Below are 57,671 nucleotides of genomic sequence, written 5' to 3' on the forward strand. Positions count from 1 at the left end.
ACTCAATTGGACGGCTTTTTCTTTGAAAGCTTTGTCATAAACTTTGCGGAATTGTTTCATAGGTTAAAATTAAGATTATTTCTTAACTTTCTGTGATGGCTAAGTTAGCATGTCCAGATCAATCATTTCTTTGTTCACTTTTTTTATATCACCTATTGATAACGCGGTATAACAACCAAATAAAAAAATATCAATTTGATTCTGAAGATGAATTTCTTCAAAATTAGTAGTTTCCAAAATCTTTAACTCATTTTCATTAAGCGCAATTACATCCTTGTCGATTTCCCTGTCCTTTTTAAGATATTTTTTTAAATCATCAGATATATAATCCTTTTTCCAAAGCCAGTTTAAAAAAGCAATTACATTCTTAATATAATTATTCGTCGTAGTGATATCACGTTTTCGTTCTTTCTTTAGCTTCGCCTTATAATTTTCAATTATTTTTTTATTTAAATCAACAAGAATCTTTTTTTTACCCACGATTTTAATAAAATTATCGAGATGTATTTTTTTAACCCTCTTTGTACTTTCGGCGAGACATAAAGAATCATCGTTCAAAAATTCGTTGGTGAAATATTCAATTGTATTATCATGTTCAATTCTCTTTCAACTGATTAAATCTTGGACAAATTCTGCCAGTTCAAATTTTGTTGGTTGTCGTTCTTGTTTATTAACAGTTTCATAAATGAAACTATCTATTGTACTTTTATAGATCTCAATAACTTTTCGAGTTTCCTCCGTTTGAATTGTCCTTTTTGGAAATCCATTTTGCCACAGAGACGTTTTAATTGTTTGCCTTGAGGAAAACCTAAACTTATCGCCGTTTAAAGTTGCGAAAGAAAAATAGATAATCGAAGTTGTTTTGTTTTTTGTATTTTTGAGGAAGAATCGAGTTTCCATTAGAGTAAATTTTTTGAATTCAATTAATATTAATTTTATCAAAAAATTTCGGATGAGTACACCATACAGTACACTTTTAAAAAATAAAATATCTAAACCCTTGAATTTACTGGCCCTAACGGTTAATAGTTTGAATCCAGTCAAGGTCACAAAATATGAAAGTAGTCAACTTTCGAAGATACTAAAACCCCTGTAAAATAGGGGTTTTTTCTTTTTTATACCTTTAATCTTTTATCATTTTTATTACCCCCATTCTTACCCCCTATTGTATATATATATTTTACTGTTTAAAAACAGGTCGTTTTTACTTGAAATCAATATTCCCTGAAATAAGGTTTGTTTTACTAAAAATCTAATATACTTTAAAACAGGTCGTTTTTACTTAAAATCTTTATTCCATAAAATATTAGAATATAAAAAAATGGAAACTAAAAAAACATACACCTGAGCAATGCATTCAGAAGTTACTTCGGATAAACCCGGAAAATGTCCCAAATGCGGAATGAATTAAGTGGAGAAATGGGAAGCAGTTTTCGCCGATGTAGTTGTGGCTTTATTGGCATTCAGAGAATGCAGTTTTAGGAATCCAATTAAAACAGTTATTGAAACAAATACCAATGATTCCATTCTTTGAATTTTTTACTGAAAATCAAAACACATTGTAAATCAATACTATACAATGTATTTTAATTTAAACTGACAAAAAAAAAGTTCTAGAAGATTATGAATGAGCGTAATATAGAGCCATCTTTTATTTAAATATATAAATAAAAAAACTACTTTTACAATCTTGAAAAAATCAATTACCATAGCACTCCTATTTATTTTTTTGTGTACTAACACTGAAATGGGGCAGTTGTTGAAACTACCCAACTTAATCCATCATTATATTGAACACGAAGAGAGCAATAACAGTATTTCTTTTATCGATTTTTTGAATATACATTACAACAAAAATACAGATCATGCAGACAATAATAAACACGATCACCAAAACTTACCATTTAAAACAGTCTGTTGCCATTCGGTTAACACCATTATTGCTTTTGAAAATCATACTTTTTTTTCGCTTAGAAAAATAATTTTAATTACTTCAAAAATTAAAATTCCCTTTTTTCAACAATTTTATTCTTCTTTTGCTTTTGCCAATATCTGGCAACCGCCCAAATTATTTTAATGATTCTTTAATGTAGTTCAGTAATTAGAAATTTTATAAATTTTCCTAATTACTACATTATCCTTTACTAATAGTATTTGCTTTTTGCAAAATACTATTGGTTATAATTTCATTAATCTTACTAATTATGTTAAATAAAATCATAGAATTTTCAATCAAAAATAAACTTATCGTTGGTCTTTTCATTGTTGCTCTTATAGGATATGGGAGTTACCAATTTACCAAATTACCAATCGATGCAGTTCCTGATATTACGAATAATCAGGTACAAGTAATCACTTCTGCACCATCACTGGGCGCAACTGATATAGAACGACTGATTACTTTTCCAATTGAACAAGCCAATAGTAATATTCCTGGACTGAAAGAAATTCGTAGTTTCTCTCGTTTTGGTTTATCAGTTGTAACGATTGTTTTTAATGATGATACGGATGTGTACTGGGCAAGACAACAAGTTACGGAACGATTAAGTGCTGTTAAAGACCAAATACCAAAAGGTATAGGAGATCCATTTTTGGCCCCAGTGACAACAGGACTGGGCGAAATATACCAATATGCTGTCCGAACTAAACCCGGTTACGAAAAAAAATATGATGTAACCGAATTAAGAACCATTCAGGATTGGATTGTTCGCCGTCAATTATTAAGCGTCGAAGGTGTCGCAGAAGTTAGCAGTTTCGGTGGAAAATTGAAACAATTTGAAATTGCGATAGACCCCAATAAATTGCAATCGTACAATATTACAATTGCTGATGTTTTTACAGCCTTAGAAAAAAACAATCAAAATACAGGTGGTGCTTATATAGAAAAAGGTCCAAAAGTTTTATACATCCGAAGTGAAGGATTAATTAATACGATCGAAAATATAAAAGATATTTCCATTAAAAACACCCGTAGCGCAAGCCCCTTATTCATTCGTGATGTAGCTGATGTTCGTATTGGTAGTGCTATCCGTTACGGAGCAATGACTTTTAATAAAAAAGGAGTGCAATCCGGTGAGGTTTCGGGTGCAGTAGTAATGATGTTAAAAGGAGCCAACAGCAATGTGGTTATTAAAAACATTAAGGATCGTATTACACAAATCGAAAAAACATTACCCGAAGGCGTTATTCTGGAACCTTTTCTAGATCGAACCAAAATGGTAAATAATTCCATTTCAACGGTAGAAAAAAACTTATTAGAAGGGGCATTGATAGTCCTCTTTGTTTTAATCTTTTTTTTAGGAAACATAAGAGCAGGATTAATTGTTGCCTCAGTTATTCCTTTAGCAATGTTAATAGCAGTCATATTGATGAATATGTTTGGTGTGAGCGGTAATTTAATGAGTTTAGGAGCATTAGATTTTGGATTGATTGTAGACGGTGCCGTTATAATTGTAGAAGCTTGCTTATTTAGTTTACACAGCAGGAAAGCTTCTCAAATATCACAGCAAGAAATGGACAATACCGTATTAAAAACGTCTATAAAAATGCGTAATGTATCCGTTTTTGGTGAATTAATTATATTGATAGTATACATTCCCATTTTTACTTTGCGTGGTATTGAAGGAAAAATGTTTCTACCAATGGCACAAACTATTGCATTTGCATTATTTGGTGCTTTTATATTGTCACTAACTTATGTTCCAATGATGACCGCTTTATTTTTGAATAAAAATATATCCCACAAAAAAACTTTTTCAGATAGAATGATGGAAAAATTAGAAAATTTCTATCAACCTCTTCTGAACAAAGCATTAGGAATTCCTCGAACAATTATTGCTGCAATTTTGGGTTTGTTTGTTTTAGCGCTGATTGCACTTTCGTTTATGGGTGGCGAATTTATGCCCTCACTGGAAGAAGGTGATTTTGCAGTAGAAACCAGAGTTTTACCCGGAAGTAATCTACAAACTTCTATGACTGCCATTTCACAAGGCGCAAAAATACTAATAGAAAAATTTCCAGAAGTAGATAAAATTGTAGGCAAAACTGGAAGTAGTGAAGTTCCTACCGATCCAATGCCTATTGATGCCAGTGATATGATGGTGATTTTAAAAGACAAAAGCGAATGGACTTCTGCCACAACTTTTGATGAATTATCAGCAAAAATGGCAAATGAATTAGAAGCCGTTCCCGGCGTTTCTTATGGTTTTCAATACCCCGTTCAAATGCGTTTTAATGAGCTGATGACAGGAGCAAGACAAGATGTAGTGTGTAAAATATTTGGCGAAAATTTAGACACACTGGCATTATATGCTAACAAATTAGGCAAAGTAATTAATACCGTTGAAGGAACTTCCGACCTTTATGTAGAAACAGTTACCGGAATGCCGCAAATTGTGATCAATTACAATCGAGCAACAATTGCACAATATGGCTTGAATATCGAAGATATTAATCGAATAGTAAACACCGCATTTGCAGGACAAAGCACAGGAGTCGTTTACGAAGGGGAAAAACGGTTTGATTTAGTAGTTCGCTTAGAAGGCGAAAAGCGAAAAGATTTATCGGATGTTCAAAATCTATTAATCCCTGCATCAAATGGAACACAAATTCCTTTATCACAATTAGCAAAAGTTGAAATTACCGAAGGGCCAAATCAGATACAAAGAGAAGATGCTAAACGCAGAATTGTAGTTGGTTTTAATGTTCGTGATCGTGATGTGCAAAGTATCGTGAAAGAATTGCAAGGAAAAGTCGAAACCAAAATAAAATTTCCGGCGGGTTATTATCCTACTTATGGTGGTGCTTTTGAAAACTTAAATGAAGCCAAAACGCGTTTAATGATTGCAGTTCCCATATCATTGATATTAATATTTATTTTGTTATATTTTGCTTTTAATTCAGTGAAACAAGGTTTATTGATTTATTCAGCCATTCCACTTTCGGCAATTGGAGGTATTTTCTTTTTAGCATTGCGTGGAATGCCTTTTAGTATTAGTGCGGGAGTTGGTTTTATTGCCTTATTTGGTGTAGCGGTTCTAAATGGATTGGTATTAATAGCCGAATTCAACAGCATAAGAAAATCAGGCGAAACCGATTTAAAAAAAATCGTATTGCAGGGAACTAAAATTCGCTTACGCCCTGTTTTAATGACAGCATTTGTAGCATCATTAGGATTTTTGCCAATGGCATTAAGCAACGGTTCAGGTGCCGAAGTTCAAAAACCATTGGCAACTGTAGTAATTGGTGGTTTATTAATTGCAACATTCTTAACCTTATTTGTTTTACCAATTTTATATATCATGTTTGAAAAAGGAATTAATTTAAAACCAAAAAAGATAAAATCAATTACAACAATCATGATATTGGGACTGTTTTTTTCTTTTCAAAATGCAAATGCTCAAGAAAAAATTTCAATAGATAAAGCCATTGAAATTGCATTACAAAATAATGCAAAGGTTAAAAACGAAAAACTAAATTCGGAATATTTACAAAAGATGACCATGACGGGCTATGATATTTCCAACACGGGAATTATTGGCGAATACGGTCAGTTTAACAGCAATGTAAATGATGTAAAAATTGGTGTTTCGCAAAGCATAAGATTTCCAACCGTTTACAAAAGGCAGAAACAACTTTTAATAGAAGAAGCCAAAAAAGGGCAATGGAATGAAGCTCTGCAGAAAAAAGAATTGACCAGACAGGTAACAATCGTGTTTTACGAAATGATGTATCTAAAAGAAAAGGAAAAATTGTTGCTAAAAAGCGATAGTATTTATTCCGAATTTTTAAGGAAATCAACACTCCGTTTTGACAAAGGCGAAAGTAATATATTAGAAAAAGCAACCGCTGAAAACCAATCTGGACAAATAAAAATTCAACTTCTGGAATTTCAAAGTGATTTTAAAATATTGCAAACACAATTCAAATATTTGTTGAATGTTGATAAGGATTTCATTCCCGTTTGGGATAAATTCAAAATGACCTTCGAAGAAAAATTAGATAAAAATACATTTGTAAATCAAGTAATTGTAAAATTAAAAGAACAGGAAGTAAGCATTAATAAAGCTGAAATTTTACTTGAAAAATCCAAAAAATTACCGGAATTAATCGGTGGTATTTATTACCAGACTTTCAAAACAAAAACTGCATTTCAAAACAGTTATAATGGTGTTTACGGACAATTTGGAGTGGCAATTCCGTTATTCAATGCCGCACTAAACAACAAGGAAAAAGCATTAGAGATAAACACTCAAATTGCTGAAAATAAATTAGCCGATGAAAAATTAAAATTGCAAAGTCACTACCAGGAATTGCTACAAGAATATAAAAAAAATAAAGAGACTATTGGTTATTATGAAAACCAAGCATTGAAAAATGTAGATTTGGTAACCAAAGCTGCTAATGATAAATTTATCAATGGTGACATTAATTATCTGGAATGGGTAATGCTTATTAATCAAAGCACCGAAATTCAAAGCAAATACATCGAAGCGGTTAGAAAATTGAATATAAGTGTTATTGAGATCAATTCATTAACCAATTAAAATCGTTTAATTATGAAATGAGCATAATCGTAATTGGGGTCGCAAGCGCCAATGATGATATGCGAATTACATATGACCGATAAAAAACAATAAATATCAACATATGAATTATACTCAAACCTTTTTTTTACGACAGTTTCTTTGGAAAATTGGACGGATAATCACGTTAGGAATAGCCTGTTTATTGTTTTATTTCGATGTTTTTCCATTTCCCATTTTAATAGTCGCAATCGCTTTTGGTCTTTATTCATTAGTAAAAACTGCGGTATTGGATATAATAAAAGAAAGAAAAATAGGTGCCGAATTGTTTATAACCATAGCGGTAATAATGGCCGTTCTTGGCAAAGAATATTTGGCTGGTGCTGTTGTGCTTATGATCATCCTTATTGCAGAATATATCGCAAGTGCAAGTACCAAAAAAGCAAGATCGTCCATTAAAGGGTTGATCGGTTCTGTTCCCAAAACGGCAATAGTAAAAAAAGACAATCAGGAATCTATAGTACAAATAAGCGATTTAAAAATTGGCGATACTGTTCTGGTAAAAGCCGGAGAAAAAATCCCTGTTGATGGTAAAGTAATTGGACCGATTGAAGCATCAGCTATTCATTTGCTTCCTGACACTTTAGTCTTTATTAACTCCATAAAACTCCTTCGCGTTACGATTGATGCCTAACCAATTAGTAATGACAATGAAATTTTAAAGAACAAACACTATTTTACTATTCAAAATAAATAAAATGAAATCGCAGATTCACGAACACCAAAATAAAAATACAATCATGAGTAAAAACACAATCATTACCATACTGGCAATAGTATTCCTTTCGTCCTGTGGAGATAAGAAAACAGAAAACGAAACAGAAGTTACTCCAACTATCGAAAACACAACAACGCTTACCGATACACAAATAAAAAATGCAGGTATTGAAACCGGAAAAATCGAGCAAAAACAAATTTCATCTATTTTAAAATTAAGTGGAAAAATAGATGTGCCGCCTCAAAATTTAGTTTCCATAAGTGTGCCGATGGGCGGTTATTTAAAACATACCAAACTTTTAGAGGGAATGTATGTAACCAAAGGACAAGTATTGTGCGTCGTAGAAGACCAGCAATACATTCAACTGCAGGAAGATTACCTTTTGGCGAAAGCAAAAATAGGGTACGCAAAAGCCGAATTCGAAAGACAAAAAGAACTCAACCGAAGCAAAGCCAGCAGCGATAAAGTATATCAACAAGCACAATCAGAATACAATTCACTATCAGTAATGGTACAATCGTATGGGGAGAAATTAAAATTCGCCGGGATAAATCCAAGTAATGTTTCTACCAAAAACATTTCAAAAAGCATCAATATTTATTCGCCAATAAGCGGTTATGTATCTAAAGTAAACGTGAATATTGGCAAGTATGTAAACCCGAGCGATATTTTATTCGAGATTGTAAATCCATCTGATATTCATTTGGCATTGACTGTTTTCGAAAAAGACATCAATAAATTGACTATTGGCCAATCAGTTATATCCTATACAAATACCAATCCTGAAAAAAAATATCATGGCAAAATTATTTTAATCGGTAAGAATTTTTCAGAAAACCGAAGCACCGAAATGCATTGCCATTTTACAAATTACGACAAAACACTTTTACCGGGTATGTATATGAATGCCGAAATAGAATTAAAAAGTCAGCAATCAAATGTATTGCCTTCGGATGCTATTGTTAATTATGAAAACAAGAATTATATTTTTGTTGTCAAACAAAACAAACAATTTGAAATGAGAGAAGTTACAGCAGGAAATGTAGAAAATGGATTTACTGAAATTATTTCAGAAGATTTGAATGGGGCAACTATTGTGATTAAAGGTGCATATGCTATTTTGATGAAAATGAAAAATCTATCAACTCATTAATTTTTCTTAGGATACTATCCTTAGGAACAATTAAATCATATAATGAAGAATACGGACTGAACTGATTTTTTTGTTGCTGAACTAACATCTAAAAGGCCGTAAGGTTACAATTAAATACACAAAAAAAGGAGCAGAAAACTTTGATTTCTACTCCTTTTTATTAACAATATATTCTTAAAAAAGACTTTTTCAGTACCTTCCTTTTTTTATTACCACTTTTCTACACCCAATAATTTTTTTCCAAGTTCACTAAGTTCTGCTGTTTTATATTTCGTTTGCTCCCAATTTCTAGGATCTCCCGGAAACGCATATCCTTCTGGAGCAATTCTGTTTTTCCATGAGTTAACGCGCCATTGACGTAATTCCTCATTGTCCTCTTCTGCAGGCATCATAGATATATACTGTGCCATTCTTACTTTGTCTTTTGTAATATTAGGACGTATACCATGAGGTTGAGTGCTATTAAAAATTAATAAATCACCTGCTTCCATTTTTACTTTTACAAGTTTATCTTCCAGTCCCGTAACATCCGGCTTAAAGTGATTTCTGTCTTCAGGTTGCGTCAACTTCCAAGTGTCATAATTTCGATATAAATCAGGAATACACTGAAAGCCTCCCATATTTTCATCAGTTTGATCCGCCAAAGCAAGAACTCCTTGCACATTTTGAGGTTTTGTTTCCGGATCATAATCCCAGTGTATGAATCCTTTGAAATCATAACCCGGTCTAATTGGCAAATTGAGATTAGCTCTGTCAATTGTAACCCATAATTTCTCGGTTCCCCAAATATCAACAAAAGCATCATATACTTTTTGTATTTGTCGATTATCCCATTGAAATTGATGGTTGTATACTTCTACCATACCACTATTAGTAAGCTCTTTCATTTGCATTTCGGCTCTGGGCGGTGCATACCAAGTTTCAGGATCATTTTGATTTTTTTCTTCAAATTCCCATAAAAAATCTGCCATTTTTTTAGCATTTTCTTTTGGCACTGCATTTTTTATTACGATATATCCATTCTCGATCCAAAATTTCCAATCTTCTTCTGTCAGTAAACGTAATGGTTTCCTATTTGAACGATCATTTAATTTAGATGTACTGGATTTTGCTATTGATGGATTCCCGGGAATATCTTTGTGAGCATTATTTTGCTCCATTGTAGGAGTCATAGTTGGTGTCATTGATTTATCATTCTTTTCCATTGTTCTGATATATAGTGTTATTACTAATTCAAAATTAGAGAAAGAGAACACTAAATACTTTCACAAAATTTACCGCTATTTGTACAATATTGATTTATTTAGTACTTTTAATTCTGTCTATGTATAATTTTGAGTAATTTAGGTATTAATAGTATTATGAAAATAGTTTTTGAAGATATAAAACGATTAGCCGGCAGTTCCTTTAGAATCTTAGTTAATCCTAAATTGAATGATTTTTATTATTGGCATTTCCACCCCGAATTTGAATTGACTTTCATTGTTGCTCCAAATGGAACAAGGCGTGTGGGAAATCATGTGGGCGATTTTGAAGGAAGTGATTTGGTTTTTATAGGTTCCAATATTCCTCATTTGAATTTTGACTACGGAATTAAAACGGAATATGAAAAAGTAGTTTTACAGATAAAAGAAGATTTTTTCAAAAATGATTTTATAACAACTCCTGAATTAGCTTCCATTTATCAGTTATTTGAAAACTCAAAAAAGGTAGTTAGTTTTCATGGAGGTATAAAGGATAAAATTGGAAAGAGACTTCAGAAAATTCACCTTTTATCTCATTTTGAACAATTTATAGAAGTACTGTCTTTATTTCAAATTTTAGCAACATCAAATGAAATGACTCTTTTACATGATAAGCCATTTGAAAACCTATATAATAATAAAGAACAATTACGACTAAAAGTAGTCTATAAATTTATTGAAAATAACTATAAAAGGCCTGTATCCATTGAAGAAATTGCAAAGTTGACTCATTTATCAAAAGCTGCTTTTTGTCGTTATTTTAAGAAAATGACACGCTTGACGTTTACTGAATTTCTGAATCAATATCGAATTGAACAAGCAAAAAGACTTTTGCAAAGCGATAAAAATGTAACTGAAACTTGTTACGAATGCGGTTTTGACAGCCTGTCTTATTTTAATAGGATTTTCAAAAAAGTAGTGGGTGAAAATCCGATTCAGTTTAAGAAAAGATAAAAGGATGTGTTACTTAATTTTTGAAAAACACATTCTTCTATTTGTTTTTATTCCGTTATATTAAATCCTGCAACATAAAAATTTTTGTCTACTTCTAATTTTGAATTTTCAGTCTTAGCCGGTATTCCTTTCCATTTTGTTTCTGGTTTTAGTAATTCTACTTTCCCATTCAAAATTACTCTAACGGGCATATTAAAATTAGGAACACAATTTGCCCAGCGGTATCCCAGTTGATTATCCTTCAAAAAGTATTCTAATGTTGGAATTTTGGTATCTCTCAAATATTGGTTAAAGAATGTATTTAACTCTATTCCAACTTTTTGACTTAAGTAATCTTCTATTTGTTTGGTAGTAACTGTTTGATGATAAAAAGTACTATTCAAACCTCTTAAAATAGTTCTCCATTTAGCATCATCATTAACAATTTGGCGCAAAGTGTGTAGTATATTAGCCCCCTTGTAATACATATCACTGGAACCTTCATTGTTGACATCATATTTTCCAATTATTGGTTTGTCATTTTGAATGTTCTTTCTTAAGCCTCTGATGTAAGTATAAGCAGGTTCCCTACCGTAGTAATATTCAAGAAAAAGACTCTCGGAATAGTCTGTGAAACTTTCATGTATCCACATGTCAGCAATATCTTTGTAAGTGATATTATTAGCAAACCACTCGTGCCCTGATTCATGAATAATAATGTAATCAAATTTTAAACCCCAACCTGTTCCGCTTAAATCTCTTCCTAAATATCCATTCTTAAAACCATTGCCATACGTTACGCTACTTTGATGTTCCATCCCTAAGTATGGTGCTTCAACTAATTTATAGCTATCTTCATAAAAGGGATAAGGTCCAAACCAGTGCTCGAAAGCCTTCAACATTCTTGGCGCGTCTTGGAATTGTTTTTTTGCTTTATCAAGATTATTTCTCAAAACATAATAGGTACAGTCCAAATTTCCTTTCTCTCCTTTAAATTTTTCAGAAAAAGTAACGTAATCGCCAATATTTATATTTACACCATAATTATTAATTGGATTTGATACCAACCAATTATAAGTATTTGTTCCATCCTTCAATTGTTTTACGCTTTGCAAACGACCGTTGGAAACATCCATTAACCCTTTCGGAACATTTACACTGATTAACATACTTTCTACTTCGTCATACATATGGTCTTTGTTAGGCCACCAAACGCTGGCACCTAATCCTTGACAAGAAGAAGCTACAAAAGGATTCCCATTGCTGTCATTTTTCCAGGTTATTCCTCCATCCCAAGGAGGATTTACAGCAACCTTAGGTTTTCCTCCGTAAAATACAATTAGCTCTTTTGTTGAGCCTATTTTTTGAGGAGCTATCAATTCAATAAAAAAAGCATTTCCTTCTCTTTTGTATTTTAAAGCTACTCCATCCTGAATGACTTTGTAAATCTCCATAGGATTCTGCAAGTCAATTTGCATGATATTGTATTCCTGAACAACTTGATATTTTATTGTATTTGAGCCTGAAATAGTACTATCGGCAGGATTTACTTTAATATCCAGATGATAGTATTTTACATCCCACCAAGCTCTTTCTTTTGTTATACTACCTCTTAAAGAATCTTGTCTAGTGAAAACTACTTCTTTCCGTCCAAGTAGGCCTTGCGCACTAGTACTATTAAAAATAAGAAATGAAAAACAAATGAGACTTAAATATCTTTTCATAAATTTGAAATTTTGAAATAAAATATACCTAAATTTTTATAAAACTAATGTAACTTAGAAACTGAATTTTGTTTTACTACCGCCGTAAAATCAGTAGCTAAGCGATTCCCATAATCTTCTAACAATTCTAAAACCCTCACTTGCTTATCTGATTTTACAATAAGACCCGCGTGATATTCTAACGGAACTCTAAAACAAACTTCGGGATCTAAAAAAGATGATAAATCCGGATGCTGGAATTTTGACAATGTCAAAACGATACCTGCATATTCTTTTTTTACTTTCGGTAAAATGTATTTTGTTCCTTTTGCCAATGCATCTTCAATAGCAGCCCATTCCTTCCATAAATTAATATTAGAAGCTTCGGATACCATTTCAGCCAAATGCGCTCCTCCTACTCTTGAAGAAGTTTCCAGAAAATAAATTTGACCACCTTCATTGCTTTTTATAAATTCTGTATGGGCAGCTCCATGTTTCAATCCAAAGCCTTTCAATACTTGCTCATTTATCTTTTTGATAGCTTTGTCGTCTTCAGAATCATAAGGAATATTGGCAGAACGAAAAACACCTCCGCCTTGTGAAATTTCCATTGGTGTGGCCAAATATTTTGAAGTCAAACTAAAGACTACTTTACTATCCGAAATTAAACTATCGCAGTGATACACATCGCCAGGTTTAAATTGTTCCAATAAATATTTAAATCTATTATTCCCCATTTCATTGATGTGGATCCATAAACTCTCTTTGTCATATACTTTTATAATCCCGTTAGCCGAGGCTTCCGAACGTGGTTTCAAAACCCACGGAGCTTCAATCGTATCAGCAAAAGTATTAATGTCATGGTCATTAAATAACGAACAAAAAGCAGGAATTGGAATACCGCAACTTTTCGCTCTCATGCGCATAGCGAGTTTATCCCTAAAATAACGTCCGGTGGTTTGTCCCATTCCGTCAATACGAAGATTTTCCCTGAGGTAAGTTGCTTTTTCAACATCATAATCATCAAGAGCAACAATAGCATCAATTTTAGTAGACTTCATAAAATTTCCAACACCCAATAATAAATGCTCTAAATTCCAATCAACATCTTGACCTTCCATATAAAAAATCTCATCAATATATTGATGTGGCCATGGTTTGTCTCTCAGTTTTTCGCTTGTCACTAAATAGACTTTGTTGCCTGATTTTTTTAAATTAATTAAAAAATCGACACCTTTGAAATAATTTGAAATACAAAGGAAGGTTTTAGAGTTTTCCATACATTATAAATTTTCAATGAATTTAGTTAATAAATGAACTCCATATGCTGTAGCATGTTTACTTTTAGCAAATTCATCATCGCCAAATGCTACGCCTGCAACGTCAAGATGCGCCCAAGCTTTGTGCTCTTGGGTAAAATATTCTAAAAATTTAGCGGCACTTATGGCTCCTGCAACTGGTTTTCCACTATAATTTTTTACATCGGCAATATCGCTTTCAATATCAGATTTATAAACATCCCAAAGTGGTAAAGGCCACAAACGCTCTCCAATTGCATCTCCGTTTTCTTGTAATTTCTTTGACATTTCTTCATTATTTGTAAACAAAGCACCACATTCATAACCAAAAGTACCAATGCTACTCCCTGTAAGTGTGGCAATATCAACAATATATTCCGGTTTAAAATTTTTAATTAAATACGATAATCCATCCGCTAAAACGAGTCGGCCCTCAGCATCAGTATCAATTATTTCTATTGAATGTCCACTGTAACTGTGAATTACATCACTAGGTAAAAAGGACTTGCTGTCAACCGAGTTTTCGGCACAAGGAACAATAGCAGTTACTTTGACTGGCAATTGTAAATCGGCTATGAGTTGCATGGCACCTAGTACTGCACCACCGCCAGCCATATCACATTTCATATGAACCATTCCTGCCGTTTTTATATTTAATCCGCCAGTATCAAAGGTGATTCCTTTTCCCACCAATCCAACATGTTTTATATCTTCCACTTCGATTGCAGGAGTATACTTCAAAATGATAAATTGAGGTTCATTTTCACTTCCTTTCCCTACCGCCAAAAAGGCACCAAGACCTGCAATTTTTGAAGCTTCATAACCGAGAACTTCTACGTCAAACCCATATTTCTGCCCAGTCTCTTTAGCCCAATTCGACAAGTATTTTGGATTAATTGTATTCGGAGGCAAATCGACTAAATCATAGGTTGCTAATTGAGCTTTAGCAATTTTAATTCCTTTTTTAGCAGTAGCCAAATAATCCTTTTCAGAAACCAAATTCAATGTGAATTCAGGATCTAAAAAAGGATGTTCTTCTTTTTCAGATTTAAAATGGCCTAAATTATAAGTCCCTAAAAGCAAACCTGAAATCATGGCTTCAACCTGATCCTGAGTAAATTGCTCTGGTATAACTAAAGCAACATTTGAACTAAAACTATCTTTTTGTTTTGATGAAACTCGTCTAAAAACAGTCTTTAAAGATTTATAATCGATCATTTTTCCCAAACCAATAAAAACATAGGTATTATCATTTTTTTCGGCTAAATAGTGGGTGTCTTTTTTTCCAAAAAAAACTTTAGAAGTAATTTCCAATCCATTAAATGAAATGGGAACAATACTTTTTAAATACGTCTCAAAAGCTGGTACTAAAATTGTTCCTGAAAAATTATCTAAGCTGACTACTGTATTTGTTTTCATTTGTTCTTTTAATTTTTTTGCTTTTTGATTGAAATGATATAAGTGCATTATGCTTTATTTATTTTAGACTCGATAAATCGCATCTCTACTTTGTATTAAAAAACAACCATTCTATAGCTTTTGGAAATTCATCACTCCAGTAGGTTTCACTATGTTTTCCTTGTCTATTGATACTTAAATTAATCTTTGATTTATCTTTTACAAATTCGCTTGAAATCAAATCCTTTTGAAACTTTTTTACGTGTTCGATCATGGTTTTACTTTCATCTCCACCAGCATACAAATAGATTTTTGTATCTGCTGAATTAGCTTTTTCAACATTGATTTTTAATTCAGGAACGACCCAAAGTGATGGCGAGAATATCATTAATTTACCATAAACTTCCGGGTTTCTCAATCCACTGAAAATACTAATTAATCCCCCCATAGAACTTCCTCCTATTCCCGTAAATTCCCGTTCTTTTTTGGTTCTAAAATTATGGTCGACGTAAGGTTTTAATGTATCCGTTACAAAACGGATGTATTTTTTGCCTTGTCCTTTTCCTAATACTGTTTTACCTACATTGTACTCTTTTACACGATCTTCTTCGGCATGTTCTATAGCGATAATTATAATTTTTCCAATTTTATATTCTGACATAACGGCCAGTTTTTTATCAATTTCCCAATTACCAAATTCGGCTGATTCATTGAATAAATTTTGGGCATCCTGCAAATACATGACTGGATAACTTTCAATTGAATTATCATAATCATGAGGCAACAAAGCCCAAATCTTTCTAGTTTTGTTCAGCTGAGGAATTATAAATTCATCTGAAATCAACTGAACTTGCGGTAAAAAAGATTGCTTAAACGGCAACCAGTTTTTTCTCCATCTGCTTACATGCTCTTTTTGAATACCAGTATGATTCGTTGTTGCACGATTTTCAGTACGATTTCCACGGCTATCAATTTCTACTGCACTCCAATCCCCTTTCGTAAATTTATACAAAAGCTCAACAGGATAATCAAAATCGTGTGTGAATTTATAATGATATTGACCAACGCCAATTTTTTCCATCATAAACTCTTTGTCCTGCGTACGCCAATTATTGAAATTCCCAGAAATGTAAACAGGTCTTGCATCATCTTCGTCAGTTGTAAGGATTATATATAGTCCCGTATTTAATATTGGATTGTTTAATTCTTGGGTCAATGTGGTATTATCTAAATTCATCACTTGCATTGTACTACTTGTATTTTAAAAATAAATAGTAAATATAGTGGATTGCGATTTGAAATAAAAGAAAAAAGAAAACCCAATAGCAAATGAATTTGCTATTGGGTTTTAATTAGTGAAAATTATTTTATAAGATTTACTTTTGGCGACTTTTTAAAACTTCAACAACATCATTTAACTTAAATCCTTTGGCTTGCAACAATATAAGGTAATGAAAGAGTAAGTCAGCACTTTCACTCAAAAACAAATCATCATTGTCATCTTTGGCTTCAATAACCACTTCAATCGCTTCCTCACCAACTTTTTGGGCAATTTTGTTCATCCCTAATTTGAATAAAGAAGCAACGTAACTTTTTTCTGAATCAGCATTTTCTTTTCGAAGTTGGATTGTATCTTCTAAATTCGAAATAAAGCCATAATCTCGTTTGTTTTCGTCAGCCCAACACGTAGCTGTACCTTTATGACAGGTTGGTCCTTCTGGTTTTACCTGTATCAATAAAGTATCATTATCACAGTCGTTTTTGATGTCAATTAGGTTCAGAAAGTTGCCACTTTCCTCTCCTTTTGTCCAAAGTCTTTGTTTTGTGCGACTATAAAAAGTTACTTTTTTAGTTTCGACTGTTTTTTGGTACGCTTCGGCATTCATGAAACCCAACATCAAAACCGTTTTGGTTTCACTATCTTGAATTATGGCAGGAATTAATCCATCTGTATTTTTTGAGAAATCTATGTTCATATTTTTAATTTAATGTTTGAAAAATAAAAGATTGAAAAACTATCTAATCCGATTTTATTTCCTCTATGTTCTATTGTCTGTTTCTAAATCCTAACTTCGATATTGTTGTTTTTCAGGGCTGTCTTTAATGTTTTAATTTCGATTTCTTTAAAATGAAACACACTTGCGGCCAAAGCAGCATCAGCTTTTCCTTCCAGAAAGGTATCAATAAAATGTTGCGTACGGCCTGCCCCACCAGAAGCAATAATTGGAATATTAACCAATTCAGAAAGTTTGGCCAAAGCTTCATTTGCAAACCCATTTTTAGTTCCGTCATTGTCCATTGAGGTAAACAGAATTTCGCCTGCGCCTCTTTGCTCCACTTCTTTGGCCCAATCAAATAAATTCAATTCAGTTGGTATTTTCCCTCCCATTAAATGCACAATCCATTCTCCACCTATCTGTTTGGCATCAATAGCGACAACAATACACTGGCTTCCAAATTTCTGTGCCAAATCATTAATCAACTGTGGATTTTTGACAGCAGAGGAATTAATAGAAACTTTATCCGCACCATTTTGCAATAAAATTTCAACATCACTAACTGATGAAATTCCACCACCAACTGTAAATGGAATATTAATCGTGGAAGCGACTTTACGGACCAAATCCACTAAGGTTTTTCTCCGTTCTTCCGTTGCCGAAATATCCAAAAAAACCAATTCATCGGCACCTTCATCCGAATATATTTTGGCTAATTCCACCGGATCTCCTGCGTCACGCAAGTCCACAAAATTAACGCCTTTTACGGTTCTTCCGTTTTTTATATCGAGACAGGGAATAATTCTTTTTGTTAACATTATTTTTGTTGTTAAAATCTTTTTTATTCAAATACTGGGCGCAAAAACGTTCGTTCATAACTTAATATACATCTTGAATCTTCTGCAATTTTAAATGCTTCTATACACTCTTGATCTTCTAAAATTAGTCTTCTGTAATTTTCATATTCTGATAAGCTTTGAAACGAAAACATTGCAAATGCTATGTTATTTGCACCTTCAGACGGCAGAAAATAACCATGATGCTGTCCTCCAAAACGGTTAACTAATTTAATCCATCTTTTACCATACTCTTCAAAAACATCCAATTGAAAAGGGTCAATAATATATTTTAAGTAACAAGTTATCATATTTTATACTTTAAGTTTAACTAGTTGTTAATTATATAGTGTTCCAGTTGTTTCAATGAAATTCGTCCTTCATAAATTGCCTTACCAATTATTGTTCCTTCACAGCCCAATTCGGCTAGTTTTGGTAATTCATCAAAAGTAGAAATTCCTCCCGAAGCAATCAATTTTATGCCGTTGGCATGTGCCAACTTCTCGACTCCGCTCGAAGTGACATTGCATTCATCAAGTATTTTTTTATATAAATCAAAAGATGGCCCTTCAAGCATGCCGTCTTTGGCAATATCCGTACAAATCACGTACTGAATTCCTTTGTTTTGATACTCTTGGATAAAAGGAACCAAATCTTCATTAGAATCCTCAAGCCAACCAGAGACCGCTACTTTTTCATTGTTGGCATCTGCTCCCAAAATAATTTTATCAGAACCATACTCCGCAATCCATTTTTCGAATAGTGCTCTGTTTTTTACGGCAATACTTCCTCCGGTAATTTGATTTGCGCCACTTTCAAAAGCAATTTTTAAATCGGAATCCGATTTTAATCCACCACCAAAATCAATTTTTAATTTGGTTTTCGAGGCAATTTGTTCCAATATTTTATAATTGACAATTTGGCTTGACTTTGCACCGTCCAAATCAACCAAATGCAAGTACTCAATTCCATGTGCTTCAAATGATTTGGCCACCTCAAGTGGGTTTTCATTATATATAATTTTGGTATTGTAATCACCTTTTGACAAGCGAACACATTTTCCATCAATGATATCTATTGCGGGTATTATTCTCATTTTAATTAGTCTTAAAGTTTGAAAGTCGAAAGTCTTAAAGACTCAACTTAAAGGTTTAAAAAATTCGCCAAAATTTGTTCTCCAATATCGCCACTTTTCTCCGGGTGAAATTGTGTTCCATAGAAATTATCCTTCTGCAAAGCCGAGGCGTATTCTACTTCATAATCCGTTGTAGCAATGGCTTCAGAACAATTGGGGGCATAAAAACTATGTACTAAATACATGTATTCATTTTCATTAATTCCTTCAAATAAAGAGGATTTCAAATTGTAAATTTGGTTCCATCCCATTTGTGGCACTTTCACTTTTGGTGTGAACTTAATCACATCAACATCAAAAATCCCCAAACCTTTAGTATTCCCTTCCTCCGATTTGTTGCACATCAATTGCATTCCCAAACAAATTCCTAAAACGGGTTGTGTCAAGGTAGGAATCAAAGTCTCTAAACCACTTTCTAAAAGCATTTTCATTGCTGAACTCGCTTCTCCAACGCCCGGAAAAATCACTTTATCAGCTGCTCTAATTTCATCCGGATTATTACTCAAAACGGCTTTGAATCCCAATCTTTCGATGGCAAACATAATACTTTGAATATTTCCTGCTCCGTAATTTATGATTACTATTTTCATGTTTTTTATTACTCCAAACTCAATTTCAAAATCGTATTCGCTTGTTAATTTTATTATTTCTATAGATATTCCGAAAAAAATCGTTCTTTACTATTTTCCCAGTCTTCTTTTATAATGCTGTAATAGACATCATCCTTACTTTTTCCCAAAGAATCAATATAATTATTTCTAAAAATTCCTTCTTGGATAGCACCCAGTTTTTCTATCGCTTTTTGGGATTTGATATTTTCTAAATCGGCACTAAATTGAATTCTTCTTAAGCCAATTTGCTCAAATCCATATTTAAGCAACTCAAATTTACACGCTTTATTTAAACCTGTTCCTTGAAATTTTTTGCCATACCATGTCCAACCGATTTCAAGTTTTTGGCTGTTGAAATTTATATTGCCAAAACTAGTGCTTCCTGCAATTTCATTGGTCAATTTGTCAATAATTAAAAAAGAATACGCTGTTTTAGAATGTTTTTGAAGCATATCTTTGATATAATCATTAAAATCCTTTTCAGTTTTAACATACATCCCCATATATTCCCAAACTTCATCATCAAAAATTATAGTTTTTAATTCTTCTGCTTTTTGATTCGAAAACGGAATTAAAAGTACTCTGTTATTTTCTAGTTGAATTTGTTTATTCAAAAAATCTTTCATTATCTAAATCAATTTAAATTTTTAAAGCATTCCTTTTGTTGATGGCAAAATCATCTTTTCCGTATCTCGTTTTACGGCTACTTTTATTGCTTTTGCAAAAGCTTTAAAAATGGCTTCAATCTTGTGATGTTCGTTCGTTCCTTCTGCTTTGATGTTAATGTTCGCTTTAGCACCATCTGAGAAAGATTTGAAAAAATGATAAAACATCTCTGTTGGCATTTTCCCTACCATCTCCCGTTTGAATTCGGTTTCCCAAATCAGCCAGTTTCTGCCTCCAAAATCAATCGCAACTTGCGCCAAACAATCGTCCATTGGCAAACAAAATCCGTAACGTTCTATTCCTAATTTATTCCCTAATGCTTTTGCAAAAACTTCGCCAAGCGCAATTGCAGTATCTTCAATCGTGTGGTGTTCATCTACTTCTAAATCTCCTTTTACGAGGATTTCTAAATCCATTTGTCCGTGACGGGCAATTTGATCCAGCATGTGGTCAAAGAAAGCAATTCCGGTATCGATTTTGCTTTTACCCGTTCCATCCAGGTTTAAGTTGATGGAAATATCTGTCTCGTTGGTTTTTCTTTCTATGGAAGCAGAACGTTCCTCTAATTTCAAAAATTCATAAATTGTTTTCCAATCTGTAGTTTGTAAAGCAATAACAGAATCTAATTCGTGTCTTTTAGAAGAAATCTCATTCCCACCCAATTCTTCGTCCGTATTGATGAAAATCGCTTTTGAACCTAAATTTTTGGCTAATTCAACATCTGTTATTCTATCACCTATTACGAATGAATTTGCTAAATCATACTCCGGATTATCAATGTATTTTGTCAACAAACCTAGTGCAGGTTTGCGCGTTGGTGCATTTTCGTGCGGAAATGTTTTGTCGATTAATACTTCTTTGAATACAACGCCTTCATTTTCAAAAGCTTTCATGATTAAATTATGCACGGGCCAAAAGTTAATTTCCGGATGAGAATCAGTTCCCAAACCATCTTGATTGGTCACCATTACAAGTTCAAAATTTAGTTCCAAAGCAATTTTCCCAAGATATTGAAAAGCTTTAGGATAAAATTCTAATTTTTCGAAACTGTCTAATTGATAATCATTTGGTTCCAAAACCATTGTTCCATCACGATCTATAAAAAGTATTTTTTTCATTTAGCTATGTCTTAGTTATCTACTGTAAAATTATATTAAAAACATTTTGTGTCTTCTGACATTTTTTCTATTTTCTTTAAGGCTATTTCCTCAATAACTTCTTTAAAATAAAGGTAGTACTCAAAAATACCTATTTCATAAACTAATTGAACATAGGTTATTTTTCCTGCTTCAACTTGAACTTCAAATTTTTCAGCACTTTCCCCTGGCTTCTTTCTGCCACCTTTAACAAAACAATTATGCTTTCCTTCAGCAACTTCATGTACGGAGTATTTTTTATTATTCAGTTTACAAACAAATTTATCATCAATAAACATTTTGAATGCTGAACCAGAGCCAGAAATACCTGTAGAACGTAGGAAATAGATTTTACCAGTTTTTTCTTTGTGTTGAGCATTGATAAAAGAAGTGAAACACAAAAAAATTAAAAAGCTTAACAACAGGTGTTTATTTATTTTCTTCATTTCGTTTTAATTAAGTTATTTACTAATTGCTAATAACACCTCAATCAACTTCTTATTCTCATTCTCTGTTCCAACAGTTAAACGCAATGTATTTTCACAAAGTGGTTGGGTGGTTCGGTTCCGAATTACAATTCCTTTTGCAATCAATTGATCGTATCTTTTATTGGCATCATCCACTTTTATCAAAATAAAATTGGCTTCTGTAGGATAAATTTTTTCGACAAATTTAATATCAAGTAACACTTTAAGTAATACTTCTCTTTCTATTATTATAGATTGAATTTCAGTTTTTATTTTATCTGTATTATCTAATCTTTCCAAAGCTCTTTTTTGAGTCAACTCATTCACATTGTAAGGTGGTTTTATTTTGTTTAAAACAGAAATTACTTCCGCAGATGCATAACAAATTCCCAATCTAATTCCTGCCAAACCGTACGCTTTTGATAGTGTTTGAGTAATAACTAAATTTGGATATTCGTCTAATTCATTGATCCAACTATCTTTCTTCGAAAAGTCAATATACGCTTCATCAATCACAACCAAACCATTGAAGTTTTTCAACAAATAGGCTACGCTTTCATCCGAAAATGAATTCCCGGTTGGGTTATTTGGCGAACATAAAAAGATGATTTTAGTATGTTCATCAACAGCTAGCATGATTTTCTCAATTTGCAGTTGAAAATCTTCTGAAAGTAATACTTCTTTATTTTCAACTGCATTGATATTAGCCAATACGCCATACATCCCGTATGTTGGTGGTAAAGTAATTACATTGTCTTTTTTTGGTTCACAAAAAGCTCTGAATAACAAATCCAACACTTCATCACTTCCGTTTCCCAATAAAATCTGATTCGTTTTGACATTTTTTTGTTTTGCCAAAATTCCTTTTACACTCATTTGTTGTGGATCAGGATACCTATTTACACCATTTTCAAACGGGTTTTCATTGGCATCCAAAAAAATCATATCCGCAGTATCAAAATCTTCAAATTCATCACGTGCCGAAGAATAGGGTTTTAATTGCTTTACGTTTTCTCTAACTAAATTATTTATATCGAAATTATTTTCCATCTTCAATCGCTTTTAATCGTAATGTAACTGCATTTTTGTGTGCTTGTAATCCTTCAGCTTCAGCCATGATTTCAATGGCTTTACCTATGTTTTGTATTCCCTTTTGCGATATTTTTTGAAAAGTCATTGCTTTAGTGAAACTATCCAGATTCACTCCGCTATAATTCTTGGCATAACCGTTAGTTGGCAAGGTATGATTGGTTCCTGAAGCGTAATCTCCAGCACTTTCAGGTGTATAATTTCCTATAAATACAGAACCTGCATTTTGAACGCCATTGCTATAAAAATCATCAAATTCTGAACAAATGATAAAATGTTCCGGACCATATTCATTGATTAATTCTAAAGCAATAGTATCGTTTTCAATAAAAATTAATTTAGAATTGGCAATGGCTTTTTCAGCGATGGATTTTCTTGGTAAAGCTTCCATTTGAATTTGAATTTCAGCCTCTACAGCCTCAATTAATTTTCTGGAAGTCGAAACCAAAATTACCTGACTGTCTGCTCCGTGTTCTGCTTGTGACAATAAATCCGAAGCTACAAAAGCAGGAACTGCCGTATCATCAGCAACAATCAATAATTCTGATGGACCGGCCGGCATATCAATTGCCACGCCAAATTGTGTAGCTAATTGTTTAGCAACCGTCACATATTGATTTCCGGGCCCAAAAATTTTATACACTTTCGGAATTGTTTCCGTTCCAAAAGTCATTCCGGCAATAGCCTGAATTCCGCCAACTTTTAAAATTTTGGTTACGCCACATAGATTCGCAGCATACAATATTGCAGGATTAATATTTCCGTTTTTATCAGGAGGGGAACACAAAATAACTTCGCTACAACCGGCAATTTCTGCTGGAACAGCTAACATCAAAACAGTAGAAAATAATGGCGCAGTTCCTCCTGGAATGTATAAACCAATTTTTTGAATAGGTCTTTTTTCCTGCCAGCAATTTACTCCTTCAATTGTTTCTACAGAAACTATATCTGTTTTTTGAGCCGTATGAAATTTTTTAATGTTTGACTTCGCAAGTGAAATTGCTTCTTTTAATTCGGAAGAAATGGAAGCAATAGCCTCGTCAATTTCGGCTTTAGAAACTTCTAAATTTTCGATAATGGCACCGTCAAAAAGCGACGTGTATTTTGCAACGGCAAGATCACCCTTCTTTTGTACTTCTGAAAAAATTTCTTTTACTGTTGCTTCGATATCATCAACAGTCTTAGTTGGTCTTCCTAAAATAGAAGACCAAGTTTCCGGTTTTGGATTGAATATTTTATTCATTTTTAATTGTATTCAAGGATTAAATGATTTAAAAATTGAAAGATTTTACTTTTAAATCATATCATATATAATTCTACAGAACCATTTTCTCAATTGGACAAACCAAAATACCTTCGGCACCAACTTCTTTCAATTGATCAATCACATCCCAGAAAGTATCTTTATCAATTACAGAGTGTACACTGCTCCATCCTTCTTGTGCCAAAGGCAAAACGGTTAAACTTCGTAATACCGGAAGAATTTTTCCAACAGCATCAATTTTCTCATTTGGTACATTCATCAAGATATACTTCGATTTTCTTGCTCTTAAAACAGATTCGATTCTAAATTTTAAAGTGTCTATTATTTTTTGAGATTCAGGACTTACTTTTGGAGAAACAGCCAACACCGCTTCACTTTTAAAAATAACTTCAACCTCTTTTAGATTATTTTTAAATAATGTACTTCCACTGGAAACAATATCAACAATAGCATCAGCTAAACCAATATTTGGAGCTATTTCTACCGAACCTGAGATCTGGTGAATATCGACTGTTACGCCTTTAGAATTAAAAAAATCAAGGACTGTTTTAGGGTAGGAAGTTGCAATACGCATACCATCTAAATCTTGAACTGATTTGTAATCAAATGCTTTAGGTACAGCAACGGATACTTTACATTTTGAAAAACCTAATTTTTGAATTACTTCAATATCGTTTCCTTTTTCAACTAATAAATTATCGCCAACAATAGCAATATCCACAACTCCATCTATTAAATATTGAGGAATATCCGAATTTCTTAAATATAAAACCTCTAAAGGGAAATTTGATGCTTCGGCTTTTAATTGATCGATCCCATTATCGATTGAAATTCCGGCATCTTTGAGAATTTGTATGCTGTCTTCATTTAAACGTCCTGATTTTTGAATTGCAATTTTTAGTGTACTCATTTTTTTTGTTTTAGTTTTTTGTTTTTGAATATTAGGCTTGAGTACAAATATTAGGCAATAAAAAACCCGTTTGATGTACTCAAACGGGTTTTTAGATTATGATGATTTACACACATAACATTAACACATCGCTTGAGAGCAATAATGGGAATGATGATGATGTAATTGAATTGTAAACATTTGTTTATTTTAGAATTTAATTTCTGTTGCAAATATAAGAGTTATTTTACTTAGAATGCTATTTTATATTTAACTTAATGCAACTAAATTGTTAAAAATTATTTCTCGTCATTTTCTTTGCTTTCTTCTTTAGAAATAGAACCTGCAGGACTAACTTTGGTTGTAAGTGCATCATCTCTAATTTCAGTGTGGCGAATCTCTCCTCCTGAAGTCCCTACTAAGGTTGCTATATACGTAGTTGCTACTCCTATAACAACCGCGACGAATGATATAAATTTTGCTTTTGGATGATTTTTTATGGTTAAAATTATACCCATAATTGAAATTGCTCCAAGTAAATACAATGCAATCGCTAACTTTTCTGCTATTTCTTCATGTTCATGGATAATACTTTTACCTATGTTAGGCATGTCTTCAACCAATTCCTCTGCTCCATCACCTGTAGCCATGCTTGCTAGCGCAAAAAGTGCTGCAACAATGAATAGAAAGTAAGCGGTATTTTTAACAGAATTATTTTTTAAAATTATTCCCGTAATTAATATCCCTAGACCTAAAATCGTTCCGATAATAGGAAAATGGTTAACTACCATGTGTAAGTGTGCGTCATTCATAATATAATATATTTTATTTAAGTGTTTAAAAATGTAAAGTTAAGCGCAACTATCTATTTATTGTTCTCCTTTGAATTATTTGTTCTATCCTGCTAATGAAACACCAATTAATGAACCTATTCCATAGGTTACCGCTGCTGCTACCAATCCGAAAGATACTTGTCTAAGTCCCGAAAACATAATACTTTTCCCAGTTAATAATGTTATTGCGGCCCCAATTCCGAAAAGGCCTATCATACTGCTTCCAATACTCAATAAAATCGCATTTTTCCCATCTAAAAACATAAACGGATATAATGGAATAATCGCCCCTATTGAAAATAAAACAAAAGATGCTATAGCTGCTTCCCATGCAGAGCCTCCTAATTCTTCTTTATCGATTCCCAATTCTTCTGTAATAATTGCGTCTATGGCTGTTTGTGGATTTTCAAATGCTTTATCAGCTAGTTTTTGAGCTTCAACGATGTTCATTCCTTTGGCTTGATATAATAAAACCAGTTCTTTTTTCTCTTCTTCCGGCGAAGCTTCCAGTTCTTCTGTTTCTAAGTCAATTTGGCGTTGGTTTAATTCTCGAGAACTTTGTACCGAAAGCCATTCTCCTAATGCCATAGAGATTGCTCCTGCCAAAAGTCCTGCAATCCCAGTCAATAATATCGTATTATTAGAAACGGCGGCACCGGCAACTCCCATAACCAAACTCATATTAGAAACCAATCCATCATTAGATCCTAAAACCGCTGCTCGCAATGCATTCCCTCCAACAGACTTATGTCGACTTTCGAATTTAGATAAAAAACCTCCAGAAACATTTAGCGCAGCATTATTATTTACAGCTTCTATAATCTTAAGATGGTTGTGTTCAAAACCTGTAGGCTTCTCTCCACTTTCAATTTTATTTTTGATTGCATTTACTGCAAATTGTTTTTCAATACTTGAAAGGCTACTAATGATTGAATTATATCCAAAAAGTTTACCCAACTTCAACTGTACTTTTGCGCGTGATGAAGGCAAGGGCATTTGATAATTGGACTCAAATGTCAATATTTTATTGAGCATATGTTGTGCATGTCCCTCTTCAATATCAGATAAACTTTGTAAAACTCTTGTCAGATTACCATCCGATTGTATTGAAGCAATACTCTCATACAAAAAAGCAGTATCTACTTCTGTTTGTAATTGACCTTTTAGTTTATTTAAATCCATAGTTATTTTTTTTCATTTAAAAGACAAACTTTTTTCAATATAAACCTATTCTCATTTTTTTATAAATATTTAGCGGTTTTAGCTTACACTTAGTTTTACTTGAGTGCCAATATTTTCTTTACTTGAAATTTCAATCTCTACTTTTAGCATATCACAAATTCTTTTAGTAATTGATAAACCTAGACCTATTCCTTTAATTTCTGGAATATTTGTTGAATTTGTTGTTCTATAAAAGGAATGAAATACTTTGTCTATTTCATTTTCAGAAATTCCGATACCATTGTCAACAATTTCAAAAAAAGTTGTCGATTTTACATTATTATATAATATGTAGATCGAACTATTAGCATTAGAATATTTTAAAGCATTTGAAATCAAATTATTTAAAACAATAGAAAGAAAATACAAATCTGATTCAATGTAATACTCCTTTTCAAAGTCCTGCTTAATAGTGATGTTTTTCTGTTTTATTTTTGAAGCAAAACGACTCAATATTTCATTTACAATCTGAATAAGATTAATTTTTTTAATCCTTATAGATAATTTTTGATTTTCAAATCGTGCTAATAGTAATAATTCGCTCCGTTAATTCGTCAAAACTGAACGGTTTTCTTATATAATCATTGGCTCCGGCTTTCAGCCCTTCTATTGTTTCCTGAAGAGTATCTTTGGCCGTTAAAAAAATAATTGGTGTACTGTTATCTTTTAATCGAACCGCATTACAAAGCTCTAAACCAGTCATTTTTGGAAGCATCCAATCCAATAATATCAGATCAAATTTTTCTTTTTGAATTAATTCAAATCCTTGTAATCCATCTGTTGCGAAGGTAATTTTATAGCCTTCTTCTTCTAGTCCCTGTTTAAGGAATTGTATAATACCAATTTCATCTTCGACAATTAAAATATGCAACATTTATTGCATTATAAATTTAACACCTAAGGATACAATGTTTGCATTTAAACCATCATTTCTAACATAATGATTGTATCTGAAATCGATATTTTTTAATCCAAATTTCCAAATTTTGGAACCTAGCAAAATATCTAAATAGCTTACGCCCAAGCCATACTGACTGGCATTAAATGCTGATAAATCGTAGTCTGAAGTATAGTATTTTTCAGTTGAAATATGCTTTTCAAAAGGAGCAAAATAGTCGGATGCTGTTTGCACATAATATCTGTACATAGGATAAACTGTAAATTTCTCTCCTAATTTAATTGGTAATTCAATAGAAGCGGTATGAGCCTGAACACCCCAATTATCTTCGTAATATCTATAATACGTCTTGGCAACTATATATTCATTTACATAAAAATTGATTCTTGCACCTATTGGAACTTTAAAACGAGTATTTGGCAATCGTTCAATATCATCCGCAAGTCTGTAAACGCCTTTATTTTCCGGTGTTTCATATACAGGGATATACTGCGCTTGTCCAATATAATAATTTGATTTATCTAAAAAATAAACTCTTTGATAAGGTGTAGCCAATAATCCTTCTTGTTTTAGAACATCCATGAATATTGACATTTGAATCCTTTTTGAAAGTATTTGTGAGAAAGATAAAGACGCCGAATATGAATTTCTATTTTTGGTATTATAAGTTGTAAAAGCAGAAGGCAAATAACCATTTGAGGCATTCCCATTCTGATCCATAATCGTCACTCCAAAAAAATAACCTTGATTCTGGAAATTATTTACATATAATGAATACTCATGTAATTCTGTAGGATAGATAGGTCTCCATTGATCTAAATACGCATTTACTTTTAAGCCTATTTCCGTATTTTTTTCATTGAATAATTTGGTTAACCCTCCGCCAAAACCAACGGAAGTATAGTCATATTCATTGGAAAATGAAACATCTACGCTCCAAATTGTATTTCTACTATCAGAACTATGACTATAATTTGTAACGATTGAGGCCAATTCATCATTTCCAGAAGCACCCGAGGATGCCTGCCAAGGCGTTCCATATGGACCTGTCGAATTCCCGGAACCAGATGCACCTGTAGCATTAAATGGGTTTATATTACTTGATGATGCTGAAGTATATGCAGAAATTCCAACATCAAATGTCAAAACATCATCTTCATTTAATGGCACAGCTACAACGATATTAGAAGCAATATCAGTTAACTTTTCAGAACCAATTCCCCCAGCAACAGGAGAGTGCACTCCGTCTTGTTTGTAATAGCTGGATAAAAAATCAACTTCTGTATTTTCTAAAACTCTTTTCTTAAAAGTTGTTGTCGTATCTTGAGTTTGAGCCATCGCAGCTACATTTACTAATAAAACAATTAAATATATTCTTTTTTTCATGACACTTACTTAATTACAACCACAGCCACCACCAGTTTTTCCTCCATTTGCTCCAGCAGCAGCTTCCCGATACACTTGAAAAGTAGTCTCATATCGTTCTGCGGTTTTTGCACTTAACTTCATATCCGGATCATTGATAAATTGTTTATCATATTCTTTTACCGCTACACAAGATTGCATTACAACTATTAGAATTATAAAAAGCACTGCTTTATTCATCTTTATATTTTTTTAAATCTATATTTTTTGAGGAAAATATTTTTCCGTTATCATCAACATAAATACAACCAATTCCCGGTAACTGATTTACTAAATCTAATCCAACATCAACTCCTAAAACAAATATACCAGTTGCTAAAGCATCCGCTAATTCCGTTGTTTTTGCAAAAACAGATACACTTATAACACCAGATGAAGGATAACCTGTTCTTGTGTCAATTATATGGGAATATCTTTTTCCGTTGAAAGTTACAAATTTCTCATAGCTTCCTGATGTTTCTACAGCGCTATCCTCTAATGGAAATGTTGCAAATATTTTATTTTTGTTTAAAGGGTTCTTAATACCTACTTTCCATTTCTCCCCATTGGTCTGTTTCCCCCATGTATTAATGTCTCCCGAGATGTTTACGATTCCGGCAACAACACCTTTAGAAATTAGTAAAGTTTTAATTTTATCTGCTATAAATCCTTGTCCAATTCCGCCTAAACCCAGTTTCATACCGTCAAATTTTAGAAATAGGGTATTGTTCTTATGGTCTAAAATTATATTTTTATATCCGACTTTTGAAACAGAATTTTTTATCTCTTCTGGAGTTGGCATTTTAGTCATACTTCCGTCAAATTTCCAAATCTTATCCATAGAAGCATAACTAATATCAAAAGCACCTGAAGTTAATTCTGATATTTTTATCGAGCGTTCTACTAAATCAAAAACTTCTTTAGGTACTTTAACTGGTTTTATCCCTGCAAATTTGTTAACCTGTGAAATTGGAGTTGTTGGAATCCAATCAGAAATTAGATTTTCAATTCGAGATACTTCTGCAACTGACATATCTATATAATAATCAGCCTCCGGAATATCTTTTGCCACAACAGTCATCTCAAAAGGGCTGCCTAACATCGATAAAGTCCTTTTTTGCGTTACTTGAGCTGATCCGAAAGTACCGGCCAAGAGAAAAGAAATAAAAATAATTAATCTCATTATTATTACTTTATAAATGAATTAAGCAGGTCAACATATTCTGTGGGAGAAACTTTTTTATAACCTGTTTTTGCCAATACCTTTCCATTTTTGTCCAAAACGACAACTAATGGAAACATTCCATCTTTATTATATTTCTCTGCCAAACTTTGGTTCTGTTTTTTTATTTCCGGAGACAATTGATTTTGCTTTTTCTTCGGGAAATCTGCGCGTTCTAGAATTAGATTATTTTTTGCATATTCCATAAACTCGGCCGATTTCCAGATGTCTCTATCGAGCTTAATACAAGGTCCGCACCAATCTGAACCAGAAAAAACGAGTAAAATATTTTTATTCTGGTTATTTGCCTCCGTTTTTGTAACCTCAAAATTAGTTTTCCATTCTTGTGAATAACCAATTGTTACAAAAAAAAGTAACATTAATACCATTGTTTTTTTCATGATTTATTTTCGTTTTTTATTTATGAATATACTCTAAGAGAGTTTCCGGTCAATGAAGTATTGTATTGTTTCAAATTTGTGTTTGCCGGACCACGTGTAACCACACCTGTACTACTAAACTGCGCTCCATGATTTGGACAAAGGAAATCATTTGCTGATGCAACGTAATTTACATTAGTGCCTTCATGTGTACACGCAGCTGATACTGCAATGAAAGTTCCTGAATTAGTTCTTGCAACAACAATACCTTGTGATACTAAATATCCTCCATTTGTTGCTAATGAACCTGAACTCACATCAAGCAAAAAATCTACTCCACTTGGTGCCGGTGCTGGCGATGGTGAAGTGGAATTATCACTGGAACAACTAGAAGCTAGTCCCGCTATACATGCAGGTAGTAATGCGGCCGCTGCTCCAAACCCAACCCTTGAAAAAAATTCTTTTCTATTCATATTTAATTATTTTTTTTATTAATACTATTGCTACTGTACAAATTAACTCTAAATATAAAAGAAAATTGTTGAAAATTAACCTTCTTAAGCCAAAATTAAGAATGCAATACATCTAGCACTTAATGCTTTTATTGTTTCAAATTAGTATTTTTGTAAAAAATAACTTCCAATGACGCTTTCAAAAAAGTTTTCCCCATTTTACAATCTTATGCTTTTCTATATTATTGTAAGTATAGTTTTAAGAATAGTTTTATTATTTCATCCTATTACTCAAAGCTCATTTAGTTTTATCGATATCATTAAAATATTCGGTTTTGGATTGATTTCTGACTTTTTCATTTTTGTATTGGTGAGTGGCTTTTTATGGTTATACCTGATTTTTATTTCCAATTCAAAATACTTTAACCCTTACGGTTACCTATTTTTCGGATTATTAGTAGCTTTTTTGTTATATGTGTCATTTGGCAACACGATTCTTAATGAATATGGCGGAGCTTTGCCTACAATTGGAATTGCTTTCATTGCCATAAAAACAATTTTATTTGGGTTATTACTCTTTTTACCAAAATATCGCAGTCAAATCAGGTTCTGGTTATTCACATTTGTCATTTTCTTGTATGTCGTTTTAATTTTGCAAAATGGAATCAGTGAATACTTTTTCTGGAATGAATTTGGTGTAAAATATAATTTTATAGCCGTAAATTATTTGGTTTATACCAATGAGGTTATCGGTAATATTATGCAGTCTTACCCTGTTATTCCTATATTCAGCGCATTGTTTATTGTTGCGGGTTTAATAACCTATATAATTGTAAGAAGATCGAGAAGTTATATTGACAACATCCCAACTTTTATCCAAAAAATACAATTATCCGGAATATATCTTACTCTTTTTGGACTTTCTTTATTCGCAATACCAGTTTTAGCGACTCAGGAAAATTCTCAGAATATTTTTGCGAATGAATTAGAAGCAAATGGAATATATAAATTCTTTTTAGCCTTTAAAAATAGTGAATTAGACTATTTTAAATTCTATAAAACATTACCAGAAAAAGAAGCATATACTTTGTTGCAAGAACAAATTCCTGGAATTTCAGGAGAAACTTCTTTACGTAAAATTCAAAATGAAGCTACAGAGAATCATAAGAATGTAGTATTAATTACCATCGAAAGTTACAGTGCTGATTTTATGAAAGCATACGGAAATGAGTCAAATCTTACTCCGTTCTTGGATAGTTTAGCAACAAAAAGTTTAATGTTTACTAATCTTTATGCCGTGGGGAATAGAACCGTTCGAGGTCTTGAAGCCGTAACTTTGTGTTTCCCGCCTACTGCTGGTGAAAGTGTGGTAAAAAGAAAAGATAATAAAAACAAATTTTCAACTGGAAATATCTTTAAACAGAAAGGATACAATGTAAAATTCCTTTATGGTGGTGATGCTTTCTTTGATAACATGGAAGATTTTTATATCGGAAATGGCTACGGAATAGTGGATAAAAAAACATTCACTCCTGAAGAAATTACTTTTGCGAATGTATGGGGCGTTTGTGACGAGGACATGTACAATAAAGCCATTAAGGTCATGAATGTTGAAGCTAAGCAAAACAAGCCGTTCTTTAACCACATTATGACGGTAAGTAATCACCGACCATTTACGTATCCCAACAATAAAATTGATATTCCAGGAGATGCCAAATCTCGTGATGGTGGCGTAAAATATACAGATTTTTCGATGAAGAAATTCTTCGAAATGGCGAGCAAGCAACCTTGGTTTGCTAATACTGTTTTTGTCATTCTTGCAGATCATTGTGCTTCTAGTGCAGGAAAAACAGAACTTCCCGTTGATAAATACAGAATTCCGGCAATGATTTACAGTCCGGGTTATGTTCAACCAAAACAATACACGAATTTAATGTCTCAAATCGATGTCATGCCTACATTATTGGGATTATTGAATTTTAATTACCAAAGTAAATTCTATGGTGAGGATGTCTTAAAACCAGATTATAAACCTAGAGCTTTAATAGCAACGTATCAGGATTTGGGATTGATAAAAGATAACGTTCTAACGGTTATTTCGCCTAAAAAACAAGTAAAACAATTTCAATTGACATTAAAAAAGGAGCAAAAAACAGCCCCCGATTTTCAAATCTATTACGATCAAATTCCTTTGGTAAAGGAAAGAACCGATTTAGTAAATCAAACTATTTCGTATTATCAAACGGCTTCGGATATTCTAAAGAAAAAGAAATATCAGAATGTAAACTAAATGAAAATGGGTGAGATATTAGTCTCACCCATTTTTATTTAGAATAATTACTGAAAATAAATTATTCTTTTTCGCTTTCTAAACCAAAAAGATCTCCTTTTTTAAATGATTTTAAATCCTGTTTTAGTCCTTTTTTATTGCGTTTTGTAAGTGCCGCATTATCAAGGTTACTTAAATCCGGTTTACCAGCATTTACCCAAGCAGTGTACCAAAAACTAGCCGTTGCAGTAATCGCTTTTTTCATTTGTTTCTCAACCATGCCGTCTAAAGCCGTATGAAGGTTACCTGCATATTCATCAGAATATAGAATGCCACCATATTTATTCTTTACGATCTTTCCGGCTTCATCAACAACATACATTTTATTTTCAGGAGTCGCAGTTCTTAATTTTTTGTCAATAGCTAATAATGGTTCCACTAAATTATGTGTGTCTAGAATAATATCCCATGTTGCCTGATCTACATTTTCAATATATTTACCTTGTTCTACATTGAATTTATACTCTTTTACAAATAATTCAGGCAAACGGCTTTCCCATAAAGAATGAATTCCTTTTTGATTGGTATTTTGACCATCATGATTGTCTGAAGTATGCAATGGCATATGGGCATCTCCAATATAATGTCCTAGGTCAGCAGCAATGAATAATATTTCAGTTTTTCTTTTTTCTTTGAAGGCCTTCGTCAATTTGCCCATCATTTCCTGAATGTACCAAGGTAATGTTCCATTTTTCGACAAGAATTTCTCATCATATTTTTTCTTGGCAGCTTCCATAGTTTTAGGAAAACTGTCATTAGCACCAAAATTCTCCATGTCAAAATAATGACGAGGACCTTCTGATTTGTCACTTAAAACAGATTTTCTTAAATCTGGAACAGTTGATTCCTGCGTAATAAAATCAATATGATTATAAAAAAAAGTCTGTAATGGTTTTGGGAGCGCCATTACTGCAGCATTGTTGATTCGTTCATGTCCGACAATACCCCAAGATAAAAGAAAAAAAGTAATACTTATTACAGATAACGCAATAAGTGTAGGTCTAATTTTAAAATTTTTCATTAAATTTATTTTTTTTGAAGGACAAATGTATTTCTTTAAATCGTTATTTAAAAAAATCTAGTTTAAGATTCTGTTAATTTTAAAAAAAATCTATCTAAATGTTTCGCCATCAAGGAAAAAACAGAACTTTTATTCATAATTTACGTTTGGCAACATTATTGTCATTTGTGGCGGGAATTGTAAATGTCACAGGAGTTTTATCGATAAAAACCTTGACAACGAATGTCACAGGTCATTTTGCCTATTTTGCTGAAGAGGTTATGAGGCATCATTATTCCGCTGCAATTACTTTTTTTATTTTTACAATTTTCTTTCTAATCGGTTCTTTTGTATCCAATTTTTTAGCTGAATTAATTTCGAAAAAACATCCAAATTTATCCCATGTTATTCCCATTACCTTAGAAATAATTGTTTTGATTGGTGTTGGGATTTTCGGAGGACAATCGGAATTATCTTCGTTTGAAGGCAAATGGATTGCTTTTTCTCTGCTTTTTGCTATGGGAATTCAAAATTCATTGGTAACAAAAATTTCGCAATCAACGGTCAGAACTACCCATTTGACAGGACTTTTTACTGATTTAGGAATAGAGCTGTCCCAACTTTTTTTCTATAAAAAACCGGAAGAAACAAAAAAATTAAAGACCAGTATTTATTTAAGATTATCGATTATAATTTTTTTCTTTCTAGGATGCTTTTCGGGAGGTTTTATGTATATTTTCTTGGAAATGAAAACACTTTTTGTATCCGCGTTCTTTCTTTCGGTGGCACTTTTATATGATTACATCAGACTTCAATTTCATTTTATTAAAAGAAAAACCTTTCATCATAAAACTAATTGAGATAAATTATTGCCGAAAGAGTGCCAACTGCAATGAACATCCAGAGTGAAATACCTTGTAATAAAGGTTTCAAACCAACCGATTTTAATGCATTTAGATTCAAGCCTGCACCAATTAAAAACAAAGTTACCGTAAGACCTATTTTAGCAATTGATACTAAATGAGGCGCTATTATGGCAGTTTGAGGAATGTAAGTATTCATGATCATGGCCAATATAAATAATCCGATGAAATAGGGGATTTTGATTTTACTTGATTTGTTTTTAAATATTAAAGAAGTAATCAATCCAGTTGGAATTATCCATAATGCACGTGCTAATTTTACAGTTGTTGCGACCTGCAATGCTTCGGGTCCATATTTACTGGCAGCGCCAACAACAGAACTGGTATCATGAATAGCAATAGCGCACCATAATCCAAATTCTTTTTGTGATAAATCCAACCAATGCCCTACAGCAGGAAACAAAAATAATGCAACCGAATTCAGAATAAAAATAACTCCCAAAGCAACTGATGTTTGCTTTTCATCTGCTTGTATTATCGGAGCCATTGCAGCTATAGCGCTTCCTCCACAAATAGCAGTTCCACAAGAAATTAAATGGGAAGTTTTCTTTTCGATGTTAAACCATCTTCCAAGAAAAGCTCCTAAAATTAAAGTACTAAAAATAGATGCGACTGTAAATAGAAAACCTTCCTTTCCCGCTGATAAAGCGGTAGTGATATTCATACCAAAACCTAACCCAACAACCGAAATTTGCAGCAATATATTCGTTGCTTTATGGTTGAGATGTATAAAAGGATGCCCAGAAATATTTGCTAAAATTAAACCTAACAACAAAGCAATTGGTGGGGAAATAAATGAAGTCACACAAACCAATAACAAAACAGCAAAAATAATTTGTTGCAATGTTGGATTGATTTTTAATGAATTAATGCTGGTATATTGATTCGCTTCCAAAGTAAAACTGTTAAATTATCACCTAACAAAGGTGCACAGATAATTCAATAGTTACCAATTGTATAAAATAATGACTTATAACTATAAGTTATAGTAACTGGCTATGTTTTTAATAAATAGTTCCGAAAGCGAATCTGTTTTTCCTTGCAAAGTAATAATATAAAAAAAACGTTCAATCATTAAGTTTTTGACATCAATAATAGTCAATTCATTGTTTCTTAACTCTTTATTTATAGCGTGAATCGAAATAAAAGCAACACAATCAGAATTCATCAGATACGATTTTATACTTTCGGTGCTTCCTAACTGCATTTCAATCGTTAGTTGAGAAAGCTTAACGTCAAAAGGTTTTAACGCGTATTCAATAACTTCCAGTGTTCCTGAACCTTGTTCCCGCATTAGAAATCGCATGTTTTTAAAATCTTCTTTCGTTATTTCTTGTTTGTTAATCAAGGGATTTTTACTGTTGCAAACCAATACTAATTCATCTTTTAAAAATTTGGTGTAATTAATCGCCTGATTTTTAGATTGTCCTTCGACAATTCCTATTTCAATTTCCTTTTTCAATAAGGCGCTTTCAATTTGCTCTGTATTACCATTAAGCAAATTCACCTTGATATCCTGCAATTTTTGATGGAAACGCGCTAAAAGTGGCGGAATTATATATTGAGAAATCGTAGTGCTGGCTCCCAATCGTAACATTCCTTGTTGTTTATTTATGAGAGCACTCAAATCAAAATCTAATTCACGGTAAATTTCAAATATATTTTTAGTGTGTTTTAATAACAGCTCTCCAGCTTTTGTAAGTGAAATTTTCGAACCATTTCTATCAAAAAGCTTGATTTTGTATTGTTCTTCTAATTCTTGAATGTGTTTAGAAACGGCAGGTTGCGTAATAAACAACTCGGTTGCTGCTTTTGTAAAACTCAATCTGTTGGCAACAGTAAAGAATACTTTTAGTCTAAAATCCATATTTCTGTTTTTAATTGGACCTACTGTTACAGCAATCCATTATATTTTCTAACAAACCATTCTGTCGCCAGAAGAATGGAAATCAAAACTAACAACCAAACCCAATCAATCAAAGGCATTTTGGTCATATTGTTTTTTTGAATTGATTTATATTCCTCATTTTCTAAAAGTGATTTTATCAAAACATCCGTCTGATCCGGATAATACTCTTTTCCCTGCGTCTGCAATGCTAATTGAGATAATTTTTCTACGTCGGGATTTACAAATTGTTTTTCAATATCAAAATCCAGAATTTCAAAATGACTGGAATAGGTAGTTTTTGAATTTAATTCTTTTACAGAAAAATTATAACTTCCCGCAGAAAGACCATCAAGATTAACGGTATAAGAATTATTTCCTTTTAATAAGTCGTAGTTTTTAGTTTGTTTCGTTTTAGTATTGGTAAGGGCAATCGTCAATCGTGCTTTTTCGTCAAATTCATAATTTTTATTAAAATACTGCGCTGAAATTTCAATAGCTTCTCCTGAATTATAAAAACTTTCATGTTCTACAACTAATGATTTCTTGGAGTTATTGGAAGCCAAAAACTGAACAATCTTATCTATAAAAATATCAAATTTTTCAAAGGACTGATTATCAATATGACTCTGTAAACGCCATTTCCAGCTATTTTCACCTAAAAGAAAAGCAGAACGTTTTCCTTGATTTTCTGAAAAAGCAAGTAACGGAGCACTCGTTTCAATATTTCTGATTTTTGATGAAAGCAAAACAGACACATTACCATTGGCAATTACAGTTCCAAAAGGATTTTGCAAAGGAGGAAAATTTTCAAAACCAATATTATCACTTGCAAATAAATTAAACTGAGAACTAAATACAGACAAATAGTCTTCTTTTTGTCCACTCATTTTAAATGTTAGACTGCTTTGGTTTTGATTCAAAAAATTGAAATCGGTATTATTTCCAGTAATAATAAAAGTATTGATTCCTGCTAATTTAGCGGTGTCAAAGACGGACTTAAATTCGCTAGTTGGTTGGTATAAAATCAAAACATTATAACCTTGTAATGATTTGATATCTTTTGGCTTAACAATAGTGACTTTACGCTGTGCATTAGTTTCAATTGCGTGCTTCAAAGCAGCAACATCAGGGTGATTTATAGCTGAAACTATGGCCAAATTTGTTTTTTGATCAATAACTTCTACGGCGAAATTCTTATTATTATTAAAAATGTTTTTTTCTTTTTCACTGGATGTAATAGTAGCTTTAAAAACCTGTAAACCTACTTTATTAGCTGGCAAGAGTACATTTATTGTTGCCGTCTTTTTCGAAGGAGAAAATAAAATATTTTGTTTGCTTACTACTGAATTTCCTTGCGTAATAGTAAAATTAGCTGATACATTTTTGGTTCCTGAATACTGCAAAAAAACTTCGGCCGGGAATTTATTTTTGTAGAAAGCATATTTATTAACGTTCAGTTGATTGATTTTTAAGTCAAATAATTTTGTCGTGTCGCCTAATATTACCGGATAAATTTTATTTAATGGGTCAAAACTATAGACGTAATCATTCCCTGAAGTCTGGTTTCCATCAGTAATAATAACCGTCGGAAAAATAACATTCCGATTAATACTCTTTAAGTTCTTGGCTATTACTTCAAGGTTCGTTTGCGTTCCATTAAAATTAAACCTTGAAGATGGCTCAAAATCAGTATCAAATTGATAGGATTGCACATCAAACTTATCGTTGATTGCCCCGTTAGTGCTAACTTTTTTATACACTTCTAATGCTTTTTCTTTGGCATTCAAAAAAGCAACAGAACTAGAATTGTCAACAACAACTGCTAAAGGTGTTTTTACAATTTGTAAAGTGTTTTTGGTTATTATTGGATTTATAAGTAATAATAAAATAAAAAATATGGAGGCAAAACGCAAAAATGCCAAAAACAAATTGACTTTCGATTTGTTTTTAGCATTGTATAAATATTGGTAAAATGATAAACTACCTGCTATTAATAATGAAAGTATAATCAATAAAATAGTTGTTGTAGTCATTCTTTTTTATTTAAAAATTCAAAGATTAAATGATTTAAAGATTATGAAATTTCAACAATAACTCTTCAACCTAATTTTTAAATCTTAAGATTATTTAATTACATTAAGTAAGCATTCCTCCACAAACATTCATAACCTGACCGGTTACGTATGCACTCATGTCAGAAGCAAAGAAAAGACACGCATTAGCAACATCTTCAGTAGTTCCGCCACGTTTCAAAGGAATTCCATCTCTCCAAACTTTTACAACATCTTCATTTAACTTAGCGGTCATTTCAGTTTCAATAAATCCTGGTGCAATTGCGTTGCAACGAATGTTACGAGAGCCTAATTCTAATGCTACTGATTTTGTAAAACCAATAACACCCGCTTTAGAAGCCGCATAATTAGTCTGACCTGCATTACCCTTCACTCCTACTACAGAACTCATGTTAATGATAGATCCAGAACGTTGTTTCAAGAAAGTTCTTTGAATGGCTTTGGTCATATTAAAAACGGATTTCAAATTAACATCTATAACTTGGTCAAAATCCGCTTCAGACATACGCATTAACAAATTGTCTTTAGTAATTCCAGCGTTATTTATCAAAACATCAACATTTCCAAATTCAGCAATTACTGCATCTACTAGAGTTTGTGCTTCGGTAAAATCAGCAGCATTTGATTGATATCCTTTGGCTTTAATCCCTAAAGCGTTCAATTCATTTTCAAGAGCCAAAGCTGATTCAACAGATGAACTGTACGTAAAAGCAACATTTGCCCCATTTTTAGCAAAAACTTCTGCAATTCCTTTACCAATTCCACGACTTGCGCCAGTAATTATAACAACCTTTCCTTCTAGTAATTTCATGTTCTAAAATTAATTTAATATTTATTTGAAGCTATTCCTGCTATCCGTTTCAATCTTTTTCTCTTGTTCCCCTCCTCGCTTTTTAAGCAAACTCAAACCGACAAGAAAAAGGATTTCGACTTCTATCAGGGCTAATTTACACTTGTCAAATATAGCAATAATTGTGGGTTCAAAAAAAATTACAGCTTCAATTAAACCTTTTATAAAAAAAAAGGTCCTAAAACTAAGTAAAACTGTTTAACATGATTAAAGCTTCAAAATATTTAGATGCAATCCTAATAAAATTACTAGATTTGAAATTGACTCTAATTTTTATAAAAAGTAAAAAAAATAATCTAAAATACAAGAAACCCAAATAGAATCAACGACTTCATTTTTTAACTTAACCAATTAATATGAACAAGATATCCTCCTTACTTTTTTTTTGCAGGATTACTCGTTTTTACAGCTTGTAGCAAAAATGAAAGCACGGAAACAACTGTGATTGCCGATTCCTACCCTAATGTGACTGCTACTTTTTCTGATAAAATTGACTTAAATAATTTGAGTAATTATGCTAACCTAAGCATCCCTTCTTACATAACTAAAGATAACATTGCAGGAAATCCAGTAACTGACAAAGGAGCGACATTAGGTAGGGTTCTATTTTATGGTAAAACTTATTCTTAAATAATACAATTTCATCTTCTTCCTGCCACATTCAAGCAAATGCTTTTGGAGATGTGGCTATTGCCAGCGACGTAATAAAAAGAACGACCTCCAGACATTCGATGAGATTGCTAAATTCTAGATTTTCAAGAGAAAACAAGTTTTTTTGGGACAAACGAGCAGCCACATCAGAGTTACATACGACACAACCTATTCAAAATCAAATTGAAATAGGTTTTAGCGAAACCTTAGGTGATGCAAACTTGATAGTACTAATTTCAAAATTGCAGAACATTGGGTATTACAAAGAATTGTTTAAATATACGCATGGCTCTGAAATCATTACTGAAAGCAAGATTCAGCTGGCTTTGGCGCAATTTATTAGAAGCATAAAATCGTTTGATTCTAAATACGATGCTGGAAGGCCATTAGTTGCAAACGACGGCCAACCCTTCAGCAACTTTACAACATAAGAAAATCAAGGTGAAAATTTGTTCCTGGCGCCTCCGGTTTTTGACGCAACCGGAAACAGAACTTCTGGAGGAGTAGGATGCGCGATTTGCCATGCCGCACCTGAATTTGACATTGATCCCAATACAAAAAAAAATGGTATTATAGGTATTTTAAACGCAGCGGGAATTGACATCACAAACACAAGAGCACCTTCATTGAGAGATTTGGTAAAATCAAACGGAAGTTCAAATGGTTTATTTATACATACGGGAAATTTAGCAACACTACAAAATGTTATTGGGCATTATGGAAGTATCAATTTAGCTCCCGGAAATACAAATTTGGATCCAAGATTAGCGCCAAATGGTGTTGGACAAAAATTAAATTTTACTGCTCCCGAAGTTAACGCTCTTGTCGCTTTCATTCAAACATTATCAGGAACTAATGTATATGTAGATACAAAATGGTCGACACCCTTTAAATAAAAAAAGCTCCAAATAGGAGCTTTTAAATTATTTTAAAAAACGGATTGTATTAAAAAGCTACATTCCATTTTGGTAATCTTTCATTTTCATCAAAGAAATTTTGCAAAACTTGTCCTTCTACAAATGTTGGGATTATTTTAGTTTTATCATTGAAAGTTTCATACCAAACCACTTCAATTATACTAATGTCTTCGATTTTCATTTGAGCTGGCCAAGAATATTTTCTTCCAGTTTTTGCAAATTGGTGTCCTTCAACGATTTTATCCTTAAGACCACCATTTTTAATTTTCAAAGTTCCGTCATTCTGAACCGTTCCAGTAGAACCAACCATAATTAACTCTTTCTCATCTCCTACTGAATAAACTAAAAATACTCCAGATCCTTCGGAAGCATTACAAACTTCTTCTAAACTATCATCTTTAGTAAATAAAAATTGATTGGTAACTTTGAATTTTTTTAACTCTTTGTACATATTATTATATTTTTATTTGAATTGGCTTTAACAAAAAAAATACCTCACAAAATCGTGAGGCTCACTGAAAACCATTCGTTTATGTTTGCTCTTATTATTATTAACTGGATAAACCAAAGAATTTTAATAAAGTGCAAAGATATTTCTTTAATTCAATTTATAATAAAAAAGCCCCACAAATTGTGAGGCTTTTAAAATATTTAATTCACGGTTAGATTAACCTAAAACTTCTTTAACTTTTTTACCAATTTCAGCTGGAGAATCCACAACGTGTATTCCACATTCTCTCATGATTTGTTTTTTAGCTTCAGCAGTATCGTCAGATCCACCAACGATAGCACCTGCATGTCCCATTGTACGTCCTGGAGGAGCCGTAACTCCCGCAATAAATCCTACAACTGGTTTACGGTTACCATCAGCTTTAATCCAATGAGCAGCATCCGCTTCTAATTGTCCACCAATTTCACCTATCATTACGATACATTCTGTCTCTGGGTCATTCATCAATAATTCTACTGCTTCTTTTGTAGTAGTACCAATGATCGGGTCTCCACCAATACCAATTGCAGTAGTGATTCCTAATCCTTGTTTTACCACTTGGTCAGCAGCTTCATAGGTTAATGTTCCTGATTTAGAAACAATACCCACAGTTCCCTTTTTGAAAACAAATCCTGGCATAATTCCAACTTTAGCTTCACCTGGAGTAATTATTCCTGGGCAGTTAGGTCCGATTAATCGAGCATTTCTTTCTTTAACATAGCTATTCGCTTTAATCATATCAGCTACAGGAATTCCCTCAGTGATAGCGATAATTACTTTAATACCTGCGTCAGCAGCTTCCATAATTGCATCAGCAGCAAAAGCTGGCGGAACAAAAATGATTGTAGTATCTGCCCCTGCTTGCTCAACGGCATCTTTTACCGTATTGAAAACTGGTCTGTCTAAGTGAGTTGTTCCACCTTTTCCTGGAGTTACACCACCAACAACATTCGTACCGTATTCAATCATTTGCGAAGCATGGAAAGTTCCTTCGCTTCCAGTAAATCCTTGAACAATTATTTTGGAATCTTTATTAACTAAAACACTCATGATATATATTTTATGTAGTTTTTAAATTTGTGAAGCAAAAGTAAGGTTTTCGAAATTATTTCCGAGCCTTTTTTTGTCAAAATAAATTATGATAATTGACTCATTTGATACCCTCTGAACAATTTATTATCTTTTATTTGCCATATCGCCATAAAATGAGCTAATAACATTTCCTCTCTTGGATTTTCAATCGTTTTTACAAAATGAGAATACCGAACCGAAATAGTGTCGTTCTCCGCAATTATTTGGCTTATTCTTACTTTGGAGCGAACATAAGCTTTGCTTAAATCATGGGATAAATTCAATAAGGAATCATAATTCAATTGTAAAAATCCCTTACTGCTATTCCAATCCAAAAGAACATCAGGATGCAAAAATTCTTTCATGACATCACTGTCAATCAGCGCATCTGATTTATAAAATTTTTGAACAATTTCTTTAGCAGACATATTATTTTAATTTATTTAGGATTTCTGGGATCTTCTTAATATTAGCCAGTTGTTTCAATTTTTCTCTTGATTCTTCTATTGGAGTGCCAAAATAAGACTTACCGCCTTCCACAGATTTAGTCACTCCAGTTTGACCCAGAATAACTGCCTTTGCTCCAATTGTTATCCCACTTGTAGTTCCAACTTGTCCCCAAATCGTTACATCATCTTCGATTATTACACATCCTGCAATTCCAGTTTGTGAAGCAATCAAACAGTTTTTCCCAATCACGGTATCATGACCTACGTGAACCTGATTATCAATTTTAGTACCTTCTCCAATGGTAGTGTCGCCTGTAACTCCTTTGTCTATTGTACAAAGAGCACCAATTCCAACATTATCTTTTATTACCACACGACCTCCGGAAAGTAATTGATCATATCCTTGAGCACGCTTTTTATAATAAAAGGCATCAGCTCCAAGAATTGTACCTGCGTGTATCATTACATTGTCACCAATAACCGTATAATCATAAATGGAGACATTAGAATGAATCAAACAATTTTTCCCAATAGTTACATGATTTCCAATAAATGTATTTGGTTGTATAATAGTTCCTTGGCCTATAGAAGCTGAAGTGGCTATTGACACATTGGAAAACTGGAAAGGTTTAAAATGATTGGTTAATTTATTGAAATCTCTAAAAGGATCATCAGAAATTAAAAGTGCTTTTCCTTCCGGGCAATCCACTTTTTTATTAATTAAAACTATAGTAGCTGCTGAATTTAATGCTTTGTCATAATATTTAGGATGATCTACAAAAACGATATCACCTGATTCAACAACATGGATTTCATTCATTCCAGATACTGTAAAATTAGGATCACCAACATATTCACAGTTGATAATATTTGCAATTTCTTCTAAAGAATAAACTTTTTGGAATTTCATAAATTTAATATTCAGTATTCAACTTTAAGTATTCAGTTTGATTGCAAACTGAATACTGAAAACTGTAATTTACTCTTTTACTCGTTCCATGTAAGAACCAGTTGCTGTATCAATTTTTATTTTATCTCCTTCATTAATAAATAAAGGAACATTTACTGTCGCTCCAGTTTCAACTGTAGCTGATTTTGTAGCATTTGTAGCTGTATTTCCTTTAATTCCAGGTTCAGCATAAGTCACTTCAAGAACTACTGAAGCCGGCATATCAACTGAAAGCGGTAAATCAGTTTCAGTATTGATACTTACCATTACATTTTCTCCTTCTTTTAATAAATCAGGTGAATCTAATATGTTTTTATTCAAAGAAATTTGCTCGAAAGTCTCTGCATTCATAAAGTGAAACAAATCACCTTCTGGGTATAAATATTGAAATTTATGATTCTCAACTCTAACTTCTTCAATTTTATGTCCTGCAGAAAAAGTATTGTCCAAAACTTTCCCATTAGTTAAACTTCTTAGCTTAGTTCTTACAAACGCAGGGCCTTTACCTGGTTTAACGTGAAGGAATTCAATTATTTTATATATATCATTATTGTACTTGATGCACAATCCGTTCTTAATATCTGATGTAGATGCCATTACATTGTTTGTTTATTATTAATATTTTTATATTGTACTAACTGAAATTAATTTTAATAATTTCCAGAATATCCTTTCATTACTCCCCTTGACGAATTTCTGATAAAATCAATAATTTCATCTCTCTCCGGTGTTGCTTCCATCTCCGCTTCTATAATTCCTAAAGCTTGAGTTGTGTTATAATTTTTTTGATAAAGAATTCGGTATATATCCTGAATTTCTCTAATTTTTTCTGTTGTAAATCCTCGTCTTCTTAACCCTACAGAATTGATTCCAACATAAGATAACGGTTCTTTTGCCGCTTTTGTGTAAGGAGGAACATCTTTTCTAACTAATGACCCGCCTGATATCATGGCATGATCCCCTATCTGAATAAACTGATGTACTGCTGCCAAACCACCAATCACTGCAAATTTACCCACAGTAACATGACCTGCAAGGGCAACTCCGTTTACAATAATTGCATTATTACCAATATGGCAATCGTGCGCAATATGAGCCGTAGCCATTACTAAACAATTATTACCCAGTGTTGTTTGTCCTGATGCTATTGTACCTCTATTAATAGTTACGCATTCTCTAATCGTACAATTGTCTCCAATTATTGCTAAAGAATCTTCTCCACCAAACTTCAAATCTTGTGGAACAGCTGAAATAACTGCACCAGGAAAAATATTACAATTTTTCCCTATTCTCGCCCCTTCCATAATGGTAACATTTGATCCAATCCACGTTCCGTCACCTATAATAACATTATTATGAATGGTCGTGAATGGCTCAATAACTACATTTTTTGCAATTTTAGCGCCTGGATGAACATATGCTAGTGGTTGATTCATTTTCTTTTTTTAATCGTTTAACTGTTTTATCGATTAATCGAATTAACGATTAATCAAATCAACAAAAAAATTACTGTTTTTTTGCAATTTGCGCCATTAATTCCGCTTCAGCAACCAGTTTTCCATTTGCGTAAGCATTAGCTTGCATATGACAAATTCCTCTTCTGATAGGCGTTATTAAATCACATTTAAAAATCAAAGTATCACCAGGCAATACTTTTTGTTTGAATTTGACATTGTCTATTTTCATAAAATAAGTCAAATAATTTTCTGGATCAGGAACCGTGCTCAAAACAAGAATTCCTCCTGTTTGCGCCATTGCCTCCACAATTAAAACGCCTGGCATAACTGGAGCTTCCGGAAAATGTCCAACAAAGAAATTTTCGTTCATCGTAACATTTTTCATCCCTACAACATGACTTTCAGACATTTCAATAATTCTGTCAATCAATAAAAATGGTGGTCTGTGAGGAAGAACAGCCATGATTTTATGAATATCCATCAATGGTTCTTGATGCAAATCGTAAACAGGGACATAATTTCTCTGTTCTATTTTTATGATTTTTGCCATTTTTTTGGCAAATTGTGTATTTACAAAATGTCCTGGTTTATTAGCAATAACTTTACCTTGTATTTTGGTTCCAATTAAAGCTAAATCCCCAACCACATCAAGGAGTTTATGTCTTGCAGCTTCATTAGGATAATGTAACGTAAGATTGTCTAATATTCCGTTAGGTTTCACCGTCAATTCCTCTTTACCAAATGCAACTTTCAAATTTTCCATTGTAGCTGCTGATATTTCTTTATCAACGTATACAATAGCATTATTTAAATCGCCTCCTTTGATCAATCCGTTTTCTAAAAGGGATTCTAATTCATGCAAAAAACTAAAAGTTCTGGAATCAGATATTTCTGTTTTAAATTCAGAAATGCCTTTCATAGTAGCATTTTGAGTTCCCAAAATTTTAGTTCCGAAATCAACCATCGCAGTCACACAATAATGTTCGCTGGGCATAATTAATATTTCACTTCCTGTAGCTTCATCAGTAAAAGAAATAACTTCTTTCACCACATAAACATTACGCTTTGCATTTTGTTCTTCAATACCCGCTTTTTCAAGCGATTCCACAAAATATTTAGCAGAACCATCCATTATAGGTAATTCTGATGCATTAAGTTCAATGATAACATTGTCTAAATCACATCCTGTCAAGGCGGCTAAAACGTGTTCTGGAGTTTGTATTTTTACCCCAAGTTTCTCTAAATTAGTACCTCTTTGAGTGTTTACAACATAATTTGCATCGGCTTCAACGATAGGACTTCCTTCTAGATCGACCCTAACAAAAGTAAAACCATTGTTAACTGGAGCAGGTTTGAATGTCATTTTCACTTCTTTTCCCGTATGTAATCCGACACCAGTTAGTGAAATTTCCGTTTTGATGGTCTTCTGTTTAACCATTTTTTCCATTTTTTTGGTTTAATATTTGTTTTTTTAATTTTTCTATTTCTGCGACAATTTTTGAAAAATTCTTGAAATGAACATACGATTTGCTAAAATCAGTGTATCCAAATGCTGGACTTCCTTGTAAAATATCATTGTCTTTTATATTCTTTCCAACACCAGATTGCGCTTGAATGCGAACATTGTTTCCAATAGTTAAATGTCCCGCTATTCCTACCTGACCACCAATCATTCCGTTCTTTCCAATTTTAGTAGAACCCGCAATACCTGTTTGAGCAGCAATTACTGTATTCTCTCCGATCTCAACATTATGAGCAATCTGAATTTGATTATCCAGCTTTACTCCTTTTCTAATGATTGTAGAACCCATTGTAGCCCTGTCAATAGTTGTACAAGATCCAATGTCTACATTATCTTCAATAATTACATTTCCTATCTGCGGAATTTTAGTAAAGGTTCCATCTGGATTTGGTGCAAAACCAAAACCGTCAGCCCCTATGATAGCTCCGGAATGTATCGTGCAATTATTTCCTATAATAGTTTCTGAATAAATTTTTGCACCAGCAAAAATAGTCACATTATCGCCTACTACAACATTATCTCCAAGAAAACAATTAGGATAAATTTTTACCTTTTCTCCTAATATCACATTCTCGCCTATATAACTAAAACTGCCTAAGTATAAGTTCTCTCCATAAATTGCAGTTTCTGAAATAAAGGATGGTTGTTCAATCCCATTTTTATTTCCTTTCGCCTTGTCATAAAATTCTAATAATTTAGAAAAAGACATGTAAGGATCTTCCACTTTTATTAAAGTGGTCTTTATTTCTATTTCAGGGACAAAGGTTTTATTTACAATCGTAATTGTAGCCTCCGTTGTATAAATAAAGTTATTGTATTTAGGGTTCGATAAAAAAGTTAATGAACCCTCTTTTCCTTCTTCAATCTTAGACAACTGATTCACTTCAGCTTTGGGATTCCCAACAACTTCACCCTCCAAAATACCCGCTATTTGTTCTGCTGTAAATTTCATCTTATCGGATTATATTTTTTATAGGTATAAGATGGAACTCGCTGTTTAAAGTTCTCTCAAAATTAAAAAAAAATGCTTCGGCTCGTTTCATTGCGACAAAAATATAAAAAAATAGATTTTAAATGTTCATTTCTACCAGTTGTTTTGGGTAACAGATATAATATTTGGTAACCAATTTAGATAATGATTTTAAATTCAGCTGGTCAGAGGATTCAATTACATCTTCCACTGTTCTGTCTTTTTTCAATATTCGTATTGGCTCCGCTTCTTTGCTGTAAGCTTGATTTTTTATTTTTCCTTTAAATATAAAATAATTAGTTTCTTGCAAGGTAATATTATTTTCTAATGCAAAGCGTTCTTTCAATGGCTGCAATTCTTCTAATGAAACTTTTTCACTAGTTAACTTTATCTTTAATAAATCCCTGTTTACAATCATCTTACTTAGAGAAGATAATATAAAATCATCCTGTCTTTGCCATGCTTTTAAAGCACTAATAACATCAAAATCATCCAGTTGCGAAAACAAATCTAGAGTAGATGTGTCAAAAGTTTCCATTGTGATTTTATTTCGCATAAAAAACAATAAAGGTTCGCTACACGGTAATTGCACTCCCTTAAGGGTCAGTTCTTTGGCACGCTTTAAAACTTTCGTCAAAATCAACTCCGCTACTAAACTGGTTTTATGCAAATACGCCTGCCAATACATTAATCTTCTGGACATAAGGAATTTCTCTACGGAATATATCCCTTTTTCTTCTATCACTAGATAATCATCTGTAACATTCATCATTTGAATCAGTCGCTCTGAATTGACATTTCCTTCCGCCACGCCCGAATAAAAACTATCTCGTTTTAAATAATCCATTCTATCCATATCCAATTGACTAGAAATCAATTGCAACATGAATTTCCTGTCGTACTCTCCTTTGAAAATCTGAATTGCTAAACTCAACTGACCGTTAAATTCCACATTCAACTGGTTCATAAATAAAAGTGAAATTTCTTCATGATGCACGTCCTCGACAATACTTCTTTCCATGGCATGCGAAAAAGGACCATGACCAATATCATGCAATAAAATAGCAATATATAAGGCGTTTTCTTCCTCCGAAGATATTGAAACGCCTTTAAAACGTAATACTTCAACTGCTTTTTGCATCAAATGCATACAGCCTAAAGCATGATGAAAACGAGTGTGATTTGCCCCAGGATATACTAAATACGACAATCCCATTTGGGAAATGCGACGCAACCTTTGAAAATAAGGATGCTGAACTAAGTCGTAAATTAAGGCATTAGGAATGGTAATAAACCCGTAAATGGGATCATTGAATATTTTTAGCTTATTGATTTGACTCACTATAACTTTATTTTGGTGAACAAATATAGGCAAATTAGATTGTATAACAATTAAGCACGATATATCGTGTATTTTTCATCAAATCGGATTGATTTAATAATGCTGAAAACTTCTTGAATTTAAGATTAAAGCATTCAAAACTTTGAAAAATATGTATAAAAAAGCGGGAATATCATCCCCGCTTTTTCGTTTTTCACAACACTTTCTTCTGTTCGTCTTTTATATCCACCTCGGTGACTTTACCGTATTTTTCAGCAATTTTTTTGATTTCGGCGGATTTGCCCACTAAGATAAATTGAAATTTATCTTTAGGAAAATATTTGCTAATGATTTGGTTGGCTTTTACCAAGTCAAGACCATCCACATTTTTCTCAAAATTATCGATAAAAGATTTGTCAAAATTATACCAGAACATTTGCGTCATAAGTCCAGATAGTTGACCTGCGGTTTCATAACGTGGAGGAAATTGTCCTTTGACGTAATTTTTGGCAGAGGTTAATGATTTTTCATCGAGACCATTTGTATGCAGTTTCTTTATGACTTCTAAAGCTTTATCAATTGCAGCTTCGGTCGTTTTATTGGCAGTAAAAGTGCTAATTACAAAAGAACCTCCATTTTTCAAAGTATTAAATCTACTTGATGCACCATAAGTCAAACCGGAGTTCACGCGTAGTTCATCATTCAACATAGAAGTAAATCGTCCGCCAAAAAGCGTATTTACAACCTCTATGGCGACAAAATCAGGATTATTTCTGCTAATTCCAGGTGCTCCTATATAAAATGTAGTCTCCTTAGCATCATTTTTATTAACCAATAACACTCTGTTTTCAGTAGGAACACTAATCGTTTTTAGTGCAGGATTTTCTTTTTCTTTTGTTGATTTTCCCCAAGTTGAAAATAAAGTAGTTAGCTCCCCTTTCATGTCTTTAGTATTAAAATCTCCAACTATACTTATGGCAGAATTATCAGGCTTATAATTAGTTTTATAAAAATTCATCAAATCATCAACCGTCAATTTGCTAACTGTGGAATTTATACCACTAATTACATTCCCATACGGATGATTACCGTACAAAAAAGCATCAAAATATGACCCTATTACTGATCGTGGGCTTTCTTTTTGCTGTTCAAGCATTACCAATAAACGGCTTTTCTCTTTGTTAAACTCTGCAGGATCAAAAACAGGATTGAGCAATAAATCTTTAATAATAGAAAGCACTTTAACCTTGTCTTTTGCAGCAAAATTCGAAGAAAGACCTGCATATTCTTTGGTAGCGTATGTATTTACATTGGCCCCAATAAAATCAAGTTCTTCATCTAATTTTGTCTTTGTGAAATTTTTGGTACCATGCTTTAGAGCCGTAGCAGTTAATGATGCAAGTCCAGCTTTGTCATTATCATAAATTGCGCCAGCCGGCAGTATAGCTGATACGCTAATTACTGGAACATTATGCTTTTCCATTAGGTAAACGGTAAGTCCATTAGATAATTTAAAGGTAGTGTAATCGGGTAATTTATAACTCTGTGCTGACAGACTTATATGTGCCAATACTAGTAAACAGGTAGCTAGTATTGTTTTATTGATTGATTCCATAAAATTAATTTTCTACGTTTGTTTTTAATATACCTACCGTTCTGTTGCTTTTTATAAAATATTTTTTGGCTACGTTCTGCACATCAGCAACGGTAATTTTATTGTAGTTGGCTGGGGCATTGAACATTTTTCTATAATCCCCAAAAAACACTTCGTAAGTACCTATATTGTTTGACTTCCCATCAATTGTTTCAACCTGAGAATAAAACTCCATTAGTTTCTGATTCTTTATTTTTTGAAGTTCCGTTTCACTAATGCCATTGGTTTTTATTTTTTCAATCTCCGCATAAATAGCATTTTCTAGATCTGTTTCATTTATATTCTTATTGGCAACAGCATAAAAATTAAAAAGATTAGGATCAAAACTGTCTCCAAAATCAGAAGATACTTGAGTTGCTAATTGTTGTTTATCAACCAGAGCAGTATATAATCTTGATGATTTTCCGCTTGAAAGAACGGAACTAAGAATATTCAATGCGTAATAATCTTCATTTTTTGACTCAGGAGTATGATAAGCAATCATTAAATACGGGGTCGCGACCTCTTTTTTCACGGTTATTCTTCGTTCTCCGGTTTGCGCAGGTTCTACGATATGCACAACGGGCGGTGTGGGTTGTGCCGGAATTGGTTCCAAATATTTCTCGGCCAATCGTTTCACCTGATCCAATTTGATTGCTCCGGAGACCACAACTACGCAGTTGTTTGGAGCATAGTAGGTTTTGAAATAACGTTCCAAATCTTGTTGTGTCCAGTTTTTCATATCGTCTTCATAACCAATAACTGGCCAATGATAAGGATGCTCTTGAAAAGCAGTTGCTTGCACAGATTGGGACAAAAGTCGCCATGGAGAGTTCTCCAATCCAGTACGTCGCTCGCTTAAAACTACACCTCTTTCACTTTCTACCATTTTTGGATCAATGCTTAAACTCGAAATCCTGTCGGCTTCTATATCAAAAATAATTTCTGAGGCTGATGCCGGAAACCAGTCTGTGTAAACCGTAACATTTTCTGTAGTATACGCATTATTGGCTCCTCCGTTAAATTCCATTGTTCGGTCAAAAAGTTTAGGACCATATTTTTTAGCTCCATTAAACATCATATGTTCAAAAAAATGTGAAAGTCCCGTAATTCCTTGATATTCGTTACGGCTTCCTACCTTGTAAAATAAATACATATTGGCATTGGGAATAGAAAAGTCTTCCACTACCAGGAATTTCATACCGTTTTTCAGGGTAAAGGTTTTTACATCATCTGCTTTCATTTGTGCCTGACCTATTAAGGCAAGCATCAGAAAAAGAGGCAAGATTATTTTTTTCATACTAGATAAATAAATATTAATTAAACATTTTGGTTTTGGTTGAACTTACGCTTTTGCAAAAGAAGGATAAATATACAAAGGTATTTCAGATAAATACTTCAAAATAATATTGATAAAAAGCTAAAATACTTATTTTTAATTCTCCGCTAATTTTAAAAAAAAACAATTTAATAAGTATTTATTTTAAGAATTATTATACAAAATTATTTTTTTAAATTGAGTGTTGTTTAAATCTAAAATCACTAAATATCCCAATAATGAACCTTCTAAAACAACAGAAGCTAAAACTAATTAGTATCCATCGTCTTCATCTAATTCTGATTCTTTTCTAACTGTTGTATCCGTATTAAAAAACTGGGTTACATCTTTTTTATCCTTCTGATTCTTTTTAATCAAATATAAAAGTAAAACAATTGCACCTACCAAAAATACAGCTACAATAAACCAATTTATTTCCATTTTTTTACTTTTAATAAAGTTACATAAAGATAAAAATAATCAAATTTAAAAATGTTATTCTATGATTAAAAACCGAAAAGCAGTAGTAATCATTGCTTAAAGTCAAGATCTTGTTAATGATCTTCTCCCGTTGTTCTTTTCTGCTAATGCAGTTTTAAACTTTTCAGTTTGTCTTCTATGACGTAAAACAGGTACGACTGTATGTTCCATTAATTGTTCAATATCATGAAGTTGTCCCCAAGAATTAAATATTTTTTAGAATTGTCTAGCTCTTCCAGATCGTTATCACTTAAAGCAGCAAATGCATTACAGGTAAATTCAAGATCATCATCCAAATCTTTTGTGTATTCAACTATTAATGTCCGATTCACTTTTTTGAGTCTTTCGCTGTTAATGTTTTTCAATTTTTGAATGTAAATACAATACGAATATCTTGAATTTACGACATGTGAACGTACTTTATTACTACATTTTAGAATCAAATACAGTAATCTTTTGTTATCTTAACAAAAAAAAAAGGAGAGTCATTAGCTCTCCTTTACTTGTTTTACAGTTTTCTAAGCCAGATATTTCTGAACTGAGTTTTGCAACCGTGTTCTTGTAATGAAATTACATCTTCACCGTGTGGTGACGGATAGTTATGCAAACCAATATAAAGTGTTAATCCATTAATAGTTGCGTTATTTTGGACCAAAACTCCATTATGCAGCACTGTTATTCTAGCCGGTGCATCGATATTTCCATCTGTTTTGAATCGTGGAGCGGTATAAATAATATCGTATGTATTCCATTCCAAAGGTGCTTTCATAGCATTAACTAACGGTGGATGATCTTTATAAATACTTCCTGCCTGCCCGTTACTATAGGTTCTGTTATTGTAGGAATCTAATACTTGAAGTTCGTATCTGTTTTGTAAAAATATACCGCTGTTACCTCTCCATTGTCCTCCATCAACAACAACGTCCGGTGCGCTCCACTCCACATGTAATTGACAATCTCCAAATTGCATTTTTGTCTGAATTGCCCCTGAACCATCTACCACTTCCATATATTCCTTATCTACAATTTTCCAAGGAGCTGGCTTTGTGATATCTTTTTGACTTACCCATTGATCTAAATTTTTACCGTCAAATAAAACAATAGCATCCGAAGGTGCATCTCCCATTTTTTTAGCTGGAGTTATTACTTTTACCTGCGGTTCCCAAATTTCAGTCATTTCAGGCTTCATGGCCATTGGTGATATCGGTGGTGGCATATTAACGTAGTCGTGTTGTGCCATTGCAACGGTCATTGAAAATAAAGTGAAGCTTAAAAAATAGTTTCTAATTGTATTCGGTTTCATAAATAATTTGATTTGTTAAAAAGTATAAATTTAGTATAAAATGGTTTTGTTTTACATGGAGGGAAAAAAAAGTTTTTATTATTTAAATGTCAAGATAATATGCGAGCGAATCTTTAGGTAATACCTAACTCGATTTACAAATATTTAACTAACAAATATCACACTAAGTAATTAGTACAAAATAGTGTCGTATTTTATTATTTATATGTAATAATATTTGTAAATATGTCTTCTCAAGAGATATTTAGCATTATAAATATCAGCCGAAAATCTATACTAAAACCTTTGCCAAAGTTCGAAACTTTGATAAAGATTCATTTAAATCTTTTTTCCCAATTCCTCTGCATCAATATCACTATGCGAAACATTATAAATGGCTTTTCCATCTTTAATTAAAATCAATTGTGGGGATTGATGCGTTACACCAAATTGATCTGCAATGGCATTAGAAATATCCCGATGCGCTATTAGATCTAAAAAATAAGGCGTAACTTTATCTGCGCTATTAAACTCGTTTTCAAACTGTTTAAGCGCCATCCTACTTATGCTGCATCGGGTGCTGTGCTTAAAAATAGCTACCGGCTTTTCATTCGAAATAGCAATAATTTCATTCAGTTGCCCTAAATCGGTTAGTTCATTCCAGTTGATTTTATTTTCTTTTGAATCCTTGGCGTCTGAACTGTTAAAAATATTTTGAAAAAAACTCATAAATTTCTTATTTTAAGACATTTTCACTTTAAAGTATGATAGAAATCATGAAATTTCCGTCAATTTGTCTGTATTATTGTATTGAATATAATTCGCAAAGTTAGTCAAATAACAACAAAACAATATACCATCATGAACATAAATAAATTTACTATCAAATCTCAGGAAGCCATTCAGCTTTCCCAACAATTGGCGCAAAGTAACGGGCAACAACAAATAGAAAACGAACATATTTTCAAAGCTATTTTTGAAGTAGATGAAAATGTGGCGCCTTTTATATTAAAGAAACTGAATGTAAACGTACCTCTGTTTCTTCAAATATTAGATAGCACGATTCAGAGTTTTCCAAAAGTTTCCGGCGGCGAAATAATGCTTTCCAGAACCGCAAATACAACCCTTAACGAAGCCGAAATTATCGCAAAAAAAATGAATGATGAATTCGTTTCTATTGAGCATTTAATTTTGGCCATTTTTGATTCGAAAACAAAGTCTGCCCAAATCTTAAAAGATCAGGGAGTAACCGGAAAAGGTCTAAAAGCCGCCATAGAAGAATTGCGAAAAGGTGAAAAAGTAACCTCTGCCTCTGCTGAGGAGACCTATAATTCTTTAAATAAATACGCCAAAAACCTCAACGAATTGGCCCGTGCCGGAAAACTCGATCCAGTAATTGGCCGTGACGAGGAAATTCGCAGGGTACTACAAATTCTAACCCGAAGAACTAAAAACAACCCAATGCTCGTGGGAGAACCAGGAGTCGGAAAAACTGCCATTGCCGAAGGATTAGCACACCGAATTGTAGATGGAGATGTTCCAGATAATTTGAAAGATAAAATCGTGTATTCCCTTGATATGGGAGCATTAATTGCAGGTGCCAAATACAAAGGGGAATTTGAAGAACGGTTAAAATCCGTGGTAAAAGAAGTGACTTCTGCCGAAGGTGATATTGTTTTATTCATTGACGAAATCCATACATTGGTAGGAGCCGGTGGTGGCGAAGGCGCTATGGATGCGGCTAATATTCTGAAACCGGCGTTGGCTCGTGGAGAACTACGTGCCATTGGAGCCACAACATTGGACGAATATCAAAAATATTTTGAAAAAGACAAAGCACTCGAAAGACGTTTCCAAAAAATAATGGTCGAAGAACCAGATACTGAAAGTGCCATTTCGATTTTACGTGGAATCAAAGAAAAATACGAAACACATCATAAAGTCCAAATCAAAGACGATGCTATTATTGCGGCTGTCGAATTATCGCAACGGTATATTACGAACCGTTTTCTTCCAGATAAAGCTATCGATTTAATGGATGAAGCCGCTTCAAAATTGCGTATGGAAATCAATTCGAAACCGGAGGAACTCGATGTTTTGGATCGAAAAATCATGCAATTGGAAATTGAAATTGAAGCCATTAAACGAGAAAAAGATGAAAACAAACTCAAAATTTTAGGAATGGATTTGGCGAATCTCAAAGAAGATCGCAACGAAATCTACGCCAAATGGAAATCAGAGAAAGATGTAGTCGATAACATTCAAAGCGTAAAAACGGAAATTGAAGACTTAAAATACGAAGCCGAACGTGCCGAACGTGACGGTGATTATGGAAAAGTAGCCGAAATTCGGTACGGTAAAATCAAGGAAGCACAAGAACGTTTAGCTATTTTACTCAAGGAACTACAAGAAAACCAATCTGGAACTTCATTGATAAAAGAAGAAGTTACCCGCGAAGACATTGCCGAAGTGGTAGCCAAATGGACTGGAATTCCGGTGATGAAAATGCTTCAGGGCGAACGAGAAAAACTACTTAAACTGGAAGATGAATTGCATCACAGAGTCGTA

At 32.8% G+C, this 57,671-nt stretch carries 56 protein-coding genes and 1 pseudogene (1 of these 57 running past the window's edge); 11 read left to right on the forward strand and 46 right to left on the reverse strand.

All coding sequences use genetic code 11. The features are described from left to right. Positions 1 to 99 precede the first annotated feature (99 nt). Positions 100 to 480, reverse strand: a complete 381-nt coding sequence (locus ACFX5D_RS13620) for a hypothetical protein (RefSeq protein WP_379858756.1) — start codon at positions 478 to 480, stop codon at positions 100 to 102. An 871-nt stretch (positions 481 to 1,351) separates the two neighbouring features. Here ACFX5D_RS13620 and ACFX5D_RS13625 point away from each other — a divergent pair. From ACFX5D_RS13625 to ACFX5D_RS13640, 4 genes are all read left to right on the forward strand, one after another. Next, positions 1,352 to 1,411 carry a heavy metal-binding domain-containing protein gene (locus ACFX5D_RS13625; protein WP_379858871.1) on the forward strand — a complete coding sequence of 20 codons (60 nt, stop codon included), beginning with the start codon at positions 1,352 to 1,354 and terminating at the stop codon, positions 1,409 to 1,411. 793 nt (positions 1,412 to 2,204) lie between these two features. After that, positions 2,205 to 6,545 (forward strand): CusA/CzcA family heavy metal efflux RND transporter, encoded by a 4,341-nt coding sequence (locus ACFX5D_RS13630; protein WP_379858757.1) that lies wholly within the window; start codon positions 2,205 to 2,207, stop codon positions 6,543 to 6,545. A 103-nt stretch (positions 6,546 to 6,648) separates the two neighbouring features. Continuing rightward, positions 6,649 to 7,218: a P-type ATPase actuator domain-containing protein gene (locus tag ACFX5D_RS13635; RefSeq protein ID WP_379858758.1), complete on the forward strand. Its 570-nt coding sequence runs from the start codon at positions 6,649 to 6,651 to the stop codon at positions 7,216 to 7,218. Between the two features lie 106 nt (positions 7,219 to 7,324). Beyond that, entirely contained in the window at positions 7,325 to 8,455 is a 1,131-nt protein-coding gene (locus ACFX5D_RS13640) for an efflux RND transporter periplasmic adaptor subunit (protein WP_379858759.1), read from the forward strand. Positions 8,456 to 8,664: 209 nt separating this feature from the next. Here ACFX5D_RS13640 and ACFX5D_RS13645 read toward each other — a convergent pair whose 3' ends face one another. Beyond that, positions 8,665 to 9,660 carry a phytanoyl-CoA dioxygenase family protein gene (locus ACFX5D_RS13645; RefSeq protein WP_379858760.1) on the reverse strand — a complete coding sequence of 332 codons (996 nt, stop codon included), beginning with the start codon at positions 9,658 to 9,660 and terminating at the stop codon, positions 8,665 to 8,667. Between the two features lie 156 nt (positions 9,661 to 9,816). Between ACFX5D_RS13645 and ACFX5D_RS13650 the strand changes: the two genes are divergently transcribed. Beyond that, entirely contained in the window at positions 9,817 to 10,653 is an 837-nt protein-coding gene (locus tag ACFX5D_RS13650; protein WP_379858761.1) for an AraC family transcriptional regulator, read from the forward strand. Positions 10,654 to 10,700: 47 nt separating this feature from the next. Here the strand turns inward: ACFX5D_RS13650 and ACFX5D_RS13655 are convergent, their stop codons facing one another. The 24 genes and pseudogenes from ACFX5D_RS13655 to ACFX5D_RS13770 all read right to left on the reverse strand — a co-directional run bounded on the left by ACFX5D_RS13655 (position 10,701) and on the right by ACFX5D_RS13770 (position 31,552). Further along, a complete protein-coding gene (locus ACFX5D_RS13655; RefSeq protein WP_379858762.1) occupies positions 10,701 to 12,356 on the reverse strand; it encodes a M1 family metallopeptidase in 1,656 nt (551 codons plus the stop codon). Between the two features lie 44 nt (positions 12,357 to 12,400). Continuing rightward, positions 12,401 to 13,615 carry an ATP-grasp domain-containing protein gene (locus ACFX5D_RS13660; RefSeq protein ID WP_379858763.1) on the reverse strand — a complete coding sequence of 405 codons (1,215 nt, stop codon included), beginning with the start codon at positions 13,613 to 13,615 and terminating at the stop codon, positions 12,401 to 12,403. A gap of 3 nt (positions 13,616 to 13,618) precedes the next feature. After that, positions 13,619 to 15,052: a leucyl aminopeptidase family protein gene (locus tag ACFX5D_RS13665; protein WP_379858764.1), complete on the reverse strand. Its 1,434-nt coding sequence runs from the start codon at positions 15,050 to 15,052 to the stop codon at positions 13,619 to 13,621. Between the two features lie 85 nt (positions 15,053 to 15,137). Further along, positions 15,138 to 16,268: an alpha/beta hydrolase gene (locus ACFX5D_RS13670; RefSeq protein ID WP_379858765.1), complete on the reverse strand. Its 1,131-nt coding sequence runs from the start codon at positions 16,266 to 16,268 to the stop codon at positions 15,138 to 15,140. A gap of 139 nt (positions 16,269 to 16,407) precedes the next feature. Further along, positions 16,408 to 17,007, reverse strand: a complete 600-nt coding sequence (gene hisIE / locus ACFX5D_RS13675) for a bifunctional phosphoribosyl-AMP cyclohydrolase/phosphoribosyl-ATP diphosphatase HisIE (protein WP_379858766.1) — start codon at positions 17,005 to 17,007, stop codon at positions 16,408 to 16,410. Between the two features lie 83 nt (positions 17,008 to 17,090). After that, positions 17,091 to 17,846 (reverse strand): imidazole glycerol phosphate synthase subunit HisF, encoded by a 756-nt coding sequence (gene hisF / locus ACFX5D_RS13680; protein ID WP_379858767.1) that lies wholly within the window; start codon positions 17,844 to 17,846, stop codon positions 17,091 to 17,093. Between the two features lie 23 nt (positions 17,847 to 17,869). Next, positions 17,870 to 18,175 carry an NIPSNAP family protein gene (locus tag ACFX5D_RS13685; RefSeq protein WP_379858768.1) on the reverse strand — a complete coding sequence of 102 codons (306 nt, stop codon included), beginning with the start codon at positions 18,173 to 18,175 and terminating at the stop codon, positions 17,870 to 17,872. A gap of 20 nt (positions 18,176 to 18,195) precedes the next feature. Beyond that, positions 18,196 to 18,960, reverse strand: a complete 765-nt coding sequence (gene hisA, locus ACFX5D_RS13690; protein WP_379858769.1) for a 1-(5-phosphoribosyl)-5-[(5-phosphoribosylamino)methylideneamino]imidazole-4-carboxamide isomerase — start codon at positions 18,958 to 18,960, stop codon at positions 18,196 to 18,198. Positions 18,961 to 19,007: 47 nt separating this feature from the next. Further along, positions 19,008 to 19,589, reverse strand: a complete 582-nt coding sequence (gene hisH, locus ACFX5D_RS13695; protein WP_379858770.1) for an imidazole glycerol phosphate synthase subunit HisH — start codon at positions 19,587 to 19,589, stop codon at positions 19,008 to 19,010. A 59-nt stretch (positions 19,590 to 19,648) separates the two neighbouring features. Further along, positions 19,649 to 20,236 (reverse strand): GNAT family N-acetyltransferase, encoded by a 588-nt coding sequence (locus ACFX5D_RS13700; RefSeq protein WP_379858771.1) that lies wholly within the window; start codon positions 20,234 to 20,236, stop codon positions 19,649 to 19,651. 21 nt (positions 20,237 to 20,257) lie between these two features. Then, the gene (gene hisB / locus ACFX5D_RS13705; RefSeq protein WP_379858772.1) at positions 20,258 to 21,394 is read right to left on the reverse strand and encodes a bifunctional histidinol-phosphatase/imidazoleglycerol-phosphate dehydratase HisB; all 1,137 of its coding nucleotides are present in this window, start codon (positions 21,392 to 21,394) and stop codon (positions 20,258 to 20,260) included. A 35-nt stretch (positions 21,395 to 21,429) separates the two neighbouring features. Next, positions 21,430 to 21,858, reverse strand: a complete 429-nt coding sequence (locus ACFX5D_RS13710) for a DUF2846 domain-containing protein (RefSeq protein ID WP_379858773.1) — start codon at positions 21,856 to 21,858, stop codon at positions 21,430 to 21,432. A 15-nt stretch (positions 21,859 to 21,873) separates the two neighbouring features. Further along, complete coding sequence (hisC, locus tag ACFX5D_RS13715) at positions 21,874 to 22,929, reverse strand: histidinol-phosphate transaminase (RefSeq protein ID WP_379858774.1); 1,056 nt, start codon at positions 22,927 to 22,929, stop codon at positions 21,874 to 21,876. Continuing rightward, positions 22,919 to 24,211, reverse strand: coding sequence for a histidinol dehydrogenase (hisD, locus tag ACFX5D_RS13720; protein ID WP_379858775.1), 1,293 nt, complete (start codon positions 24,209 to 24,211; stop codon positions 22,919 to 22,921). The genes hisC and hisD overlap by 11 nt, the downstream gene beginning before the upstream one ends. Before the next feature lie 73 nt (positions 24,212 to 24,284). Next, complete coding sequence (gene hisG, locus ACFX5D_RS13725; RefSeq protein ID WP_379858776.1) at positions 24,285 to 25,142, reverse strand: ATP phosphoribosyltransferase; 858 nt, start codon at positions 25,140 to 25,142, stop codon at positions 24,285 to 24,287. Between the two features lie 278 nt (positions 25,143 to 25,420). Then, positions 25,421 to 25,933, reverse strand: coding sequence for a DUF2231 domain-containing protein (locus ACFX5D_RS13730; RefSeq protein WP_379858777.1), 513 nt, complete (start codon positions 25,931 to 25,933; stop codon positions 25,421 to 25,423). Positions 25,934 to 26,017: 84 nt separating this feature from the next. Then, entirely contained in the window at positions 26,018 to 27,136 is a 1,119-nt protein-coding gene (locus tag ACFX5D_RS13735; RefSeq protein WP_379858778.1) for a VIT1/CCC1 transporter family protein, read from the reverse strand. Between the two features lie 78 nt (positions 27,137 to 27,214). Further along, positions 27,215 to 27,628 (reverse strand): sensor histidine kinase, encoded by a 414-nt coding sequence (locus ACFX5D_RS13740; protein ID WP_379858779.1) that lies wholly within the window; start codon positions 27,626 to 27,628, stop codon positions 27,215 to 27,217. A gap of 82 nt (positions 27,629 to 27,710) precedes the next feature. Further along, positions 27,711 to 28,046: pseudogene (locus tag ACFX5D_RS13745) on the reverse strand (response regulator transcription factor); the annotation flags it as partial. Between the two features lie 3 nt (positions 28,047 to 28,049). Then, positions 28,050 to 29,459 carry a DUF3570 domain-containing protein gene (locus tag ACFX5D_RS13750; RefSeq protein ID WP_379858780.1) on the reverse strand — a complete coding sequence of 470 codons (1,410 nt, stop codon included), beginning with the start codon at positions 29,457 to 29,459 and terminating at the stop codon, positions 28,050 to 28,052. 9 nt (positions 29,460 to 29,468) lie between these two features. Further along, positions 29,469 to 29,678, reverse strand: a complete 210-nt coding sequence (locus tag ACFX5D_RS13755) for a DUF4266 domain-containing protein (RefSeq protein WP_379858781.1) — start codon at positions 29,676 to 29,678, stop codon at positions 29,469 to 29,471. Beyond that, on the reverse strand, positions 29,671 to 30,660 hold the full coding sequence (locus ACFX5D_RS13760; protein ID WP_379858782.1) for an FAD:protein FMN transferase: 990 nt from the start codon (positions 30,658 to 30,660) through the stop codon (positions 29,671 to 29,673). The genes ACFX5D_RS13755 and ACFX5D_RS13760 overlap by 8 nt, the downstream gene beginning before the upstream one ends. Positions 30,661 to 30,665: 5 nt before the next feature. Beyond that, positions 30,666 to 31,100 carry a thioredoxin family protein gene (locus tag ACFX5D_RS13765; protein WP_379858783.1) on the reverse strand — a complete coding sequence of 145 codons (435 nt, stop codon included), beginning with the start codon at positions 31,098 to 31,100 and terminating at the stop codon, positions 30,666 to 30,668. 20 nt (positions 31,101 to 31,120) lie between these two features. Further along, positions 31,121 to 31,552, reverse strand: a complete 432-nt coding sequence (locus tag ACFX5D_RS13770) for a QcrA and Rieske domain-containing protein (protein ID WP_379858784.1) — start codon at positions 31,550 to 31,552, stop codon at positions 31,121 to 31,123. A gap of 169 nt (positions 31,553 to 31,721) precedes the next feature. Between ACFX5D_RS13770 and ACFX5D_RS13775 the strand changes: the two genes are divergently transcribed. Beyond that, positions 31,722 to 33,821, forward strand: a complete 2,100-nt coding sequence (locus ACFX5D_RS13775; RefSeq protein ID WP_379858785.1) for an LTA synthase family protein — start codon at positions 31,722 to 31,724, stop codon at positions 33,819 to 33,821. Positions 33,822 to 33,882: 61 nt separating this feature from the next. On the opposite strand, the gene ACFX5D_RS13780 is transcribed toward ACFX5D_RS13775, so the two are convergent. Beyond that, a complete protein-coding gene (locus tag ACFX5D_RS13780) occupies positions 33,883 to 34,881 on the reverse strand; it encodes a zinc dependent phospholipase C family protein (protein ID WP_379858786.1) in 999 nt (332 codons plus the stop codon). A 98-nt stretch (positions 34,882 to 34,979) separates the two neighbouring features. Here ACFX5D_RS13780 and ACFX5D_RS13785 point away from each other — a divergent pair, with 98 nt between their 5' ends. Continuing rightward, positions 34,980 to 35,720: a YoaK family protein gene (locus tag ACFX5D_RS13785; protein WP_379858787.1), complete on the forward strand. Its 741-nt coding sequence runs from the start codon at positions 34,980 to 34,982 to the stop codon at positions 35,718 to 35,720. On the opposite strand, the gene ACFX5D_RS13790 is transcribed toward ACFX5D_RS13785, so the two are convergent. The 4 genes from ACFX5D_RS13790 to fabG all read right to left on the reverse strand — a co-directional run bounded on the left by ACFX5D_RS13790 (position 35,713) and on the right by fabG (position 40,554). Further along, the gene (locus ACFX5D_RS13790) at positions 35,713 to 36,678 is read right to left on the reverse strand and encodes a YeiH family protein (protein ID WP_379858788.1); all 966 of its coding nucleotides are present in this window, start codon (positions 36,676 to 36,678) and stop codon (positions 35,713 to 35,715) included. The two genes, ACFX5D_RS13785 and ACFX5D_RS13790, sit on opposite strands and share 8 nt — an antisense overlap. A gap of 81 nt (positions 36,679 to 36,759) precedes the next feature. Beyond that, positions 36,760 to 37,650: a LysR family transcriptional regulator gene (locus ACFX5D_RS13795; protein WP_379858789.1), complete on the reverse strand. Its 891-nt coding sequence runs from the start codon at positions 37,648 to 37,650 to the stop codon at positions 36,760 to 36,762. Between the two features lie 26 nt (positions 37,651 to 37,676). Further along, positions 37,677 to 39,704 (reverse strand): hypothetical protein, encoded by a 2,028-nt coding sequence (locus tag ACFX5D_RS13800; protein ID WP_379858790.1) that lies wholly within the window; start codon positions 39,702 to 39,704, stop codon positions 37,677 to 37,679. A 103-nt stretch (positions 39,705 to 39,807) separates the two neighbouring features. Next, complete coding sequence (fabG, locus tag ACFX5D_RS13805) at positions 39,808 to 40,554, reverse strand: 3-oxoacyl-[acyl-carrier-protein] reductase (protein WP_379858791.1); 747 nt, start codon at positions 40,552 to 40,554, stop codon at positions 39,808 to 39,810. A gap of 480 nt (positions 40,555 to 41,034) precedes the next feature. On the opposite strand from fabG, the gene ACFX5D_RS13810 reads away from it, so the two are divergent. The 3 genes from ACFX5D_RS13810 to ACFX5D_RS13820 are packed head-to-tail and all read left to right on the forward strand — an operon-like array spanning position 41,035 to position 42,140. After that, positions 41,035 to 41,223, forward strand: a complete 189-nt coding sequence (locus ACFX5D_RS13810; protein WP_379858792.1) for a hypothetical protein — start codon at positions 41,035 to 41,037, stop codon at positions 41,221 to 41,223. A 53-nt stretch (positions 41,224 to 41,276) separates the two neighbouring features. Further along, positions 41,277 to 41,675 carry a cytochrome c peroxidase gene (locus ACFX5D_RS13815; RefSeq protein WP_379858793.1) on the forward strand — a complete coding sequence of 133 codons (399 nt, stop codon included), beginning with the start codon at positions 41,277 to 41,279 and terminating at the stop codon, positions 41,673 to 41,675. Between the two features lie 18 nt (positions 41,676 to 41,693). Next, positions 41,694 to 42,140, forward strand: a complete 447-nt coding sequence (locus tag ACFX5D_RS13820) for a hypothetical protein (protein ID WP_379858794.1) — start codon at positions 41,694 to 41,696, stop codon at positions 42,138 to 42,140. A gap of 49 nt (positions 42,141 to 42,189) precedes the next feature. Here the strand turns inward: ACFX5D_RS13820 and ACFX5D_RS13825 are convergent, their stop codons facing one another. The 15 genes from ACFX5D_RS13825 to ytxJ all read right to left on the reverse strand — a co-directional run bounded on the left by ACFX5D_RS13825 (position 42,190) and on the right by ytxJ (position 55,832). Then, the gene (locus ACFX5D_RS13825) at positions 42,190 to 42,612 is read right to left on the reverse strand and encodes a hypothetical protein (protein ID WP_379858795.1); all 423 of its coding nucleotides are present in this window, start codon (positions 42,610 to 42,612) and stop codon (positions 42,190 to 42,192) included. A gap of 216 nt (positions 42,613 to 42,828) precedes the next feature. Beyond that, positions 42,829 to 43,701: a succinate--CoA ligase subunit alpha gene (gene sucD, locus ACFX5D_RS13830; RefSeq protein ID WP_035672307.1), complete on the reverse strand. Its 873-nt coding sequence runs from the start codon at positions 43,699 to 43,701 to the stop codon at positions 42,829 to 42,831. 86 nt (positions 43,702 to 43,787) lie between these two features. Beyond that, positions 43,788 to 44,150 carry a nuclear transport factor 2-like protein gene (locus ACFX5D_RS13835; RefSeq protein WP_379851976.1) on the reverse strand — a complete coding sequence of 121 codons (363 nt, stop codon included), beginning with the start codon at positions 44,148 to 44,150 and terminating at the stop codon, positions 43,788 to 43,790. Position 44,151: 1 nt separating this feature from the next. Beyond that, positions 44,152 to 45,081 (reverse strand): UDP-3-O-(3-hydroxymyristoyl)glucosamine N-acyltransferase, encoded by a 930-nt coding sequence (locus ACFX5D_RS13840; protein ID WP_379858796.1) that lies wholly within the window; start codon positions 45,079 to 45,081, stop codon positions 44,152 to 44,154. Between the two features lie 69 nt (positions 45,082 to 45,150). Beyond that, complete coding sequence (gene efp, locus ACFX5D_RS13845; protein ID WP_379851974.1) at positions 45,151 to 45,717, reverse strand: elongation factor P; 567 nt, start codon at positions 45,715 to 45,717, stop codon at positions 45,151 to 45,153. A gap of 53 nt (positions 45,718 to 45,770) precedes the next feature. After that, complete coding sequence (gene lpxA / locus ACFX5D_RS13850; RefSeq protein WP_379858797.1) at positions 45,771 to 46,556, reverse strand: acyl-ACP--UDP-N-acetylglucosamine O-acyltransferase; 786 nt, start codon at positions 46,554 to 46,556, stop codon at positions 45,771 to 45,773. Between the two features lie 70 nt (positions 46,557 to 46,626). Continuing rightward, positions 46,627 to 48,015: a bifunctional UDP-3-O-[3-hydroxymyristoyl] N-acetylglucosamine deacetylase/3-hydroxyacyl-ACP dehydratase gene (locus ACFX5D_RS13855; protein WP_379858872.1), complete on the reverse strand. Its 1,389-nt coding sequence runs from the start codon at positions 48,013 to 48,015 to the stop codon at positions 46,627 to 46,629. Beyond that, complete coding sequence (gene lpxD / locus ACFX5D_RS13860; RefSeq protein WP_379858798.1) at positions 48,008 to 49,051, reverse strand: UDP-3-O-(3-hydroxymyristoyl)glucosamine N-acyltransferase; 1,044 nt, start codon at positions 49,049 to 49,051, stop codon at positions 48,008 to 48,010. Before lpxD ends, ACFX5D_RS13855 begins: the two co-directional genes overlap by 8 nt. A 118-nt stretch (positions 49,052 to 49,169) precedes the next feature. After that, positions 49,170 to 50,411, reverse strand: a complete 1,242-nt coding sequence (locus ACFX5D_RS13865; RefSeq protein WP_379858799.1) for an HD domain-containing protein — start codon at positions 50,409 to 50,411, stop codon at positions 49,170 to 49,172. Between the two features lie 193 nt (positions 50,412 to 50,604). Next, the gene (locus ACFX5D_RS13870; RefSeq protein ID WP_379858800.1) at positions 50,605 to 52,005 is read right to left on the reverse strand and encodes a M16 family metallopeptidase; all 1,401 of its coding nucleotides are present in this window, start codon (positions 52,003 to 52,005) and stop codon (positions 50,605 to 50,607) included. A 4-nt stretch (positions 52,006 to 52,009) separates the two neighbouring features. Then, positions 52,010 to 53,323, reverse strand: a complete 1,314-nt coding sequence (locus ACFX5D_RS13875; RefSeq protein WP_379858801.1) for a M16 family metallopeptidase — start codon at positions 53,321 to 53,323, stop codon at positions 52,010 to 52,012. Between the two features lie 291 nt (positions 53,324 to 53,614). Then, on the reverse strand, positions 53,615 to 53,782 hold the full coding sequence (locus ACFX5D_RS13880) for a hypothetical protein (protein ID WP_379858802.1): 168 nt from the start codon (positions 53,780 to 53,782) through the stop codon (positions 53,615 to 53,617). Positions 53,783 to 53,991: 209 nt separating this feature from the next. After that, positions 53,992 to 54,186, reverse strand: coding sequence for a hypothetical protein (locus ACFX5D_RS13885; protein ID WP_379858803.1), 195 nt, complete (start codon positions 54,184 to 54,186; stop codon positions 53,992 to 53,994). Positions 54,187 to 54,329: 143 nt separating this feature from the next. Next, positions 54,330 to 55,124 carry a 3-keto-disaccharide hydrolase gene (locus ACFX5D_RS13890; RefSeq protein ID WP_379858804.1) on the reverse strand — a complete coding sequence of 265 codons (795 nt, stop codon included), beginning with the start codon at positions 55,122 to 55,124 and terminating at the stop codon, positions 54,330 to 54,332. A 318-nt stretch (positions 55,125 to 55,442) separates the two neighbouring features. Then, on the reverse strand, positions 55,443 to 55,832 hold the full coding sequence (ytxJ, locus tag ACFX5D_RS13895) for a bacillithiol system redox-active protein YtxJ (protein ID WP_379858805.1): 390 nt from the start codon (positions 55,830 to 55,832) through the stop codon (positions 55,443 to 55,445). 132 nt (positions 55,833 to 55,964) lie between these two features. Here ytxJ and clpB point away from each other — a divergent pair, with 132 nt between their 5' ends. Continuing rightward, positions 55,965 to 57,671: the 5' portion of an ATP-dependent chaperone ClpB gene (clpB, locus tag ACFX5D_RS13900; protein ID WP_379858807.1), read on the forward strand. It continues 897 nt past the right edge of the window; only the first 1,707 of its 2,604 coding nucleotides appear in the window; the start codon lies at positions 55,965 to 55,967; its stop codon lies beyond the right edge, outside the window.

This window comes from Flavobacterium fructosi, from assembly GCF_042787335.1.
Lineage (GTDB): Bacteria > Bacteroidota > Bacteroidia > Flavobacteriales > Flavobacteriaceae > Flavobacterium > Flavobacterium fructosi.

Bases quoted from the DNA above. Each gene is read 5' to 3' on its own strand.
- efp (WP_379851974.1), bottom strand. From the start codon at position 45,717: ATGGCATCTACATCAGATATTAAGAACGGATTGTGCATCAAGTACAAT.
- hisG (WP_379858776.1), bottom strand. From the start codon at position 25,142: ATGAGTACACTAAAAATTGCAATTCAAAAATCAGGACGTTTAAATGAA.
- ACFX5D_RS13785 (WP_379858787.1), top strand. From the start codon at position 34,980: ATGTTTCGCCATCAAGGAAAAAACAGAACTTTTATTCATAATTTACGT.
- ACFX5D_RS13870 (WP_379858800.1), bottom strand. From the start codon at position 52,005: ATGGAATCAATCAATAAAACAATACTAGCTACCTGTTTACTAGTATTG.
- ACFX5D_RS13630 (WP_379858757.1), top strand. From the start codon at position 2,205: ATGTTAAATAAAATCATAGAATTTTCAATCAAAAATAAACTTATCGTT.
- ACFX5D_RS13880 (WP_379858802.1), bottom strand. From the start codon at position 53,782: ATGGAAATAAATTGGTTTATTGTAGCTGTATTTTTGGTAGGTGCAATT.
- fabG (WP_379858791.1), bottom strand. From the start codon at position 40,554: ATGAAATTACTAGAAGGAAAGGTTGTTATAATTACTGGCGCAAGTCGT.
- ACFX5D_RS13875 (WP_379858801.1), bottom strand. From the start codon at position 53,323: ATGAAAAAAATAATCTTGCCTCTTTTTCTGATGCTTGCCTTAATAGGT.
- ACFX5D_RS13710 (WP_379858773.1), bottom strand. From the start codon at position 21,858: ATGAAGAAAATAAATAAACACCTGTTGTTAAGCTTTTTAATTTTTTTG.
- ACFX5D_RS13890 (WP_379858804.1), bottom strand. From the start codon at position 55,124: ATGAAACCGAATACAATTAGAAACTATTTTTTAAGCTTCACTTTATTT.
- hisF (WP_379858767.1), bottom strand. From the start codon at position 17,846: ATGTTAACAAAAAGAATTATTCCCTGTCTCGATATAAAAAACGGAAGA.
- sucD (WP_035672307.1), bottom strand. From the start codon at position 43,701: ATGAGTGTTTTAGTTAATAAAGATTCCAAAATAATTGTTCAAGGATTT.
- ACFX5D_RS13770 (WP_379858784.1), bottom strand. From the start codon at position 31,552: ATGAATAGAAAAGAATTTTTTTCAAGGGTTGGGTTTGGAGCAGCGGCC.
- hisD (WP_379858775.1), bottom strand. From the start codon at position 24,211: ATGAATAAAATATTCAATCCAAAACCGGAAACTTGGTCTTCTATTTTA.
- ACFX5D_RS13775 (WP_379858785.1), top strand. From the start codon at position 31,722: ATGACGCTTTCAAAAAAGTTTTCCCCATTTTACAATCTTATGCTTTTC.
- ACFX5D_RS13795 (WP_379858789.1), bottom strand. From the start codon at position 37,650: ATGGATTTTAGACTAAAAGTATTCTTTACTGTTGCCAACAGATTGAGT.
- hisH (WP_379858770.1), bottom strand. From the start codon at position 19,589: ATGAAAATAGTAATCATAAATTACGGAGCAGGAAATATTCAAAGTATT.
- lpxD (WP_379858798.1), bottom strand. From the start codon at position 49,051: ATGAAATTTACAGCAGAACAAATAGCGGGTATTTTGGAGGGTGAAGTT.
- ACFX5D_RS13665 (WP_379858764.1), bottom strand. From the start codon at position 15,052: ATGAAAACAAATACAGTAGTCAGCTTAGATAATTTTTCAGGAACAATT.
- ACFX5D_RS13670 (WP_379858765.1), bottom strand. From the start codon at position 16,268: ATGAATTTAGATAATACCACATTGACCCAAGAATTAAACAATCCAATA.
- ACFX5D_RS13825 (WP_379858795.1), bottom strand. From the start codon at position 42,612: ATGTACAAAGAGTTAAAAAAATTCAAAGTTACCAATCAATTTTTATTT.
- ACFX5D_RS13635 (WP_379858758.1), top strand. From the start codon at position 6,649: ATGAATTATACTCAAACCTTTTTTTTACGACAGTTTCTTTGGAAAATT.
- ACFX5D_RS13640 (WP_379858759.1), top strand. From the start codon at position 7,325: ATGAGTAAAAACACAATCATTACCATACTGGCAATAGTATTCCTTTCG.
- lpxA (WP_379858797.1), bottom strand. From the start codon at position 46,556: ATGAATCAACCACTAGCATATGTTCATCCAGGCGCTAAAATTGCAAAA.
- ACFX5D_RS13735 (WP_379858778.1), bottom strand. From the start codon at position 27,136: ATGGATTTAAATAAACTAAAAGGTCAATTACAAACAGAAGTAGATACT.
- hisB (WP_379858772.1), bottom strand. From the start codon at position 21,394: ATGAAAAAAATACTTTTTATAGATCGTGATGGAACAATGGTTTTGGAA.
- ACFX5D_RS13650 (WP_379858761.1), top strand. From the start codon at position 9,817: ATGAAAATAGTTTTTGAAGATATAAAACGATTAGCCGGCAGTTCCTTT.
- ytxJ (WP_379858805.1), bottom strand. From the start codon at position 55,832: ATGAGTTTTTTTCAAAATATTTTTAACAGTTCAGACGCCAAGGATTCA.
- ACFX5D_RS13700 (WP_379858771.1), bottom strand. From the start codon at position 20,236: ATGAAAGATTTTTTGAATAAACAAATTCAACTAGAAAATAACAGAGTA.
- ACFX5D_RS13750 (WP_379858780.1), bottom strand. From the start codon at position 29,459: ATGAAAAAAAGAATATATTTAATTGTTTTATTAGTAAATGTAGCTGCG.
- ACFX5D_RS13835 (WP_379851976.1), bottom strand. From the start codon at position 44,150: ATGTCTGCTAAAGAAATTGTTCAAAAATTTTATAAATCAGATGCGCTG.
- ACFX5D_RS13760 (WP_379858782.1), bottom strand. From the start codon at position 30,660: ATGAGATTAATTATTTTTATTTCTTTTCTCTTGGCCGGTACTTTCGGA.
- ACFX5D_RS13730 (WP_379858777.1), bottom strand. From the start codon at position 25,933: ATGAATGACGCACACTTACACATGGTAGTTAACCATTTTCCTATTATC.
- hisIE (WP_379858766.1), bottom strand. From the start codon at position 17,007: ATGAACATAGATTTCTCAAAAAATACAGATGGATTAATTCCTGCCATA.
- ACFX5D_RS13685 (WP_379858768.1), bottom strand. From the start codon at position 18,175: ATGATAACTTGTTACTTAAAATATATTATTGACCCTTTTCAATTGGAT.
- ACFX5D_RS13800 (WP_379858790.1), bottom strand. From the start codon at position 39,704: ATGACTACAACAACTATTTTATTGATTATACTTTCATTATTAATAGCA.
- ACFX5D_RS13660 (WP_379858763.1), bottom strand. From the start codon at position 13,615: ATGGAAAACTCTAAAACCTTCCTTTGTATTTCAAATTATTTCAAAGGT.
- hisC (WP_379858774.1), bottom strand. From the start codon at position 22,929: ATGGAAAATAATTTCGATATAAATAATTTAGTTAGAGAAAACGTAAAG.
- ACFX5D_RS13765 (WP_379858783.1), bottom strand. From the start codon at position 31,100: ATGAAAAAAACAATGGTATTAATGTTACTTTTTTTTGTAACAATTGGT.
- ACFX5D_RS13645 (WP_379858760.1), bottom strand. From the start codon at position 9,660: ATGGAAAAGAATGATAAATCAATGACACCAACTATGACTCCTACAATG.
- ACFX5D_RS13780 (WP_379858786.1), bottom strand. From the start codon at position 34,881: ATGAAAAATTTTAAAATTAGACCTACACTTATTGCGTTATCTGTAATA.
- ACFX5D_RS13655 (WP_379858762.1), bottom strand. From the start codon at position 12,356: ATGAAAAGATATTTAAGTCTCATTTGTTTTTCATTTCTTATTTTTAAT.
- ACFX5D_RS13840 (WP_379858796.1), bottom strand. From the start codon at position 45,081: ATGAAATTCCAAAAAGTTTATTCTTTAGAAGAAATTGCAAATATTATC.
- hisA (WP_379858769.1), bottom strand. From the start codon at position 18,960: ATGAGAATAATACCCGCAATAGATATCATTGATGGAAAATGTGTTCGC.
- ACFX5D_RS13855 (WP_379858872.1), bottom strand. From the start codon at position 48,015: ATGGTTAAACAGAAGACCATCAAAACGGAAATTTCACTAACTGGTGTC.
- ACFX5D_RS13755 (WP_379858781.1), bottom strand. From the start codon at position 29,678: ATGAATAAAGCAGTGCTTTTTATAATTCTAATAGTTGTAATGCAATCT.